Annotated in this window: 53 protein-coding genes, 1 tRNA gene and 2 pseudogenes (2 of these 56 running past the window's edge); 22 read left to right on the top strand and 34 right to left on the bottom strand. The window is 71.6% G+C overall.

All coding sequences use genetic code 11. The features are described 5' to 3' along the window. From FDM97_RS04630 to FDM97_RS04610, 5 genes are all read right to left on the bottom strand, one after another. Nucleotides 1-820: the 5' portion of a hypothetical protein gene (locus FDM97_RS04630; RefSeq protein ID WP_254705502.1), read on the bottom strand. It extends 491 nt beyond the left edge of the window; 820 of the gene's 1,311 nt are visible here — the first part of the coding sequence; it begins with the start codon at nt 818-820; its stop codon lies off the left edge, out of view. Then, the gene (locus FDM97_RS04625) at nt 817-1,650 is read right to left on the bottom strand and encodes a COG1470 family protein (RefSeq protein WP_254705501.1); all 834 of its coding nucleotides are present in this window, start codon (nt 1,648-1,650) and stop codon (nt 817-819) included. Before FDM97_RS04625 ends, FDM97_RS04630 begins: the two co-directional genes overlap by 4 nt. Next, nucleotides 1,650-2,327, bottom strand: a complete 678-nt coding sequence (locus tag FDM97_RS04620) for a peptidase (protein WP_137988988.1) — start codon at nt 2,325-2,327, stop codon at nt 1,650-1,652. Before FDM97_RS04620 ends, FDM97_RS04625 begins: the two co-directional genes overlap by 1 nt. 119 nt (nt 2,328-2,446) lie before the next feature. Then, nucleotides 2,447-2,929: an ATP-binding protein gene (locus FDM97_RS04615; protein WP_254705500.1), complete on the bottom strand. Its 483-nt coding sequence runs from the start codon at nt 2,927-2,929 to the stop codon at nt 2,447-2,449. Nucleotides 2,930-3,039: 110 nt separating this feature from the next. Next, nucleotides 3,040-3,408, bottom strand: coding sequence for an STAS domain-containing protein (locus FDM97_RS04610; protein ID WP_137988987.1), 369 nt, complete (start codon nt 3,406-3,408; stop codon nt 3,040-3,042). 210 nt (nt 3,409-3,618) lie between these two features. Here FDM97_RS04610 and FDM97_RS04605 point away from each other — a divergent pair, with 210 nt between their 5' ends. The 3 genes from FDM97_RS04605 to FDM97_RS04595 all read left to right on the top strand — a co-directional run bounded on the left by FDM97_RS04605 (nt 3,619) and on the right by FDM97_RS04595 (nt 7,905). Beyond that, nucleotides 3,619-4,527 carry an RNA polymerase sigma factor SigF gene (locus FDM97_RS04605; RefSeq protein ID WP_137988986.1) on the top strand — a complete coding sequence of 303 codons (909 nt, stop codon included), beginning with the start codon at nt 3,619-3,621 and terminating at the stop codon, nt 4,525-4,527. 122 nt (nt 4,528-4,649) lie between these two features. Further along, complete coding sequence (locus FDM97_RS04600) at nt 4,650-5,882, top strand: DegT/DnrJ/EryC1/StrS family aminotransferase (protein WP_137988985.1); 1,233 nt, start codon at nt 4,650-4,652, stop codon at nt 5,880-5,882. Beyond that, entirely contained in the window at nt 5,875-7,905 is a 2,031-nt protein-coding gene (locus FDM97_RS04595; protein WP_137988984.1) for a lipopolysaccharide biosynthesis protein, read from the top strand. Before FDM97_RS04600 ends, FDM97_RS04595 begins: the two co-directional genes overlap by 8 nt. A gap of 78 nt (nt 7,906-7,983) precedes the next feature. On the opposite strand, the gene FDM97_RS04590 is transcribed toward FDM97_RS04595, so the two are convergent. From FDM97_RS04590 to FDM97_RS04545, 10 genes are all read right to left on the bottom strand, one after another. Continuing rightward, nucleotides 7,984-9,408: a WD40 repeat domain-containing protein gene (locus tag FDM97_RS04590; RefSeq protein WP_137988983.1), complete on the bottom strand. Its 1,425-nt coding sequence runs from the start codon at nt 9,406-9,408 to the stop codon at nt 7,984-7,986. A gap of 132 nt (nt 9,409-9,540) precedes the next feature. Further along, nucleotides 9,541-10,602 (bottom strand): glycoside hydrolase family 26 protein, encoded by a 1,062-nt coding sequence (locus FDM97_RS04585; protein ID WP_175439034.1) that lies wholly within the window; start codon nt 10,600-10,602, stop codon nt 9,541-9,543. After that, nucleotides 10,599-11,033 carry a hypothetical protein gene (locus FDM97_RS04580; RefSeq protein WP_137988982.1) on the bottom strand — a complete coding sequence of 145 codons (435 nt, stop codon included), beginning with the start codon at nt 11,031-11,033 and terminating at the stop codon, nt 10,599-10,601. Before FDM97_RS04580 ends, FDM97_RS04585 begins: the two co-directional genes overlap by 4 nt. 45 nt (nt 11,034-11,078) lie before the next feature. Then, nucleotides 11,079-12,956 carry a hypothetical protein gene (locus FDM97_RS04575; protein WP_254705499.1) on the bottom strand — a complete coding sequence of 626 codons (1,878 nt, stop codon included), beginning with the start codon at nt 12,954-12,956 and terminating at the stop codon, nt 11,079-11,081. Between the two features lie 79 nt (nt 12,957-13,035). Continuing rightward, complete coding sequence (locus FDM97_RS04570) at nt 13,036-13,842, bottom strand: polysaccharide deacetylase family protein (protein WP_137988981.1); 807 nt, start codon at nt 13,840-13,842, stop codon at nt 13,036-13,038. Beyond that, a complete protein-coding gene (locus tag FDM97_RS04565; RefSeq protein ID WP_137988980.1) occupies nt 13,839-15,131 on the bottom strand; it encodes a glycosyltransferase family 2 protein in 1,293 nt (430 codons plus the stop codon). The genes FDM97_RS04570 and FDM97_RS04565 overlap by 4 nt, the downstream gene beginning before the upstream one ends. A gap of 24 nt (nt 15,132-15,155) precedes the next feature. After that, entirely contained in the window at nt 15,156-16,268 is a 1,113-nt protein-coding gene (locus FDM97_RS04560; RefSeq protein ID WP_254705498.1) for a GNAT family N-acetyltransferase, read from the bottom strand. A gap of 148 nt (nt 16,269-16,416) precedes the next feature. Continuing rightward, complete coding sequence (locus FDM97_RS35685) at nt 16,417-16,710, bottom strand: aspartate/glutamate racemase family protein (protein WP_432816275.1); 294 nt, start codon at nt 16,708-16,710, stop codon at nt 16,417-16,419. 36 nt (nt 16,711-16,746) lie between these two features. Next, entirely contained in the window at nt 16,747-17,331 is a 585-nt protein-coding gene (locus FDM97_RS04550) for a DinB family protein (RefSeq protein ID WP_137988978.1), read from the bottom strand. 127 nt (nt 17,332-17,458) lie between these two features. Beyond that, complete coding sequence (locus tag FDM97_RS04545) at nt 17,459-18,784, bottom strand: MFS transporter (RefSeq protein WP_137994653.1); 1,326 nt, start codon at nt 18,782-18,784, stop codon at nt 17,459-17,461. Between the two features lie 89 nt (nt 18,785-18,873). On the opposite strand from FDM97_RS04545, the gene FDM97_RS04540 reads away from it, so the two are divergent. Next, nucleotides 18,874-19,851 (top strand): winged helix-turn-helix domain-containing protein, encoded by a 978-nt coding sequence (locus FDM97_RS04540; RefSeq protein WP_137988977.1) that lies wholly within the window; start codon nt 18,874-18,876, stop codon nt 19,849-19,851. Between the two features lie 9 nt (nt 19,852-19,860). Here the strand turns inward: FDM97_RS04540 and FDM97_RS04535 are convergent, their stop codons facing one another. Next, entirely contained in the window at nt 19,861-20,070 is a 210-nt protein-coding gene (locus FDM97_RS04535) for a hypothetical protein (RefSeq protein ID WP_137988976.1), read from the bottom strand. A 114-nt stretch (nt 20,071-20,184) separates the two neighbouring features. On the opposite strand from FDM97_RS04535, the gene FDM97_RS04530 reads away from it, so the two are divergent. After that, nucleotides 20,185-20,835 carry a phosphotransferase gene (locus tag FDM97_RS04530; RefSeq protein WP_137988975.1) on the top strand — a complete coding sequence of 217 codons (651 nt, stop codon included), beginning with the start codon at nt 20,185-20,187 and terminating at the stop codon, nt 20,833-20,835. Here FDM97_RS04530 and FDM97_RS04525 read toward each other — a convergent pair. The 5 genes and pseudogenes from FDM97_RS04525 to FDM97_RS36305 form a co-directional block, all read right to left on the bottom strand. Beyond that, nucleotides 20,816-22,337, bottom strand: a pseudogene (locus FDM97_RS04525) (hypothetical protein). The gene FDM97_RS04530 and the pseudogene FDM97_RS04525 overlap by 20 nt on opposite strands. Before the next feature lie 498 nt (nt 22,338-22,835). Next, entirely contained in the window at nt 22,836-23,267 is a 432-nt protein-coding gene (locus FDM97_RS04520) for a DUF5958 family protein (RefSeq protein WP_137988974.1), read from the bottom strand. A gap of 113 nt (nt 23,268-23,380) precedes the next feature. Then, entirely contained in the window at nt 23,381-24,256 is an 876-nt protein-coding gene (locus tag FDM97_RS04515; RefSeq protein ID WP_137988973.1) for a hypothetical protein, read from the bottom strand. A 380-nt stretch (nt 24,257-24,636) separates the two neighbouring features. Then, nucleotides 24,637-24,978, bottom strand: a complete 342-nt coding sequence (locus FDM97_RS36310; RefSeq protein WP_137988972.1) for a site-specific integrase — start codon at nt 24,976-24,978, stop codon at nt 24,637-24,639. A gap of 480 nt (nt 24,979-25,458) precedes the next feature. Beyond that, the gene (locus tag FDM97_RS36305) at nt 25,459-25,890 is read right to left on the bottom strand and encodes a site-specific integrase (protein ID WP_137988971.1); all 432 of its coding nucleotides are present in this window, start codon (nt 25,888-25,890) and stop codon (nt 25,459-25,461) included. Between the two features lie 338 nt (nt 25,891-26,228). Here FDM97_RS36305 and FDM97_RS04490 point away from each other — a divergent pair, with 338 nt between their 5' ends. The 5 genes and pseudogenes from FDM97_RS04490 (at nt 26,229) to FDM97_RS04470 (ending at nt 29,548) form a co-directional block, all read left to right on the top strand. After that, the gene (locus tag FDM97_RS04490; RefSeq protein WP_137988970.1) at nt 26,229-27,254 is read left to right on the top strand and encodes a helix-turn-helix domain-containing protein; all 1,026 of its coding nucleotides are present in this window, start codon (nt 26,229-26,231) and stop codon (nt 27,252-27,254) included. A gap of 13 nt (nt 27,255-27,267) precedes the next feature. Continuing rightward, nucleotides 27,268-27,840: pseudogene (locus FDM97_RS04485) on the top strand (HD domain-containing protein); the annotation flags it as partial. Between the two features lie 309 nt (nt 27,841-28,149). Beyond that, the gene (locus tag FDM97_RS04480; RefSeq protein ID WP_137988969.1) at nt 28,150-28,881 is read left to right on the top strand and encodes a helix-turn-helix domain-containing protein; all 732 of its coding nucleotides are present in this window, start codon (nt 28,150-28,152) and stop codon (nt 28,879-28,881) included. A gap of 29 nt (nt 28,882-28,910) precedes the next feature. After that, nucleotides 28,911-29,144 carry a type II toxin-antitoxin system VapB family antitoxin gene (locus tag FDM97_RS04475; protein ID WP_137988968.1) on the top strand — a complete coding sequence of 78 codons (234 nt, stop codon included), beginning with the start codon at nt 28,911-28,913 and terminating at the stop codon, nt 29,142-29,144. After that, the gene (locus FDM97_RS04470) at nt 29,141-29,548 is read left to right on the top strand and encodes a PIN domain-containing protein (protein WP_137988967.1); all 408 of its coding nucleotides are present in this window, start codon (nt 29,141-29,143) and stop codon (nt 29,546-29,548) included. The genes FDM97_RS04475 and FDM97_RS04470 overlap by 4 nt, the downstream gene beginning before the upstream one ends. A gap of 47 nt (nt 29,549-29,595) precedes the next feature. Here the strand turns inward: FDM97_RS04470 and hutI are convergent, their stop codons facing one another. Genes hutI through hutU form a run of 4 tightly spaced genes read right to left on the bottom strand, consistent with a single transcriptional unit; the run spans nt 29,596 to nt 35,058 of the window. Beyond that, nucleotides 29,596-30,843 carry an imidazolonepropionase gene (gene hutI, locus FDM97_RS04465; RefSeq protein WP_137988966.1) on the bottom strand — a complete coding sequence of 416 codons (1,248 nt, stop codon included), beginning with the start codon at nt 30,841-30,843 and terminating at the stop codon, nt 29,596-29,598. A 17-nt stretch (nt 30,844-30,860) separates the two neighbouring features. Further along, nucleotides 30,861-32,195, bottom strand: coding sequence for a formimidoylglutamate deiminase (locus tag FDM97_RS04460; protein ID WP_137988965.1), 1,335 nt, complete (start codon nt 32,193-32,195; stop codon nt 30,861-30,863). Then, nucleotides 32,186-33,376: an allantoate amidohydrolase gene (locus FDM97_RS04455; protein WP_137994650.1), complete on the bottom strand. Its 1,191-nt coding sequence runs from the start codon at nt 33,374-33,376 to the stop codon at nt 32,186-32,188. Before FDM97_RS04455 ends, FDM97_RS04460 begins: the two co-directional genes overlap by 10 nt. A 17-nt stretch (nt 33,377-33,393) precedes the next feature. Further along, nucleotides 33,394-35,058 carry a urocanate hydratase gene (gene hutU, locus FDM97_RS04450; RefSeq protein ID WP_137988964.1) on the bottom strand — a complete coding sequence of 555 codons (1,665 nt, stop codon included), beginning with the start codon at nt 35,056-35,058 and terminating at the stop codon, nt 33,394-33,396. 133 nt (nt 35,059-35,191) lie between these two features. On the opposite strand from hutU, the gene FDM97_RS04445 reads away from it, so the two are divergent. The 6 genes from FDM97_RS04445 to FDM97_RS04415 all read left to right on the top strand — a co-directional run bounded on the left by FDM97_RS04445 (nt 35,192) and on the right by FDM97_RS04415 (nt 39,300). Then, entirely contained in the window at nt 35,192-36,505 is a 1,314-nt protein-coding gene (locus FDM97_RS04445; RefSeq protein ID WP_137988963.1) for a type III PLP-dependent enzyme domain-containing protein, read from the top strand. 86 nt (nt 36,506-36,591) lie between these two features. Beyond that, on the top strand, nt 36,592-37,056 hold the full coding sequence (locus FDM97_RS04440) for an SRPBCC family protein (protein ID WP_137988962.1): 465 nt from the start codon (nt 36,592-36,594) through the stop codon (nt 37,054-37,056). A gap of 193 nt (nt 37,057-37,249) precedes the next feature. Then, nucleotides 37,250-37,654, top strand: a complete 405-nt coding sequence (locus FDM97_RS04430; protein ID WP_137988961.1) for a roadblock/LC7 domain-containing protein — start codon at nt 37,250-37,252, stop codon at nt 37,652-37,654. After that, a complete protein-coding gene (locus FDM97_RS04425) occupies nt 37,651-38,448 on the top strand; it encodes a transcriptional regulator (protein ID WP_137988960.1) in 798 nt (265 codons plus the stop codon). The genes FDM97_RS04430 and FDM97_RS04425 overlap by 4 nt, the downstream gene beginning before the upstream one ends. A gap of 41 nt (nt 38,449-38,489) precedes the next feature. Further along, the gene (locus FDM97_RS04420) at nt 38,490-38,876 is read left to right on the top strand and encodes a roadblock/LC7 domain-containing protein (RefSeq protein ID WP_137988959.1); all 387 of its coding nucleotides are present in this window, start codon (nt 38,490-38,492) and stop codon (nt 38,874-38,876) included. A gap of 52 nt (nt 38,877-38,928) precedes the next feature. Continuing rightward, a complete protein-coding gene (locus FDM97_RS04415; protein WP_137988958.1) occupies nt 38,929-39,300 on the top strand; it encodes a hypothetical protein in 372 nt (123 codons plus the stop codon). A 17-nt stretch (nt 39,301-39,317) separates the two neighbouring features. Here FDM97_RS04415 and FDM97_RS04410 read toward each other — a convergent pair whose 3' ends face one another. The 3 genes from FDM97_RS04410 to FDM97_RS04400 all read right to left on the bottom strand — a co-directional run bounded on the left by FDM97_RS04410 (nt 39,318) and on the right by FDM97_RS04400 (nt 42,279). After that, entirely contained in the window at nt 39,318-39,608 is a 291-nt protein-coding gene (locus FDM97_RS04410; RefSeq protein ID WP_137988957.1) for a hypothetical protein, read from the bottom strand. An 82-nt stretch (nt 39,609-39,690) separates the two neighbouring features. Next, on the bottom strand, nt 39,691-40,530 hold the full coding sequence (locus tag FDM97_RS04405; protein ID WP_137988956.1) for a MurR/RpiR family transcriptional regulator: 840 nt from the start codon (nt 40,528-40,530) through the stop codon (nt 39,691-39,693). A 351-nt stretch (nt 40,531-40,881) separates the two neighbouring features. Then, on the bottom strand, nt 40,882-42,279 hold the full coding sequence (locus tag FDM97_RS04400; RefSeq protein WP_137988955.1) for a cystathionine beta-synthase: 1,398 nt from the start codon (nt 42,277-42,279) through the stop codon (nt 40,882-40,884). Nucleotides 42,280-42,398: 119 nt separating this feature from the next. On the opposite strand from FDM97_RS04400, the gene FDM97_RS04395 reads away from it, so the two are divergent. The 3 genes from FDM97_RS04395 (at nt 42,399) to FDM97_RS04385 (ending at nt 46,183) form a co-directional block, all read left to right on the top strand. Further along, entirely contained in the window at nt 42,399-43,514 is a 1,116-nt protein-coding gene (locus FDM97_RS04395; protein WP_137994649.1) for an SGNH/GDSL hydrolase family protein, read from the top strand. Between the two features lie 221 nt (nt 43,515-43,735). Continuing rightward, nucleotides 43,736-44,956 (top strand): acetyl-CoA C-acetyltransferase, encoded by a 1,221-nt coding sequence (locus tag FDM97_RS04390; RefSeq protein WP_137988954.1) that lies wholly within the window; start codon nt 43,736-43,738, stop codon nt 44,954-44,956. Nucleotides 44,957-45,313: 357 nt separating this feature from the next. Then, on the top strand, nt 45,314-46,183 hold the full coding sequence (locus FDM97_RS04385; protein WP_137988953.1) for a hypothetical protein: 870 nt from the start codon (nt 45,314-45,316) through the stop codon (nt 46,181-46,183). 75 nt (nt 46,184-46,258) lie between these two features. On the opposite strand, the gene FDM97_RS04380 is transcribed toward FDM97_RS04385, so the two are convergent. Beyond that, nucleotides 46,259-46,597, bottom strand: coding sequence for a hypothetical protein (locus tag FDM97_RS04380; protein ID WP_137988952.1), 339 nt, complete (start codon nt 46,595-46,597; stop codon nt 46,259-46,261). 100 nt (nt 46,598-46,697) lie between these two features. On the opposite strand from FDM97_RS04380, the gene FDM97_RS04375 reads away from it, so the two are divergent. Further along, nucleotides 46,698-46,928: a DUF4287 domain-containing protein gene (locus tag FDM97_RS04375; protein WP_137988951.1), complete on the top strand. Its 231-nt coding sequence runs from the start codon at nt 46,698-46,700 to the stop codon at nt 46,926-46,928. A gap of 63 nt (nt 46,929-46,991) precedes the next feature. Here FDM97_RS04375 and FDM97_RS04370 read toward each other — a convergent pair whose 3' ends face one another. Both FDM97_RS04370 and FDM97_RS04365 read right to left on the bottom strand, forming a co-directional pair. Beyond that, nucleotides 46,992-47,879 carry a Bax inhibitor-1/YccA family protein gene (locus FDM97_RS04370; protein ID WP_137988950.1) on the bottom strand — a complete coding sequence of 296 codons (888 nt, stop codon included), beginning with the start codon at nt 47,877-47,879 and terminating at the stop codon, nt 46,992-46,994. Nucleotides 47,880-48,009: 130 nt separating this feature from the next. Continuing rightward, nucleotides 48,010-48,093: transfer RNA gene (locus FDM97_RS04365), tRNA-Leu, on the bottom strand. A gap of 400 nt (nt 48,094-48,493) precedes the next feature. On the opposite strand from FDM97_RS04365, the gene FDM97_RS04360 reads away from it, so the two are divergent. After that, nucleotides 48,494-49,264, top strand: a complete 771-nt coding sequence (locus tag FDM97_RS04360; protein WP_137988949.1) for an ABC transporter ATP-binding protein — start codon at nt 48,494-48,496, stop codon at nt 49,262-49,264. Nucleotides 49,265-49,484: 220 nt separating this feature from the next. Then, on the top strand, nt 49,485-52,016 hold the full coding sequence (locus FDM97_RS04355; RefSeq protein WP_137988948.1) for an ABC transporter permease: 2,532 nt from the start codon (nt 49,485-49,487) through the stop codon (nt 52,014-52,016). Nucleotides 52,017-52,085: 69 nt separating this feature from the next. Here the strand turns inward: FDM97_RS04355 and FDM97_RS04350 are convergent, their stop codons facing one another. From FDM97_RS04350 to FDM97_RS04340, 3 genes are all read right to left on the bottom strand, one after another. Further along, on the bottom strand, nt 52,086-53,309 hold the full coding sequence (locus FDM97_RS04350; RefSeq protein ID WP_254705496.1) for a phospholipase D-like domain-containing protein: 1,224 nt from the start codon (nt 53,307-53,309) through the stop codon (nt 52,086-52,088). A gap of 133 nt (nt 53,310-53,442) precedes the next feature. Continuing rightward, nucleotides 53,443-54,747 carry an SAM-dependent methyltransferase gene (locus tag FDM97_RS04345; protein ID WP_137988947.1) on the bottom strand — a complete coding sequence of 435 codons (1,305 nt, stop codon included), beginning with the start codon at nt 54,745-54,747 and terminating at the stop codon, nt 53,443-53,445. 181 nt (nt 54,748-54,928) lie between these two features. After that, nucleotides 54,929-55,539: the final stretch of an NAD(P)/FAD-dependent oxidoreductase gene (locus tag FDM97_RS04340; RefSeq protein ID WP_137988946.1), read on the bottom strand. It continues 769 nt past the right edge of the window; the window shows 611 of its 1,380 coding nt (coding positions 770-1,380); its start codon lies beyond the right edge, outside the window; it ends in the stop codon at nt 54,929-54,931.

The following is a 55,539-nucleotide window of genomic DNA, read 5'->3' as shown; positions in this document are numbered from 1 at the left end:
CCTTGACGGCGGCCTGGCCGAGGTTGCCGACGGTGAAGACGACCTCGCGCCGGGCCGGGGCGCCGAACCACACCAGGACGCCGCTGGAACCTTCGAGGCGTACGGAGGCGAGGACGGCGAGCCGGCCGTCGCCGGAGGCCTCGGGCAGCGGGGCGGTCGGATGGCCCGCGACCGTGAAGGCCACGTCCACGACGTCCTGCTGTCCGGTGACCCCGGCCACATGCACGACGCACGGGCAGGGCTTGGGCGGTTCGGCCACCGGCATCTTCTGGCTGAAGGCGCCCCGGGCGTCGACGGTGGCGGCCCGGCCGAGGGTGTTGGCGCAGGAGTTCGTGCCGCCGATGACGCCCTTGTCCGGCGCGGACTGCCCGCAGATGAGCAGCATGAGCAGGGCGCCCGGCTTCCAGCCGGTCCCGCTCACCGTGATCTCGCCGCCCTTGCCGCCCTCGGCCTGCGACAGGGCCACGGTGGGCCCGGGAGCGGGCGCGGCGGCCGCCTGGGCGGCGGGCGGCAGGACGGCGAGCACGAGCGCGGCAAGGAGGAGACCGAGAACGCCACCCGCCGCCCGCTGGCGACCCGCCGGGGTCGACGGCGCGTCCGTGGCCAGGAGGGCCCGTCCGCCGCGACGGAATCGCGCGCCCTGGGCGGCCGCGGCGCGGCGGCTTCGCGCCGTGAGGCGGCCCGCCAGGGCCGACGGTCCGCCGTCGGCACGGGGGGCCTCACCCAGCCGGCCGCGCGCCTGGGCGGCACGGGTTCCGTCCGCCTGGCCGAGGTCGTCCGGAGCGTGCCGGGTCGCCGGCTCCGTACCGCTCGTGCTCATCGGTCCGCTCCTGCCGTCACGTCCGCCGACTGGGGTTTCTCCACGGGGATTCCGGGCCCTCTCGCGGCCCGGTCCCGGCGTCTTCGGGCCTCGACGGCGCCCACGGACATCGCGAGGAGTGCGCCGGCCGCGGCGGCGATCGGGGGCCACGCGACGAACACCCGCTCGGACCGGGCCGTCGCCGCCGGGGTGCCCGGGGCCGTGGCCCGCAGGTGGACCGTGACCGAGTCGAGGGCGGGCGGGTCGGGCCAGGGTTCGGTGCGGGTGACCCGTTCGCCGGGGCGGAGGGTGAGCGGCAGCGCGCGGGACGGGCGGTCGAGCACGGTCCCGAAGGCGCCGTCGGCGCGGACTGACAGGCGCGGGGCCAGGACCGTGTTGCCCCGGTTGACCAGGGTGTAGTGCACGGTGCCCGAGCCGTCCAGCCGTACCTTCTCGACGGTGAGCGCCGCCAGGCTCGGCCCGCTCACCCGCAGGTGCACCGGAATCCGCACCTCGCGCCCGCCGGCCACGGCGCTCACCGTCCCGCGGTGCTCCCCCGGCGCGGTGTCCGCCGTGACGGTGACGGCGAACGGCACGTCCGCCCGGGTCCGCGCCGGCACCGTCACCGTCCGCGCGGCGAAGGCGAGCGGGGTGCCCTGCCCGCTCAGCCGTACGGTGAGCGGCTTCCCGCCCGGGTTGGTCACGGAGAGGGTGTCCTCCAGGACGCTGCCGGCCGCGCCTTCCAGATAGACGTACGGCCGTCCCTCGGCCGCCCCCGCCGTCCATCCCGGAGGGGGCGCCGGGGCGGCCGCCACCGCCCCCAGCGCGAGGGCCACGAACGCCCCGCGCATCAGCGTGCCGTGCGCCGGGTGAGCCAGAGCACTCCGGCCGCGCCGGTGAGCAGGACCGTGCCGCCGAGGGTGCCGAGCGCCGCCGCGGAGTCGAGCGGGCCGGTCTTCGGCAGTTCGCCGGCGCTCGTGGACGGAGTCCCGCCGGAGCCGCCCGCCGCCGTGACCTCCAGTTCGAGCGACGGCTTCGGGTTGTTCTTCGGGGTGCAGACGGCCGCGTCCATGCCGAGCGCGTGGACGGTGAGCACCCCGGCCGTGAAGGTGACCTTGCCGCTCTTCTTCGGTGTGTACGTGCCCGTCAACTGCCCGATCTTGATGGGGGTGTTGGGTGGGATGGCCGCCGTGTTCGGCGTCCCCTTCACCTTGATCGTCCCCTCGTCCGCACCGCCCAGCTTCAGCTCGGCGCGCGGGGTCATGACGCCCTTGGGCAGTTCGATGGGGCTGTCGGAGACGCCCTTCTCGAAGGACATGGTGATCGTGTAGGCGTTGCCGCTCTTGACGGCCTTGATGTCGACGGGCGAGACCGCGCTCTTGGGCCCGATCTTCGTCTCGCAGGCGTAGTCGACGTCGACGACGGCGGCGTGCGCGGCGGGGGCGGAGGCCAGCACCGCCGAGCCCGCCGCCGCTGCCACGGCCGCCGCCGCTGTCAGCGCGAAAGCTGTTCTCCTCCGGTCCGGCACCTCAAGCACCCCTCACCGCGAAGTTACTGACGGCTTATCAGATTGGGCGTCAAGGTACGCCTGGGGCGTTGTGGAGGGAAGACAAAGGAAGGCGCGAAGTGCGCGCCCGTACGCGGGTTCTAGGCGGGAGCGGCCAGTTCGGCCCACACCGTCTTGCCGGGGGCACCGGGCCTGCGCTCGATCCCCCAGTCCAGGCAGAGCCGCTGCACGATGAACATGCCGTGCCCGCCCGGCCGCCCCGCCCGGTGCGGGGTGCGCGGCGCGGGCTGTCCGGCGCCGCGGTCGGTGACCTCCAGGCGCAGCACCTTGGCCCGGCGCAGCACGCGCAGCACCTCGGGGCCCTCGGCGTGCAGGCAGGCGTTGGTGACCAGCTCGGAGACGACGAGCAGGACGTCCTCGGCGGCGGCCCTGGCCTCGGCGCCGGCGGCCGGCAGCCAGCCCCAGGCGTACAGCGCGGACCTCGTGAAGTCGCGGGCCAGCGGGACGGTGCCGCTGGTGGCGCCGAGCGCGAGCGTGCGTACATCGAGATCGGCGGCATCGGCGGCGCCCACGACAGGGCCCACCGACTCCTCGACCTCCCTGCCGCCGGCAGCAGTGTCCATCAGCGCTTCACCTCACCGATTCAACCGAGACAACCGATACAACCGATTCACCAGACAACGGACGAAACCGGGGCTCTCCTGCCCGGTCTTTTCCTGACAACACCCGTCACTCAGTCGGGCAGCGCCGCGGCGAGCGAGTCATGGACGGTGAAGACGACGTCCGCACCGGTGATCTCGAAGACCCGGGCCACCATCGGCCGCATCCCCGCCAGGTGGACTCCACCCCCTGCGGCCTCGGCTTTCAGCCTGGCCCCGAGGAGCACGTTGAGTCCGGTGGAGTCGCAGAAGTCGAGGCGTGAGCAGTCGACGACAAGCCGTGACCGGCCGGCGTCGAGCGCGCGATCGAGTGGCGTACGCAACACGTCCGCCGTGTGGTGATCGAGCTCACCCACCGGAGTGAGGACCTCGCTCGCCCCCACGGTCCGGACCTCGACCCGCAGCCGCCCAGGTTGCGCGCTGCCGATGTTCTGGCGGTCCATGCCCGTGCCTCTTCTCGCTCTCGCGGATGCCGGTTGACGTGCCCCGAACCTTACAAGTCAGCCGCCCTGCCGTGCACCCGAACTCCACCACACAACGCCGCAAATCGGACAATTGACACTTGCGACCTTCGGTGTCGAACAGGTAGGGCTAGTAAGGAACATTCGAAACGGCCGGCTTGGAGGCGCCGCAAACCGCAGCAGGAAGAAACGATGGAGGAGACCATGTCACCCCGGCTCGACGCACCGCGTACCCACGACGCGCCGTCGACAGCAACTCCGCCCCCCACCCATCCCCACGGCCTTCTCGAAGGCCTGCCCGACGAACTCCCCGAGATCGGGCCCTTCGACCAGGTCGACCCCCTCGACGCACGGGCGCTCTCGAAGACCCTGTTCGCCCGGCTCGACGCCCTCGAAGAGGGCACGCACGAGTACGCGTACGTGCGCAACACCCTGGTCGAACTCAACCTCGCCCTGGTCAAGTTCGCCGCCTCCCGGTTCCGCTCGCGCAGCGAGCCCATGGAGGACATCATCCAGGTGGGCACGATCGGCCTCATCAAGGCCATCGACCGCTTCGAGCTCTCCCGGGGCGTCGAGTTCCCCACCTTCGCGATGCCGACGATCGTCGGCGAGATCAAGCGCTTCTTCCGCGACACCTCGTGGTCCGTGCGCGTTCCGCGAAGGCTCCAGGAGCTCCGTCTCGACCTCGCCAAGGCCGGTGACGAACTGTCCCAGCGCTTCGACCGCGCGCCGACCGTCGGCGAACTCGCCGAGGAGCTCGACCTGAGCCGCGACGAGGTCGTCGAGGGCATGGCCGCCAGCAACGCGTACACCGCGAGCTCGCTGGACGCCCAGCCCGAGGAGGACGACGGCGAGGGCGCGCTCGCCGACCGGATCGGCTACGAGGACCACGGCATCGAGGGCATCGAGTACGTCGAGTCCCTCAAGCCGATGATCGCCTCGCTGCCGCCCCGCGAGCGGCGCATCCTGTCGCTCCGCTTCGTCGCGGGAATGACCCAGTCGGAGATCGGCGAGGAGTTGGGCATCTCCCAGATGCATGTCTCCCGGCTGCTCTCCCGCACGCTGGGCCGGCTGCGCAAGGGGCTGACCCTCGAGGAGTGACCGCCGGCACCCCCTCAAACGCCTTGTGGAAAGGGCCTGTTCTTCACCGGACGGGCCCTTCCGCGTTATTGACGGGCCGCCCGGAATGGGCCACATTGAGGCGGGGTTCAGGGGGGAATCGCATGGTTTCTGCGTACGCGGAACTGGAAGAGCGCATGCGCGGCCGGCTCGGGGGCAGGGACTGCCTCTACGTGCCGTCGTGCCGCTTCGGTCTCTATCTCGCGTTGCGTCACTGGTGCAGACCCGGCGGTCGGGTGCTGATGTCGCCGGTCAACGACGACGTCATCTTCTTCGTGGTGCTGGCCGCCGGACTGCGGCCCGTCCAGGCGCCGCTCGACCCGCGCGACGGATCGATCGACACCGCCGCCGTGCCCGAGTCCGTCTGGGGCGGGCTCTCCGCCGTCCTCACCACCAACCTGTACGGGAATCCCGACCCGGCGCCCGAACTGCGCGCCCGCTGCGATGAGTCGGGGATCCCTCTCCTGGAGGACGCCGCCCACGCCATCGGGTCCACGGCGGGCGGGCGTCCGGTCGGCACGTGGGGCGAGGCGTCCGTCTTCAGCCTCTCCAAGCACACGGGGGCCAAGACCGGCGGGTTCCTGACCTTCGCGGACCCGGCCCTGCGCGGCGAACTGGCCGCGGCACGCGACGAGTTGCTGCACCCGTCCCGTACGAGCGCCGAACTCGCCTACCTCGTACGGCCGTACGCCGAGGCCACCGTCCGCGGGCTGCGCCTGGTGAAGGCCGCGCACGCCACGCTGCGGCTGCTCGGGCAGCAGGAGCGCGAGGAGATCCGAATGCCGCTGCGGGCCGACGAGCTGAAACAGGCCCTCGCCGGCGCGCCGGGGCTCGCGCCCTTCCACTCCTGGGTCCGGGTCGACATGCACGACTACCGTCTCGGCCCGGGCGCCGCCCGGCTGCGCCGCACCGGACGCCTCCTGGCCCGCCTCGACGCGACCCTCGCCGCGCACCGGGCCGGTACGGAGCGGCTCCTCGCGAGCGAGTGGGGCGGGGGCACGGGCACGGGCACGGGCGGGGGCACGGGCCTGGCGGGGGACGCCCAGCCGCTGTTCCGGGTGCCGCTGCTCGTCGAGGACCGGGACGCGGCGATCGCCGCCCTCGCCCGCCGCCGGATCGTCACCGGCTACCTGTACGACCCGCCGCTCGACACCTACGCGGGCGAGCTCTTCACCGACCTCTCCCCGGCCCCGGAGCCGGCCGCCTGGTTCGCCCGCCACGCCCTGCCGGTGGACCCGCGACGGGCGCCGGAGGTGATCGAGACGCTGCGCGCGGCGGGAGCCGTACGCGCGGAGCCGCCTGCGGTCTTCGACGCCGGTCGCGGCGATCGTGGCTGAGGCCGTCCGGCTGCACGAGCCGGACGCGGAGGAGCGGGGGGCCGGGGCGCAGGCGCCCGCGCCCGAGAACGGATCCGGCGGGGACTCCATGTTCCGCAACGCGTACGCCCTCATGCTCTCCACCGGCGTCTCGGCCGCCCTCGGGCTCGGCTTCTGGCTGGTCGCCGCCCGCTACTACACCGAGGAGGCCGTCGGGCAGGGCTCCGCCGCCATCGCCGCCCAGCGGCTGCTCGCCTCGGTCACCGCGACCACGATGATCGGCGCCGTCGTCCGCTACGTGCCCCGGGCCGGCCGCGCCACCGGGCCGCTCGTCCGCCGGATCTATCTGGTCAGCTCGGTCGTCGTCGCCCTGGCCTGCGGGATCTTCCTGCTCACCCTGGACTGGTGGGGCCCCTCGTACGCACCGCTCGGCACGCTCTCCGCCGGGCTCTTCTTCACCGTCTCCTGCGTCGGCTGGGCGCTGCTCACCCTCCAGGACGGCGTCCTCACCGGGCTGCGCCGGGCCTTCTGGGTGCCCGTCGGCAACGCCGGCTTCTCCGTCGGCAAACTGCTGCTGCTCGTCGCCTTCGCCGCCACCATGCCGGTCCTCGGCGTCTTCGTCTCCTGGTCCATGGCGATCGCCCTGTCGGTCGTGCCGCTCGGCTGGCTCGTCTTCCGCCGGCTCATCCCCCGCCAGGCGCGCGCCGACCACGACCGCGAGCCGCCCAGCATGCGCGAGATCGGCCGCTTCATGGCCGGGGACTCGGTCGGCGCCCTGTTCAGCCTGGCGATGATCAACCTGCTGCCGGTGATGGTCGCCGTCCGCTTCGACGCCGCGCACAACGCGTTCTTCTACACCGCGTACACCGTCGGCGGCACGATGGAGTTCATGGCCATCAACATGGCCTCCTCGCTCACCGCGCACGCCTCGCACAGCCCCGAGTCCCTCGCCGAGGGCGTCCGCGGGGCGCTGCGGCGCATGGCGCTGCTCCTGGTGCCCGTCGTCCTCGTCCTGGTCGTCTTCGCGCCGCAGATCCTCGCCCCCTTCGGCCCGGAGTACGCCGAGCACGGCACGACGGTCCTGCGGCTGCTCGCCGCCGCCGCGCTCCCGCGCGTCGCCGTCGAGCTGTACATCGGCGTGCTGCGCGTCCAGGGGCGTACGGGCGCCCTGGCGGCCCTCCAGGGCGCGATGTGCGTCCTGGTCCTGGGCAGCGCCGCCGTGCTGCTCGGCGCCGCCGGGATCTCCGGCGCCGGGCTCGCGATGCTCGGCTCGATGACGCTGATGGCAGCGGTCTCGGCGCCGGGCCTGCGGGCCGCGCTGAAGCCGGGCCGCCAGGAGATCGAGTACGGCACGAGCTGGGCGCGGCGCGCCGCCGAGCAGGAGTGGACGCGGCAGAGCGCCTCCGCGGACACGGTGACGCCGGCCTTCGGTCTGCCGGTGTACGTGCCGCGGCCGCCCGAACGCATGGCACCGCCCCCGGCGACCCGGGACGACCGGCCCGCGACCTGGCTGTGGCTGCTCCTGGGGCTGTCCACCGGGCTCTTCTGGATCCCGCTGGCCCGCGCGGGCGGACTCGGCCTCGACCACCTGTCCGGTACGGAGCTGATCGCGGCGCTGCCCCCGATCACCCTCACGGCCGGGGTCCTGCTGATCGTGCTGCACGGCGCGGCGGTGTCGCTGCGCCGGGTCCCGCCGCTGCTCGCCGCCACGATCCTGCTCGCCACGTTCCTCGCGCTGCACACCGCGCCGCCCCTGCTCGGCATCCGCCCGGACGCGGTGACCGGCCCGGGTTCGACCCTCGCCCCCGCCGGCCTGCGGGAGGCCCTGCCGATCGTCCTCCAGGCCGTGTGTCTGGCACTCGCGGCCGTGCTGCTGCGAGCGCTCGGCGCGAGCGTCCGGGTCACGGCGTGCGCGGTGTGGGTCCTGGTGTGGGCGGGCTGGGCGGCCCAGCACGCCTTCGCGGCGGCCCCGCTGCCCGTCCTCCTGGGCGCGTGCGGGGCCACGATGACGGCGGTCGCGGCGCGCGGGCTCAGGCGCCGCTGACCCGGCGCCGCCGGGACATCGCGCGCGAGCGTCGAACCGCCCCGGAGCCGCCGAGGCCGGGCTCCGGGGCGGCCCGTGTCACTGGCTCGCCGAGGGGAACACGAAGAAGCCGTCGTCCGTGCTGAAGTAGCCGTAACCGGACGGCCGGGAGAACAGCGGGACGTTGTCCGAGGGCAGGTCCTTCGCGAGGACCTTCTTCGTGCGGGCGTCGACCGCGAGCACGGTCCCCTGGCTGTCCTCCGTCGTGCCGTACAGCACGCCGCTCGGGGAGAAGCGCAGCGGCGTCATCGCCTTCTCGTTTTCCTTCTGCGCCCAGACCTCCTTGCCGTCCGCGAGCTGCCACACGGTGCTGCCGCGCTCGGTGGCGGCCGCGGCAAGCTGGTGGTCGGGGGAGAAGACGGACGAACCCTCGGTGTTCACCGTGTCGCCGGGGAAGTCCGCGTAGGCGTACTTCGTGGAGCCGCCGATCTGCTTGCCGCTCGCCAGGTCGTACGTCGCCGTGACCCACGTGTCGGTCAGGAAGGCACCGGCACCCCACGCGGTGAGGATCCGGCCCTCGCGCACATCGAGTACGCGGATGCCGCCGCTGGTCCGCACGCCCTTGTCGTTCAGCTCCACGCCCTCGGGCGGGGTGACGTCCGCGGTGCTCCACACCTTCTCGCCGGTGGCGAGGTCGGACATGACGAGCTCCTCCGGCGCCGTCTCGTACGTGGATCCGTTCTCCACGTGGAAGGTGTACTTGCCCGTGATCAGCGGGGCGTGGCCCTGGCCACCGTCGATGTCCTTGTTGCGGGGGTCGAACGAGCAGCTCGCCTGGAGCCCACCGCAGGTGACCTTGCGGGGCTGCCCGCCGCCGATCGGGGTGAGCTGCAGGGTCGCCTCGTCCGCCTGCTCGATCAGGTGGCCCTCGTGGACGTGGAAGGGGGTGTCGCCCGTGTGCTCGGCCTTGCCCAGCTCGGCGCCGTCGCTTCCGTAGACGGTGACCGTGGCGGTGGTGCCTTCCGCGCTCAGCCCGTCGGACTCCGTCGTACTGCTGGTGCGGACTTCGAGCGCCGGCACGCCGTCGCGCCAGGTCGTGGCCGCGACGCGGTCGGCCGTCACGGTGAGGGTCTTCCGTACGGCGCCGGTCCTCACATCGCGGAACTCCAGGTTGACGGGCTCCGGTTGATCGGTGTCGTGGAGCGTGCCCGTCGTGCCGTCGATCGGCTCGTCCTTGAAGTTGCCGCCCACGGAGTACTCGCCCGCGGCGTTCTTGACGAAGAGGAGGGTGTCACCGAGGTCGATGGCCTCGGCACGCGGCAGGCTCCATGCCTGCTTGTCGGCCAGGCCGGGTATCGCGGGGCCCTTGTAGACCGGGCCTGCGGCCTTCGTGTCGCTCTGCGGTGCCCTCGAACTCGCCTTCTCCGAGGGCTTGTCTGCTTCCGGGCCGTCGGAGGAGCCGCAGCCCGCGACGAACCCGAGCGACAGGACGAGGCCTGCTGCCATCACTGTGTACTTGTTCATTTCCCCGTTGCTTTCCGCCTGTTACGCCTGACTGTGGGTGTTTGCGCAGGTCGAGCCGCGTGATCACCACGCAGCAGCATAGGCGCGGAGGCGATCCGCTCCCGGCCGCGTACGCATCGGCCGGCCGTCACCTCAGCCGCGCGGGACGCGCTGCTTGAAGTACGGGTGGGAGCCCGCCTCCTTGTAGCCCTCCAGGGCGGGGCCGGAGTTCACGGTCAGGTCGCAGTTCTCCCCGGGGACGGCCCGGTTCCAGTGGACGTAGGCCCGGGCCTCCGGCAGGTTCGGGGCCGCCTTGGGGATGCCGGCGTACCAGTCGCGCTGACGCGCAGGACGCCGCGGATCGGGGGCGGTGGAGAACTCGGACAGCATGACCGGCTTCGTCGCGGAGACGTTCGCGCGCAGCCACTCGTAGCTCGGCCGCTGACTGGCCTCGAAGTCGAGCCACGTGGGCGACTTGTGGCACAGGTAGTAGTTGTACTGGTCCATGCCGATCCAGTCGACGTACGCGTCTCCGGGGTAGAGCGCCTTCATCTGCGCGGCGTTGCCGAGATAGCCGGAGACGGTCCACACCCACACCACGTTCCGTACGCCCAGGCGCTCGAAGCGCTCCCGCAGATGGCGGTAGGCGGCGACGTACTCCTCCGGGGTCCCGGCCCCCTCCCGGATGCGAAAGTCGGTCTCCTGGTCGAAGGAGAAGAAGACCCGCTTGCCGTACGCCTTGATGCGCCGGGCCTGCGGATCGATGATCGACGCGTCGTACGTCCCGGAGGCGATGTTCTTCCAGCCGAGCTGTCGCTCGCCCCAGCCCGCGTGGTGCTTCTCGTTCCAGACGGTGGACTCCCAGGCCAGCATCAGCATCCGCTCACGGCCCAGCTCCACCTCGTCGGGGGTGAGGAGTTCGCCGTCGACCGGGTTCCCCGACATGTCGTGGTACGTGTAGACGAGGTCGAGCTTGCGCCCGATCTTCTTCTCGAAGGCGTGGACGGGCCTGGTGAGCGAGCTGTCGCCGTCGTACGGGACGTACGCGCCCCACCAGGCGCCGCAGCGGGGCGCGAGCCGGGCGTCGGGGGCGCAGCGGTCGGAGCCGTCGGCCTGGGTGGCCCAGACTCCTATGCCGGCGGCGAGCGCGGCGACGGCGGCCAGCGCGATCGCGGTGCGCGTCCACCGCCGCGGTACGGCATGGCGTGCCCTCATCGCCCGCCACCGGGCCTTCGTTTGGTCCGGGTCCGCGCGCTCTCGCGCTCGACGGCGCCCCGCGTGGCGGCGGGCAGCGGCACGCCCGGCAGGGCGGCGACGACGGTCACGAAGACGGCGAGAGCGACGAGGAACGTGGTCGTGGAGAACGCCTCCGCCAGGAACAGCGCGGTCGCGGCGAGCGCGGCGAGCGAGAGGCTGACGGGCGCGGCGAGCGCCAGCGCCTCCAGCCGGGCCCCGGGGCGCAGCCCGCTCGGCTGCGGGTGGAGCAGGGCGAGGCCCGGCGCGAGGGCCACGAAGGCGAGGACGGGGATCCAGCGCAGCGGGGAGCCGCTCGGCAGCGCGGTCGCGCCGAGCGCGAGCCAGCCGGAGGCCGCCAGGGCGGCTCTGAGCTGGAGGTGGGCGTGGGCCTGTGCCTGTGCCTGGGCCATGGCGTACTCCTGGTGCTCGGGTGCGGTCGGTCAGGAAGCGGTCGGTCAGGAAGCGGAAGCGGGAGCGGTGGACGGCGGCCGGTACTCCAGGACGAGCCCGTGCTCGCTCTCCTCCACCACGCGGAAGAGCGGCGAGCGCTTGAGGTCGGCGCGCAGGGTCTCGAAGCTGCCGGGCGGCAGATAGCCCTCGCCGATGACCGCCTTCTCCTGGGTCGGGGTGAGGACGACGAACGCCGGGCGGCCCTCCGGAATGCCCCGGGCGAGATAGCCCGCCGGATCCTTGAGCATCTTCAGGTTCTCCGGGACTTCCTGCTCGGTGAAGAACCAGCGTTCGTAGTGGTCGTAGCGGTAGTAGGCGCCGGGGAAGGAGCCGGTGGTGGCGAGGATCAGCGCACCGTCCGGCGCCCGGTCGTAGGCGCGCCGGGTCAGGGCGAGCTCGGCCGGCGGGGCGTAGTGCATGCCCTCCTTGCCGTAGTACGAGGGCAGGAAGCCGGCCAGCAGGGCGGCCAGGGTGAGCGGCAGCGCGACGGCGGCGGTTCGGCGGGCGAGCACGGCTCCCCTGCCGACCGCGCCCGCGGCGGGCACCAGGGCGGCGGCGGCGAAGAACGCGGTGCCGGGCAGCCCGAAGAGATAGACGCGGAAGAGCATCTCGCCGCCGTAGTCGTTGACGGCGAACATCGGCACGGGCGCGGCGGCGGCGAGCAGCAGCGGCAGCGCGCTGCGGACGAGTCTGCGCCGCAGCAGGACGGCCGTGCCGGCGAGCGCGGCGAGCGCGAGGACCATGAGGATGTTGGCGGTGCCGACCAGTTCGGGGCCGGGCCCGGTGGGCTCGCCCGCGTATCCGGCCCGGGAGTTGGAGAGCAGGTCGCCGGCCGATTCCTTGAGGGTGCTCATCGTCTCCAGGAAGAGCACCCGGCCCATGGTGAGGTCCCAGGCCAGCATGATCAGCCCGCTGACGACGAGCAGCCCGATGTTGCGGTAGCGGCGGGTGAGGCAGAGGGCGAACAGGGTCGCGCACAGCATCACCGGGGTGAGCTGGTGTGAGGCGTTGATGGTGGCGATGAGCGGGGCGATGATCAGGACGCAGACCGCGCGCTGTCGGAGGGTCGTGGGCGGCGGCACGGCGGCCGCGGCCGGATCGAGCACCGTGCGGTCCCGCAGCCGTCCGGCCGACCCCGGCCGGACGAAGTGGCGGACGACGACGGCGAAGACGGTCAGGTAGAGCAGATACGAGAAGCCCTGTGGGGAGAGGTAGTCCTGGCCGACCCAGTTGGCCAGCTGGAAGATCCACACCCCGGTCCACACCAGGCGCCAGTCGTCGGTGAAGGTCCGGTAGATCAGCACCAGGACGGGCAGGGTGAGGACGCCGAGGGCGACCGGCGCCCAGTTGATGAACGAGGCCGCGGACTCCACGCCGAAGGCGCGTACGAGCGCGGCGTCGAGCGAGAAGAACCCGGGCCACTGGTCGTACGCGGACATGCCGCCGGACAGCTCGCGCCGCGGGTGGACCGTGCCCTCGGCCAGGAGCCGGCTGATCACGGCGTCGTGCTTGGACGCCCAGGCGTAGCGCACGGAGTCGTACAGGATCGCCGGGGGCGCCTTGAGCGCCACGAGCATCGCGACGCTGTAGGCCGCCGGCCACCGGGGCGCGGTACCGGCCCGTCGCAGGGTGACCAGGAAGCCGCAGGTCAGGACGGCGAGGGAGGCGTAGAACGCGAGCGGGAAACGGTCGAGGAGGCCGTACTCGGCGATGTCACGGAAGCCGATGCGGGGCAGCGCGTACACCCAGAGGGCGGCGGCCGCGAGCAGCGGCAGCGCGCTGAAGACGCTCTGCGGGCCGGGGAGGGACCGCGAGCGGCGGGCCGGCTCCGCCAGCGGCGGCACGCCGCTCTCCGCGACCGGCGCGGGCACACTCTGCTGCACGATGGCACTCCCCCCACGAAGTCTCGCCTCTACGCCCTGCTTCAACCCCCTTGCCTTGGAAGGAGGTTGTTGACTCATGTCAGCCCGCGAACGCCGGCCCCGCGACCAGCGCGCGGGCCCTGCGGTACATCCGCCAGCCCATCGTCGGCAGCGAGTCCGGGTACGGCGCGGCCTTGGCGCCCCGGCCCTCCATCCAGTGCTCGACGTCGGCGACGGTGTGGCCGCGGCGCAGGATCAGCCGGGCGATCCGGTACCGCTCGTCGGTCTCGGAGCTGAGGGCGTGCCGGACGGCGACGGCCGACGCGTACCCCGCGGCGGCTGCGGCGCGGCGCACGGCCGGGCTGTTGTAGCCGTGCGGGTAGGCCAGGTGCCGGACCTCGTGCCCGAGCACGTCCTCCAGGACGGCCTTCGCCTCGCGCAGCTCGCGCCGCAGGACCTTCGCCGGCAGCGTGTCGAGCTGCGGATGCGTGACGGTGTGGGCGCCGACCTCCATCCCGTACTGCTCCAGGAGCGGCGCCTGCCCCAGCGACATCATCGGCGCGGGCGGCAGCAGACAGGCCCGACCCGGGGTGATCGCCCCGGTGGTCAGATACGCCGTGGCGGGCAGCTCGCGCGAGGCGAGCGCCTCGGCGGTCGGCCCCGGCAGATCGGCGAAGCCGTCGTCGAAGGTGAGGACGACGGGCCGGGGCGGCAGCGGGGCGCGCCGGACGAAGTGGTCGGCGAGGACGCCGATGGTGACCGGGGTCCGTCCGCTGTCCACGATCGCGTCGAGCTGGGCCTCGAACTGCTTGGGCGCGACGGTGAATTCGGCGATCCAGGCGGGTGGGTCCTCCATCACCGCGTGGTAGAGGAGTACGGGGATCCGGGTGTGGGCGGGCGCGCTCATCTGCCGCCCCTCGTCCGGAGGCGGGCTTTCGCGTATCCGATCGGTCCGTAGAGCATGCCGCGTCGCTCCAGTCGGGAGAGGCTGCGAGGCCAGGGGTGGGTGTGGGCACCGTGCTCACCGGGCACGCCCGGGTGGGTCGGCTCCCGGTGGGCGGTCATGTTCCGTGCGTGGGCGAGCCCGCGGGGCAGCCGGGCCAGGAGCGCGGGAAGCAGCGCGGGGCGGCGGACGAGGGTGGCGGTGAGGTACGCGGTGAGGCCGGCGCCGTACCCGTACGCCTGGTTCCTCAGGTCCTGCCAGCTCTCGCGGTGGTGGTGCCAGACAAGGGCGTCGGCGGTGTACCGGAGCCGGAACCCGGCGGAGAGGACGGCGACGAAGGCGTACAGGTCGTCACCGCCCCGGGCGGCCGTGCCGGTGCCGGTGGCCGGGTCGAAGCCGCCGGCGGACGTCAGCGCGCGCGTGCGGAAGGCCATGTTGGCGCCGGAGCCGAAGCTGCCCGCGGTGAACGGGAAGAGCGGTTCGTCGGCGGGCGGGCGCAGCGGGTCGTACAGGCGGGGCGCGAAGCCCTTGGCGAAGCCGCCGTGGGATTCGAGGAGGATCTGGGCCGGGGTGCGCAGCCGGGCGGGCAGGATGAGGCCGGTCACGCAGCCGAGCCGCGGGTCGGCGGCGAACGGCGTGGTGAGGGCGGTCAGCCAGTGCGGGTCGGCGACGACGTCGTCGTCCGTGAAGGCGACGATCGCCGAACGGGCCTGGGAGACACCGGTGTTGTGGGCGCCGGCGAGCCCGGGGGTGTCCTCGCGTACGTACGTGACGCGGCCGGCGTACTTGTTCGCGACGAGCTCTTCCGTGGCACTGCTCCGGGGCGCGTTGTCGACGACGAGGATCTCGTAGTCGGGATGGTCCTGGTCGAGGAGGGAGTCGAGGGCGCGGGCGAGCTGATCGGCGCGGTCGCGGGTGGCGACGACGACGCTGGTGCGGGGCGGGACGGCTTCGGGCTCGATGGGCTGGTTGTGCTCGTCGGACTCGATGGGCTCGTTGTGCTCGTCGGACTCGATGGGCTCGTTGCCGGCGAGGTGGGGCCTGGCGAGCGCGGCCAGCACCTCGGCCGGGTCTTCGCCTTCGGGGACGTGCCCGAGCACGGTGGCCGCGGGCCGGCCCCGGAGCCGTACGAGCGCGTAGACGTCACCGGGCCCCGGGGGCGGACCGCCGGGCGCGGGACGGAGGGAGAGGACGGGTCCGTCGGGCGAGGCCAGGTCGAGGTCGGCGACGGAAAGGGCGTGTGGCAGTCGCATACTGCTTCCCCCGCTTCGGTGGAGCTATCGGCCGGCGGCGCGCAGACGGGCGAGCCGGTTGAGGGTGCGGCGGCCCCGCGCGGCGAGCGCCGGCCGGTTCCGTACGAAACTGTGGGCGCGGCGGGAGGGCTCGCGGGAGAGCCAGTAGAGCCCGGCCCGTACCCCGGGGCGGGTCACCGAGCCTTCGTACACGGTCAGTTCGCCGGTCTTCAGCGCGTCCTTGTACTCGGCGGCGCCCCGGCCGAGGTCGAGCATCCCGATCCCGGCCGCCGCGGCGGCCTCGGCCATCCGCAGATGGAGGACGAGACCGGGCGAGAACTTCGCGAACTCGGGGTCGTACGCCGGGAACCAGCAGGACAGGACGGTCGGCGAGCGGAGCCCGAAGTGGGCGGCGACGGGCCGCTCACCTGCGTACAGCACGGACAGGACGCCGGAGCAGCCGGGCGCGCGCAGTTCGTGCAGGCGCCGGACGAGCGTGCTGATCCACTCCTTGGCGAAGCGGTCGCGGCGGCCGGTCCTGCGGTACTGGGCGGACTTCCACTCCATGAGCGTGCGCAGGGCCGCCGGATCGCGCTCGTCGAAGACGAACCGGACCTCCCCCACCTGCCGACCGAGCCGCCGCTCCTTGGCGAGCGTGGTCTTGAGGAACTTGGGCGACTGGGTGCGGAGCAGGGCTTCGTACGCCGCGTACCCCTCGCCGATGTCGATGACGGGCGAGCCGAACGACTCGGCGGCCGCGCCCTGGAACACGTCCTGCCCGGCCTCCAGGTTGTCGAACTCCCAGGCGGAGAGCCCACAGACCCGCAGCAGCGCCCTGGGATCCGGCCGGAGGCCGGGCCGGAGTACGGCGCCCTGGCAGTCGGAGACCCCGAGCCCGATGGCCCGGCCGTGCCCGAACGGCCCTTTCTCGTACGGGAAGAACCCGACGGGCTCCCCGCGCTCCCACCAGACGGCCACCCGGGCGCGGGGCCGGACGGCGGCGACGGCGCGGGCGAACTCGGGCCCCATGAAGGGGTTGTCGTGCGCCCCGGACTGCGCACCGGACTGGGCCGCGGATTGCGCCCCGGACTTGGCGCGCAGCTCGCGCCAGGCCTCGGTCTCGCGTGCCCCCAGCTCCCCCGGTTTCACGATCTGCACATGTGTGCCCTGCGTACGGACAGCGCTCAACTCTCCGACCCCCCGGTCATCCCCCTGAGTCCTGCCGGTACAGGACGGTACCGGTCGAAAACCCTCCGGGACAGGGCTACTCGGGAATTCATGATGATCAAGAGATGAATGGGACAGGTCAGTCGAGGGCGTCATCGACCGCCGCCTCGGCGTGGATACGGGTGGTGGGGAAGACGGGCACGGGGCTGTCCTGGGGGCGTACGAGCAGCTCGATCTCGGTGCAGCCGAGGATCACGCCCTGCGCGCCTGACGCCACGAGCTCGGCGATGACCTGCTGGTACGTGACGCGGGAGTCCTCGCGGAGTTTGACGGGTCGGCGCCGCCGTGGTCCCCGGCAGGACCGGACGGCGGGTATGCCGCGCGTGAGCGGCTTGAGGGCGAGGCTGTCGTGTACAGCACCCACGACCGGCATCATGCCGCACGGACATCACGTCACGTGAGACGACCTTCAAGCCTTGATCGGTGCGGCCGACCTGGCGGCCTGCTCGATCTTCGCGCGGTAGGCCGCACGGGCTTCCTCGTCGATCTGCTTCTCGTGTTCGGCGCGCAGCCCGGTCCGGCCGTCGAGGCCCTCGCGCAGGATATCGGCGTGCCCGGCATGCCGGATGGACTCGCCGAGGACGTGGACCATGACGGCGAACAGGTTCGTGTTGGTATAGGGCTCCGGCCACCACGGCACGTGGCCGGGGGCGTCGAGGGCAAGCTCGTTGATCGTCGCGTCCGAGTGTTCCCACGTGCGCCGGTAGAAGCCGATGATCTGATCGCGGGTCTCGTCCTCGGTCGCCCACTGATCGCTCCCGTCGGAGTCCTGCCACCGGGACAGCGGCTCCGGGGAAGGGCGGTCGAAGACCTCGCCGAAGTACCTGGCCTCGACGGTGGCCACGTGTTTGACCAGGCCGAGGAGGTTGGTCCCGGTCGCCGTCAAAGGTCTGCGGGCGTCGTATTCGGACAAGCCGTCGAGTTTCCAGAGCAGCGCCTCGCGGTCCCGCCGCAGTCTCCCGTGCAGGTTGTCCTTCGCGAATTCATCGATCATGCGGCATGAACCTTCCATGGGATGTTCGTGACAGTCGGCAGAGCCGAGGCTGAGGACTCCATACACAATGAGCTACCACGTGGGGGTGGGGTGCGTGACGGCTCGTGGCCGACCCGACCTGCGACGGTTACTGTGCAGGAGAAGTACACGCATGCTGTTCGGTGCAGTTCTCTGATCCCGTTGAGTAGTTCGGGACGGGGGCCGGGGGTGTGGGCTGGTGCCAGGTGAGAATCCAGCCGGCGGTAAGCGCCGCCCCGCCGCCTGCCAGGGCGATTGCGCCGCCTGTTCCGATGCCTGCGGCCACCGAGCCGAAGCAGGCCGGCCCGACGCCCTGAAGCGTCATGCTGCCGGAGCCGAGCAGGCCGAAGGCCTGGCCCTGGCCTTTCTGTGGCAGGGCGTCCAGGAACGGCCGTTGCAGGCCGAGACCGTAGGCGAATCCGAAGCCGCAGAGCAGCAGCAGACAGGACGAGACGCCCACTCCGGGCTCGGCGGCGAAGCCGACCAGCGGCAGTCCCATCAGCGCGATCAACGGGACTACCAGTCGCTCCCGGGTGGGTGGCCGCAGGAGTCGACCCACCAGCAGGTCACCGACAAGCATGCCGACCGGCAGACAGCCCATCAGCACCGCGTACCAGCCGGGCGCGAAGTGGCGTCCTCCCGCGTAGGCGACGATCAGGCCTTCCGCGCCCGCTACGAACGCGGGCGGTAGCCACTGGGCCAGCATCAGTCGTCTCACCGTGTGTCCGCGCAGCAGCAGGCCGGCACCGTGCAGGCTTGCCCGGACGGCCCCGCCATCGCCCCGAGCGCCGGCGGGTGTGCCGCCGGACTCTCCCGGCTGCAGCCGGGGTAGCCGGGGTAGCCGGATGCGGATGGCGAGCGCGCAGCCAAGGTAGAGGGCAGCGCTTACCGCGAGCGCCCGGTGCGGGCCGAGTACCGCGACGACCGCACCTCCCAGCGCCAGACCGAACAATTGCGCGCCGGAGGCAGCGATGTTGTTCAGTGAACGGCCCAGTACATAGGCGTCGCCCTCCAGCCACTGCGCGACCAGGCGACTCGACGCGCCGCTGAACACCGGAGTGGCGAGGGCGACCAGCGCCACGACACCGAGGCTTGCCGCGATCGGCATCCGCACCAGGGCGAGCAGCAGGGCGGCGGCGCACTCCAAGGCGTAGCCGCCGGCGATGAGCGCGCGGGGCGGCAGTTGGTCCGCCAGTGAGCCCAGCAGCAGCGAGCCGAACAACTGCGGGAGAAAGCCGATACCGAAGGCCAGTGCGCTCAACAGCGCGGAGCCGGTGGCCGCGAAGACCAGCACCGAGAACGTGGTGATCCGCAGCGAGCCCGCAGTGATCGCGACGGTGCGGGTCGAGAAGAGCAGCCGGAATCGCGGCTCGGCCAGCACCTCCCGGTAGGTGGCACGGTGGTTGCCCTGCGCGGGTTCGGCGGTTGGGGTCATGGCGCCCAGGCTCGCCGTGCGCCCGCGCCACTCACCAATGATTCGTCGCTGGACGAATCGGAACATGCGTCCCGCCGTAGCATGGCCGGGTGCTGCGCTTCGAAGTCTCCGTCGAGGACCTGCTGCGCAGTCGCTTCGCACTGTCGCCCGCGCTGGACCTCTGCTTGCTGCTGCGTTCGCTCGCCGGCCAAGGCCCTCCGCTGCCGCGAGACTGGGCCACCCGGCTCCTGCCGGTCTTTGAACGGCTTCGCCGCGAGACCGAACTGGACGCCGCCCTCGCTCTGCAGACCCCGCAAGGCGGACCGAACTTCGTCGCCCCGCCTCCGCGCGGCCTCAACCAGACCTGGGCAGACGACCTGGCCATGATCCGGGCCACACCGCTGGAAGCGGCCCGCCGCGAATTCGCCGACACCACGACCGGTGTGTCCGCCCGTGATCCCCGCGTACGCGCAGTGCTGGACTCGACGGACGCCGTCTCCAGGATCGCCGAGGCGATGGACCAGGCGTGGCACGAGCTGCTCGCCGCAGACTGGCCGCAACTGCGCGCGATCTGTGAGCGCGATGTCGTGCACCGGGTGGGAGTGATCGGCGAGCACGGATGGGCCGCGACCATCGAGAGCCTGCACCCCGGCATCGCCTGGCGCGCCGGCGGTATCGAGATCGGCTTCTTCCGAGGCGGAACAGTCCGCCTCGCCGGCGACGGGCTCCTGCTGATCCCTTCGGTCTTCGTCGGGCATATCGCCGCCCACCTGGAAGACCCCTGGCCCAGGACCTTGGTCTATCCTGCCCGCGGCACCGCCGCCCTGTGGGGCGAACAGGAGACCGTCCCCCAACCGGACGCGCTGACCGCTCTGGTCGGCCGGGCCCGAGCCCGGCTGCTGTTGGCGCTGGACGCCCCGGCCAGTACCAGCCACCTCGCCCGAAGCCTCGCCATGGCACCCGGCGCGGTCGGAGACCACCTCGCCATCCTGCGAGGCGCGGGGCTGCTCGTCCGCGCCCGGTCCGGACGGTCGGTGCTCTACCGGCGCACCCCGCTCGGCGAGGCACTGGTCGCCGGTTCGGGCTGAGGGCTCAGATCAGCACTGCTTTCTGAGGCGCCGCCAGCAGATAATCGCGCAGCCGAGGGTGAGGAAGGCCTGGTGGGTGTCGGCGCGGATTTCCCGGCGGATACGCAGTCGGCAGAACCAGCGCAGAAGTGCGAAGGCCGCTTCGACGACCCAGCGGTTCTTGCCCGGGCCGCTTCCGTGCCCGGTGCCGAGCCGGGCGATGAGCGGGCGGATGCCCATCTCACGGACCTGGCGGCGGTAGACGTTGTGGTCGTCACCGCGGTCGGCGTACCAGCGGGACCTCGGTACACAGTCACCGACATCCCTTGGGATCGATCATCTAGGCTGCGCGCCATGGATACGGGGGTACTCATCGGCACGGGCCGGACGGCGGACGTGTTCGCGCTGGACGACGAGTGGGTGCTGCGCCGCTACCGGGACGGCGGGGACGTGGCGCGCGAGGCGGCGACGATGACGCACCTGGCGTCCCACGGCTACCCGGTCCCCCGGGTCCGCTCGGCATCGGGCCCGGACCTGGTGATGCGGCGCCTGGCCGGCCCTTCCCTCCTCGACGCCCTGCTCGCCGGAACGGTCACCCCGGAGACGGCGGCCGCCCTCCTCGCCGACCTCCTCCACCGCCTCCACACCCTCCCGCCCGCGCCCCCACTCCTCCACCTCGACCTCCACCCGGGCAACGTGATGCTGACCCCGGAGGGCCCCGTCGTGATCGACTGGCGCACCTCGGAGCGCGGCGACCCGGCCCTGGACTGGGCGATGTCGTCCCTGATCCTGGCGGAGGTCGCGGTCTCCCCGGCCCCGTACGCGGAGGGCGCCCGCGCGGGCCTCACAGCGCTGCTCTCCCACGCGTCCCCCGGCCCGCTCCCTCTGCCGGAGGCCCACCGCCGCCGGTCGGCGGACCCGCACCTGGACGCGACGGAACTGGCCCGCCTGGACGCGGCGGTGGCGTTGGTGGCGGGCGCCCGGATCAGTCCAGCGTCTGGGTGAGTTCGTCCATCACGGCGAGCGGCAGCGACGGATTGGCCGCCGCCGCTTCCACCACCTGCCAGTCGGGGTCGGTGAGCAGCTCTGCGATGACCGGCGGCGAGAGGGCCGGATGGCCGGCGGCTATGGGCCGCGCCTGTTCCTCCGCCAAGCAGGCGAGCAGCGCCGGGGCTGTCGCGTTGCGGTGCCGGGCGATCTCGCGGAACGCCTTCTTCACCGGGGGTTCGTGCCGGGCCAGGTCTTCCAGCAGCGGCGGAGTCGCGTCCGGGTTGACCGCCACCTTGGCGATGACCCGGGCTCCGTGCCGGTCCACCATGGCGCGCAACTGCGCTTCGGAGAGGCCCGGGTGCGGGGCGATGGACTTGACCACTTTCGCATCGGGGTCGGTGGCCAGGGCGTCGCGGATCTCGGCCGGCAGATCGCGTCGTTGGGCCAGGAGCATGCGCACGGCCGGGATCGGCGACCGGGCCAGCTCCTCGACCTCGGCGGGAGAGGCGGTGGCGATGCGCGGCAGCAGGGTGGCGCCGATCTTGGTGGTGCCGGCCAGTTGGATGAGCACGTCGAGTGGCACGTTCGGGTTGTGCGCGAGCCCGCGCCGCACATCGTCGCCACGGTCGCCGGCCAGCGCGCGGATCAGGGCGTCGTCGATCGCGGGATTCTCGGCGAGGTCGGCTCGGACACCGGGATTGGAATCCAGGGCGAGCCGTCCGCTCACTTCCAAGGGCAGGTCGGGGCGTGCGGCGACTGCCCAGCGCAGCAGCGTGGAAGGGTGGTCGGCGAAACCGACGACGGCTTCGGTCGGTGTGGCGGGGTTCCGCAGTGCCGCCTGCTGCAGGTCGAGCACGGTGGACCCGTGGGAGCCGTCGCAGAAGGCACCCGGCAGCAGATCGCAGTCGAGCCTCTGGCAGTGAGGGTCGTGCGCGAACGGCGTCTTCTCTCGGTCGCAGACCAGGCACCGCTGGGCGGGAGGCAGCCCCTCGCCGGTGATCAGCGCCGCCAGTACGGCCGGGGGCGTCGCCTCGTTGGCCGCCACCGCACGGCGGACCTCGGCGTGCGGATGCCCCGCAAGCCGGGCGGCGACGTCCGGCGTGGTCCACAACGCGAGCTCCGCGACGACGCGTACGTCCGAGTCCGCGGCGAGCCGTCTCCACCACATCGGCCGGGAGACCGGAGCAGGCGGCCAGCTTCTCCCGGTGCTCAAGGACCGGATCCACCGCGAACAGCCGCGCCCACTCCGGTCTGCCGGAGCGCTCGTCGAGCAGGGCGAGGGCGGCGTCCGGGTGTGCCGCCGGATCAACATCGGCGGCGGTCAGCCGGCCCTCGTACACAAGCTGTACAGCGCTCTCCTCGACGCGCGAGACCAACGCGACCGCCTGCGCACGGCTGAGGTCCGCGCGGCCGGCGAGGCTTGCGGCGATGTCGGCATCCGCGACCGCGATCAGCCGGTCGACCAGCTCGGACGGCAGAGCGGCATTGGCAGCGAGGCCGCACAGGACATGGTTCACGGAGGGCATCCTGCCTGGGCCGTGACCGAAACGGCTCGTGGATTTCACAGCCGACGAGTCACCGGCGGTGCCCGGGAACGTGAAGCGCTCAGTCAGCGGACCTGGGGCCATCCCCGGCGCACGAGCCCTCGTGGGCGTACGAACTCAGCTGTGCGCCTGGCGGTCACGTTCACGGGCCTCACGGGACTCCTGAAGCCATAGCAGGTTGTCCAGGGCTTCGGAGGGAGTGTCGGCCCTGGCAGCCGGCCGTGCGAGGCCGTCCGCGCGGTCGCTGTCACCGGACGTCGTCGCGCAGTACCCACCTTCTCCGAACTACCAGGGGCGTTCCGTACTTGGACGACAGGGAGATGATGAGGCCCGTTGAATTCCCCACCCGATACTCAGAGGTTTCCCAGGCCTGCTCACACTTCTCCCCACCCGCAACGCTGACCTGCGAACGGATGTCACTCAGGAGGGACCGCTCGATAACCAGCCCAGCCCGAGCTGGAACGGCCGATGCTACGGCCGCTCGGTCGCCGCCGGCAGGTTGTGCCATGCATGTCCGCAGGCGCATTTGCAGTACCTCTCGCGGCGGCGAGTGTCCGCAACGGCGAACACGGAAACGAGGACGCGGAACGCCTTGACGTGTTCGGCGGAGGGCAGGCCCGCGAACCCGTAGCGGGGCGGGTCCATGCAGATCATGACCGAGGGGTTAGCCGTGGGCTTCACACCAGACCGCGCCACCCCCGCACGGCCGTCCGCAGCTGTAGTGTGCGCCTGCATCGCATAGCCAGCGACTTCCTGTAGAACCATCTGCTGGCGTGTCGGGGCGAGGTCGGAGAACCACCTCACACCAGCGTCCAACGTGCGGAGCCCCTGGGCGATCTCGTTGACGACCCGCTCGGTCTCGCGCCGGAAGGTCCGGCCGTCGTCGCTGCTCGGTTCAGTCATCGCTGGATGATTTCACGACGCTGATTCCGGGCGAGGGCCGGCTGTCGGCGTATACCTGAACGTGGCCAGTGAGGTACAGCGACACGTCCCCACAGCCAGGGTCGCCCGACTTCTCAGGCCCGCGGGGGTCCCAACCACCGTTCGGCGCGGACCTGTTTGTCGGAGTCTCCACAGCGGCGGGCGTGCGCCAGCAGACGGACGCGGAGCGGTTCGGGTAGGCGGGCGACGTCCCGCTTCTGGCGTGGGCGGGTCTTCCAGCCCACCAGATGGCGCACGGCCCCGGCGTCGTGCCGCTCCTCGGCCCGCGGGTCGGCCAGGGCGGCGAGCAGGTCGGCGATCGGCATCCTGCCGAGCAGCTCGCCGGGCACGCCCTCGTGGACTGGGTATCCGGAGCAGCGGCCGCCACCGGATCCGCACCAGTTGAGCAGGGCCAGCACCCGCTCCACCGGGTCGGGGAACATCAGGTGCAGTTGGTCTGTGAGTTCCGCGAGCAATGCGGGGGAGGGACTGCCGCCGGTGCGGGAGAGGCCGAGGATCCGGTCGGCGAGCCCTTCCAGCCCGGCGGGCATCGCAGCCAGCCAGTTGCGCTCCTCTTCGGTCCCTTTCTGTGCCCGTAGCCGGGCGGCCTCGAACTGCTGCATGGGGCCAGGCATGCCGTGCCCGTCCAGCCAGGCCAGGAGCAGGCGGCCGTCAGCGAGGACGACGTCGCTCTCCCACGCCTCCCACCTCAGTGTCGCCCCGTGGTGCAGGACGACGGCTGCAAGCCGCTCACCGGGCGGGTCGAACACCTCGAAGCGGACGTCCCCGAGGCACATGCAGTGGAACCCGGGCAGCGACTCCACGGCCATGGCCGTCCTGAGCTGGGCCGACTCCGCCGGATCGGAGAGATCCACCCGGATTTCCCCGCCGGCCCCGACCCCGTTCACCGAGCTGACCTGAACCACATGTGCCTGTTGCAGCACGTTGTCCAGCGCTGTCGTCTCGTCCATGAACCGATCCCTCCCTGCCCGGGCGGCAGATGCACAGGCGGCCCGATTCGACCGCAGCTTTCGACCGTCTCGCAACCCGGTTCCTTCGCGCCCGCAGTTCAGCGTGTACGCCAACAACCGGACGTCGCTGCACGACGGGGCTACGCCCCACCCTTGTCCAACCGCCCTGTCCTGAGGCTGGCTGGCTATCCGGCTGGCCCCGGCCATGCGGCAGCCAGGCAGCCGAGGACGTTCGCTCGTATCGGGCTGAGGAGATAAGCCCGTACGCCGACACCGGCACCAGCACCCGACACAGCACGGGCGACCCCGGCCACCGTTGCCTCCGGCAATCAAGCAGGGAGCGAAGAGCGGCACTGGCCGATGTCACAGATCCTCATCAGTCACGCAGGCTCCGGCGGGGTGGCCGCCGCAGTGGTGCGAGCAACGATCTCCCGGAAGGTAGGAATGCCTAGGTCGACAGACTCCTGCTTGCGGGAGATCTGGGCGTCGAGTTGGGCTGGCTTCTCCTGACGGGCGTGGTGGGCGAGGCCGGCTCTGATGACGTCGCCCCTGTTCGGACGCTTGTAAATGTCCAGGGTCGACAGGTACTTGCGGCCGAGGATCTTTTGCACGTAGACCGGCGGCATGTTCGGGTCATCGAGCATGAGGAACGTCGCCGTGTGCCGCAGATCGTGAAGGGTCCAGTTGGCGCCCAGGAGATCGTTGGCGCGGTTGAACATCATGCGCGCCGCGTCGTATTCCAGCGGCCGCCATGGGCGCCGCAGCGTCCACCACAGCGGATGGTGACGGCCCCGGGGGACGCCCTTCTTCCAGGCGGACTCTTGGTAGAGCCGCAGCCAGACGAACGCGTCCAGGTTGCGGCCGGGTCCTGGTAGTCGCGGGTGCCCTTGCGGATCACACTGACGGTCTGCTCGCCGACAACCGCTCCGCCCTGCTTGACCGTGAGCAGTTCCTCGGCGCGGGCGCCAGTGGCGACCCAGAAGGCCGGCAAGGCGCGGTCACGATGAGAACGGAGCCCGGCGAAGACCTTGGTGTACATCTCGTCGGGAATCCGCCGCGGGACCCGCTGCGGAACGGTGGGCCGGTAGAGGCCCGTGCGTCGGTTGCGGTGCTTCTTCTCACCATCACGCTGTGTCCGGAGCTGGGGCAAGCGGCGCCCACGGACCAACGGGAAGGGATTCACCAGCAACGAACCGGTGTTTTCATTCCAGATGGAAGTTGTAGAACTCCCGAAGCACCGTCTCGCAATGAGCCCGGGTTGCCGGCGAGTACTTGGTCCCGACCGTGTGCTTTCCAGTCACCGGATTCGGCGTACCTGGTGCCGGCCTGTCACTGCGAGGCGACGGGACCTCGGAGAGAGCCTTGCCGCGATGGCGCCAATGGATGCGCTTCGGCTTGTCCGCCACCTTCATCCACAACATGAAGTCCCGGGCGTCTTCCCGGGTCGCACGGTCCCACTCGATCCCGAGCGCCCATAAGAACCGGAACCAGCGCAGCAGATCCATGCCGTACGAACGTGGCGTCAACGGCGAGCTGTCCCTCGCCATCAGCTCCTTGAGGTAGAGCAGTAGCTGGCCTAACTCGGGCAGGACGAAGTTCCTCAGGTCCCTTCCGGACCGCTGCTCATCAAGCACATCGGGAAGCTAGCAGATACCCGTCCTGACCTGCGAAGACAGCCGAGTTGGTTCGGTTAACAGGCCGGCCGCGGCAACGCGGCGTCGCATGACCGCTCTGTGGCCCGCCGCGCGGTTGAGACGGTCCAGATCGTCGACAAGGCAGACGACTGGCCCCGGAGTCGCCGCCATGGCGCGGCACAAGGCGTCGGACTCGGGACGGGTGTCCGCAAGCGCGTGATCGCCCAGGTCGATCCAGATACCGGCGATCTCCCAGCCTCGTTGCTCCGCGTACGCTCGGCAGGGAACGCCACGGCGCGCCCCCTGGATGCACCGTCGCCGGCTCTGTCTTCCGGGTCGTGCGTGAGCAGCTCGGGCACACCCAGGACACCCTCGCGGAGTTGTTGCAGGTCGCGGTCGACACCGTCGCCGGCTGGGAGTCGGGCCGCCGCCCGCTGACCGCCGTACCGGTCGGCCAGATGCTGACCCACCAGGGACTGCTCATGAGGGAGGGCGCTCCACCCTCCCTCATGTCCACCGTCCAGAGGGCATTGGAAGCAGACGTGCTGCTGACCGACCTGCTGGGCCGGAAGGTGGCCCACAGTGACAATCCGCTCGGAGCATGGGTACTGCGGCGCGAGCCCGTAGAGCTGCTGTCCTGGCCGCTCAGTGGCGTACCTCCGACTCCGCTGCGGTCTCTGCCACCCCCTCCCCGACCACGTCGTGGTCCGGTGCCGACCGGGCCGGCTCTGGGCGCGACGGAGCGCGGTCGATTCTTCGCCCTGATGCGGGAAACCGCCGAACAGGCCCGCAGACCTGAACAGTTCCTGCTGCGGCGTCAGGCCCTCTACCTCGCGGGGTACGACCTTGCCTCCGACACCTCCGCCTGGCTCGCCCACCAGCAACGGACGGAACGGCCGAGTGACTGGCTTTCCCGGTGGCTCAATGACCGATCCGTCGCAACGGTGGCCGCCCGGCACGGCGATCAGGAACGCATGGACTACTTCATCGCCACCACGCTCACCGCGAGCGAAGCGGGCGAGAGGGCCAATCTGAATTACTGGGCCTACTGGATCGGGGAGTCGGCCCACGTCGAGCTCTCGGACGATTTCATCGCCCGGCCCGACTGGGGACCCTGGCGCGGCGACAGGCTGATGGACCACCTCGTGCGCGGCCTGACGCCGAGCCACGGATTCTTCGACCTCAACGTACACACGCTGTGGGCCTTGATCGCCTCCAGGCCGGACCTGCTGACGCACCGTTCCGCTGCGGCTCGGTCCCTGCGTGACCGGCTCCCGATGATGTTGGATGGCACCGGGCCGTCGACGCGGGCGCGTCGGGAGCTCGAAGGCATCCGGTACGCGATCCGCCTCGCGGAGGCGTGAGAGGAGACGGACGGTGGCTGACGACGAACTGTCCGCTGTGGCGCACTTCCTGTACGAGGCGGGAACGCTCAAGCACGCGCGGCGCACCGGTTGGTGGATGGCCGGGGTTCGTGACCCGGAGAGTGTGGCGGAGCACTCCTGGCGTACGGCGCTGATCGCCTCGGTCATCGCAAAGCTCGAAGGGGCCGATCCGGCCCGCGCCGCGTTCTTGGCCGTGTGGCACGACACCCAGGAGGCGCGGACCGGGGATGTGAACTACCTGGGGAAGAAGTACGCGGCAGGTGCCGACCCCCGCGAGGTCACCGCCGATCAGACGGCCGGCATGCCCGAGGTTCTCGCCTCCGCCATCCGGGATCTGGTCGGGGAGTACGAGGCGAAGGAGTCGCCCGAGGCGGTCTGCGCCCGCGACGCCGACAAGCTCGAGTGCCTGCTGCAGGGCATCGAGTACAAGACGCAGGGTTACGAGAACGCCCAGCGCTGGATCGACAACAGCCGGCGACGGATCACCACGGAGACGGCGAACCGCCTGGCCGACGAGCTCTTGGCGCAGGACAGTCTGGAATGGCTGCGTGTGGCGCTCGGGGAGTCGGGGCGTTGGCGGCCGGGTTCGGGTTTCCGCGATGCGGGGCGGGGGCGATCGGCTGTCCACGACATCCCGTTGAAAGGACTGGAGGAAGAACCACTTCCGTCCAAACCCGACAGCTCACACCTTCGGGTGACTATGTGGCAGAACGGCCGGTCGGCGCGGTACGGTCGCGCCAACTTGCATATGCCGTAAAAGATTTCGGCCCCCGGCGGGACTGGCATCCCGGTCGAGGGCCTGATCACTCAGGAAGAAGAGACCTTCCCTATGACTGCGACGCAGTTTAGTACGCGTACGACCTCTCGCGCTGGTGTGACGCACGTACGTCACCGTCACGACGAGAAGTTCACCGTCGTGGGCAACCATCTCGCCCAGCACAAAGACCTGTCCGCCTGCGCGATCGGCATCGGCGTCTACATCCAGTCGCTGCCCGACGGCGCCCTCGTCGGCATCACCGTCCTCGCCGCCCGCTTCCGGGAGGGCGCGGCCCGGATCGCCAGGGCGCTGCGGGAGTTGGAGGCCGCCGGGTATCTGAAGCGGCAGGTGGTACGGGGTGAGGGGGCCAAGCTCGCCACCGTCACGACCTGGTACGAGAACCCGCACCCGGTCGACCTGGTGAAGCGCGCCCGGCCCCCGCGGCGGGAGTCGCGGCCGGTGCCTGCTGAGCCCGAAGTGCCCGAGCTCACCGAGGAGTTACGGCCCGCCGCAGCTCTGCTCGCGGGTCTTCGGCAGCGCGAGCCACGGCTGCTGCTCTCGGAGAACGACGTACGGCGGCTGGCGGCCGGTACCCATGCGTGGCTGGCGCGCGGGCTCACCCCCGAAGCCGTGGCCCGGACCCTGTGCGCGGGGCTTCCCGCCGGGACCATTCGCTGGCCCGCCAGACTCCTCGCGTATCGGCTGCGGGAGTGGCTGCCACCCGAGCTGCCGCCCGCGCGGGAGGCCCCCAAGCTCCTGCCGCTGCAGAACTGCGACCGCTGCGACCGGGCCTTCCGTGGCGCTGACCAGGGACTCTGCCGGGGTTGCCAGGACGATGTACATCGATGAGATACATCATCCACATCGCTGGAGGAGCCATGGCCGTCACCCAGATCGACCTTGACGAGACGCTCCTGGAAGCCGCGATGAAGCTGATGGGGACGCGCACGAAGAAGGAGACCGTGAATACGGCACTCCGCGAGTACGTGCAGCGCATCGAGCGTCTTCAGGCAGCGGAGAGACTCGCCGAACGCGGGGCTCGCGGGGAGTTCGATCAAGCCGCAGCCGCGCATGAGGCCGCCAAGCGGGCGCGCAAGGCCGCGTTCGAATGAACTCCTACCTGCTGGACACCTCCGCGCTCTGGCATCTCTTCCGCACTCCTGGCGCCCTCGCGGCCTGGGAGGGCCATATCGGCGCGGGAGCCTTCCGACTCTGCGAACCGACGAGAACGGAGTTCCTCTACTCGGCCACCGGGCCGGCTCATCGCGACGAGCTGGCCGACGAGCTGGACGCCTTGTGCCTCCCCGCCGCCGTGCCCAAGCACGGCTGGCGCTGGGTCGACACCGCCCAGTACAAGCTGACCCAGCACGGCCAGCACAGGTCGGCCGGAGCGATCGCCCTGCTGGTCTGCGCCACGGCCGTCCACCACGACCTGACCGTCCTTCATGTCGACGACGACTTCGCCACCGTCGGTCGCGTGGTCAAGGAGCTGAGGGAGCGCGATCTCAGGGCCTGACCTCGCCACGTCGTCATGGCGGCGATCAGGTCACGGACGGACCACGGTCAGACCACGCGGGCTCCCCGGCGCCACACCTCGGTCACCAGCGGGACCCCCGGGCGGTACGCGAGGTGCACGTGGGACGGCGCGTCCAGGAAGGTCAGGTCCGCGGTGGCGCCCGGGGAGAGGCGGCCGATGTCCGTGCGGCGCAGGGCCGCCGCGCCGCCGGCGGTGGCGGACCAGACGGCCTCGTCGGGGGTCATGCCCATGTCCCGTACCGCGAGCGCGATGCAGAACGGCACCGAGGAGGTGAAGGACGAGCCCGGGTTGCAGTCCGTCGACAGCGCCACCGTCGCGCCCGCGTCCAGGAGGCGGCGGGCGTTCGGCCACTGGGCGCGGGTGGAGAACTCCGCGCCCGGGAGGAGCGTCGCGACCGTGTTCCCCGACGCCAGGGCGTCGACGTCGGCGTCCGTCAGGTGCGTGCAGTGGTCGGCGCTGGCCGCGTCCAGCTCCACGGCCAGCTGGACACCGGGGCCGTACGAGAGCTGGTTCGCGTGGACGCGCGGGTGCAGGCCCTTGGCCTTGCCGGCGGTGAGGATCGCCCGCGCCTGGTCCCCGTCGAAGGCGCCCTTCTCGCAGAAGACGTCGACCCAACGGGCGTACGGCGCACAGGCGTCGAGCATCTCCCCGGTGACGAGGTCGACGTACGCGGCCGGGTCGTCGGCGTAGTCGGGCGAGACGATGTGGGCGCCGAGGTAGGTGACCTCGTCGGTGTGGGCGGCGGCGATGCGCAGGGCGCGCGCCTCGTCCTCGACCGTGAGGCCGTAGCCGGACTTCGTCTCGAAGGTGGTCGTGCCCTGGCGCAGGGCCTCCGCCATGAAACGGGCCACGTTCGCCGACAGCGCCTCGTCGCTCGCCGCCCTCGTCGCCGCCACCGTCGTGCGGATGCCGCCCGCCGCGTACGCCTGGCCGGACATGCGCGCGTTGAACTCGGCCGTCCGGTCGCCGGCGAAGACCAGGTGCGAGTGGGAGTCCACGAACCCCGGGATCACCGCCCGGCCGCCCGCGTCGACCCGGTTGTCAGTGGCGGGTGCTTTGCTGGATTCACCGACCCAGACGACACGGTCGCCGTCGATGACGACGGCCGCGTCCTGGATCAGGCCCAGCGGGCTTCCATCACCGAGGGAGGGATCATTCGTGACCAGACTGGCGATGTTGACGATGGCGGTGGCGGCCGTCGCCACGGCGCTGTTCACGCTCGTGGGGGCGGAGATCGCCGCCGGGTTGTTCGTCGCCGCGGGGCCCGTGTTCATGATGAGAAGTGTCTCCTTCAGCCGCGCAGGGCGGCGATCGAGTCCGCGAGGGCGCCGGCCACGTCCGGTACGGACTGGTGGACCCCGTCCCGTACGACATGACGTCCGCCCACGACCGTGTGCCGCACGTCCGAGGCCGACGCTGCGAATACCGCCGTCTCGGCTGCCAGACGCGGTGCCGGCCCCGCTGTCCTGACCGAGTCCAGGGCGATCGTCGTGAAGTCGGCGAGCGCGCCCGGCTCCAGAGCGCCCGCCTCACCCCAGCCGAGGGCCGCGTGGCCGTCGGCGGTGGCGGCCCTCAGCAGCGCGGCCGCCGTCCAGTGGCCGCGGGTGCGGGAGCGCAGGCGCTCGTTGAGCTCCATGGCCCGCGCCTCCTCCAGGAGGTCGATGACCGCGTGGCTGTCGCTGCCGAGCGACAGCGGGGAGCCGGCGCGCTGGAGGGCGACCGCCGGGCCGATGCCGTCCGCGAGATCGCGTTCGGTCGTCGGGCACATGCAGGTGCCTGTCGTCGAGGAGCCGAGGAGCGCGATGTCCGTGTCCGTGAGGTGCGTGTTGTGGACGCCCGTCGTCAGAGGGCCGAGCACCCCGTGGTCCGCGAGGAGTTGGGTGGGGGTACGGCCGTGGGCCGCGAGGCAGGCGTCGTTCTCGGCGGTCTGCTCCGAGAGGTGGACGTGGAGCGGGGCGCTGCGCTCGCGCGCCCAGCTCGCCACGGTCGCCAGCTGGTCCGCCGGGACCGCCCGCACCGAGTGGATGGCCGCCCCGATCCGTACGCCCTCGCTCTCCTTCAGCCGCGAGACGCGCTCCGCCCACGCGTCCGCCGTGCCGTCGGAGAAGCGGAGCTGGTGGGTGTCGGGGGCCGCGCCGAAGCCCGAGGAGAGGTACGCCGTGTCGAGGAGGGTGATCCGGATGCCCGCGTCGGCCGCCGCCGCGATGAGCGCTTCGCCCATCGCGTTGGGGTCGGCGTAGGGGGTGCCGCCGGGCGCGTGGTGGAGGTAGTGGAACTCGCCGACGGCCGTGATGCCGGCCAGCGCCATCTCGGCGTACACCGCCCGTGCGAGGGCGTGGTACGTCTCCGGGGTCAGCCGGGACGCGACCTGGTACATCACCTCGCGCCAGGTCCAGAACGTGCCGGAGCCGACCTGGACTGTGCCGCGCAGGGCCCGGTGGAAGGCGTGCGAGTGGGCGTTGGCGAGGCCGGGGATCGTCAGGCCGCGCAGGACGACGGCGCCCGGGGGCGGAACCTCCAGCCTCGTGCGTACCGCCGTGATCCGACCGTCGGCGACCTCGAGCGCCACGCCCGGCTCGACGTTCGTGTCGAGCCAGGCGTGCTCCAGCCAGTACGTCACGCGCACGCGAGACCCTCCAGTACGTCGGCGAGTGCGAGGACACCGGCCACGCAGTCGTCCTCGGCCGCGAACTCGGCCGGGGAGTGCGAGACACCGGTGGGGTTCCGTACGAACAGCATGGCGGTCGGGACCGAGCCGGAGAGGATTCCGGCGTCGTGTCCCGCGCCCGTCCCGAGAACGGGGGTCTTCTCGCCGAGGATCCCGGCGAGCTCGTCCCGCAGGGCGTGCTCGAACTCGACGACCGGCGTGAACGACTCCTGGACGACGGCGAGGTCGATGCCGTGGCGTTCCGCGTACGAACGTGCCGCGGCCTCGACGCCGGCGATCACCGCGTCCAGGGACTCCTGGTCGGCGGCGCGGGCGTCGAGCCAGCCGCGGACGAGGGACGGGATGGCGTTGACGCCGTTCGGCTCGACCGCGATCTTGCCGAAGGTGGCGACGGCGCCCGCGAGTTCGGCCTCGCGGCGGGCGGCGAGGACGGTCTCGGCGTACGTGAGCATCGGGTCGCGGCGGTCGACGAGGCGGGTGGTGCCGGCGTGGTTGGCCTCGCCTGCGAAGTCGTACCGCCAGCGGCCGTGCGGCCAGATCGCGGAGGCGATGCCGACGGAGTCCCCGGACAGGTCCAGGGCGCGGCCCTGCTCGACGTGGAGTTCGACGAAGGCGCCGATCCGGGCGAGGCGCTCGGGGTCGGGGCCGATGGCCTCGGGGTCGTAGCCGGCGGCCTCCATCGCCTGCGGGAGGCTGATGCCGTCGGCGTCGCGCAGCTCGTACGCCTTCTCCTTCGTCAGCCGGCCCGCGGTGAGGCGGGAGCCGACGCAGGCGAGGCCGAACCGGGCGCCCTCCTCGTCGCCGAAGTTGACGATGGCGAGGGGGCGCTTGAACCGGACCCCGCGGGAGCGGAGTTCGTCGAGGGCGGCGAAGGCGGACACGACGCCGAGGGGGCCGTCGAAGGCGCCGCCGTCGGGGACGGAGTCCAGGTGCGAGCCGGTGACGACGGCGTCACCGGCGGTCGGGTCGCCGAGCCAGGCCCACTGGTTGCCGTTGCGGTCGGTCTCGACGTCGAGGCGGCGGGCCTCGGCCTGCATCCGGAACCAGAGCCGGCAGTCGGCGTCGGCGCCGGTCCAGGCGTAGCGGCGGTAGCCGCCCGAGGCGTCGCTGCGGCCGATGGGCCGCAGCGACGTCCACATGGCGTGGAAGCTGGCACTCACGCGTCGTCGCCCTCGCGCATCGGGACGCGGACGCCCTTCTCGTCGGCGACCCGCTCCGCGATCTCGTAGCCCGCGTCGACGTGGCGGATGACGCCCATGCCCGGGTCGTTGGTGAGCACGCGGCGGATCTTCTCGCCGGCCAGCTTCGTGCCGTCGGCGACCGAGACCTGGCCCGCGTGGATGGAACGGCCCATGCCGACGCCGCCTCCGTGGTGGATGGAGACCCAGGACGCGCCGGAGGCGACGTTCACCATGGCGTTCAGGAGGGGCCAGTCGGCGATCGCGTCGGAGCCGTCGAGCATGGCCTCGGTCTCGCGGTACGGGGAGGCGACCGAGCCGCAGTCCAGGTGGTCGCGGCCGATGGCGAGGGGCGCGGCGAGGGTGCCGTTGCCGACCATGTCGTTGAACATGTCGCCGGCCTTGTCGCGCTCGCCCTGGCCGAGCCAGCAGATGCGGGCGGGCAGGCCCTGGAAGTGGACGCGCTCGCCGGCCATCTTGATCCAGCGGTGGAGGGACTCGTTCTCCGGGAACAGGTCGAGGATGGCGCGGTCCGTCTTGTGGATGTCGGAGGCCTCACCCGACAGGGCGGCCCAGCGGAACGGGCCCTTGCCCTCGCAGAACAGCGGGCGGATGTAGGCCGGCACGAAGCCGGGGAAGGCGAACGCGCGGTCGTAGCCCGCCAGTTGCGCCTCGCCGCGGATCGAGTTGCCGTAGTCGAAGACCTCGGCGCCGGCGTCCATGAAGCCGACCATGGCCTCGACGTGCTTGGCCATCGACTCACGCGCGCGGGTGGTGAAGCCCGCCGGGTCCTTGGCCGCGGCCGACGCCATGTCGTCGAAGTCGATGCCGATCGGGAGGTACGACAGCGGGTCGTGGGCCGAGGTCTGGTCGGTCACGATGTCGATCGGGGCGCCCTCGGCGAGCATCTGCGGCAGCAGCTCCGCGGCGTTGCCGAGGAGGCCGATGGAGAGCGGACGGCGGGCGTCGCGCGCCTCGACGGCCAGGGCGAGGGCGTGGGCGAGGCTGTCGGCCTTCACGTCGAGGTAGCGGTGCTCGATGCGGCGCTCGATGGCGCGCGGGTCGACGTCGATGCAGATCGCGACGCCGTCGTTCATCGTCACGGCGAGCGGCTGGGCGCCGCCCATGCCGCCGAGACCCGCGGTCAGGGTGATCGTCCCCGCCAGCGTCCCGTTGAACTTCTTCGCGGCGACGGCGGCGAAGGTCTCGTACGTGCCCTGCAGGATGCCCTGCGTGCCGATGTAGATCCACGAGCCGGCCGTCATCTGGCCGTACATGGTCAGACCGAGCTGCTCCAGGCGCCGGAACTCCTCCCAGTTCGCCCAGTCGCCGACCAGGTTGGAGTTGGCGATGAGGACGCGCGGGGCCCACTCGTGCGTCTGCATGACGCCGACCGGGCGGCCGGACTGGACCAGCATGGTCTCGTCCTGCTTGAGGGTCCTCAGGGTGCGGACCATGGCGTCGAAGGAGCGCCAGTCGCGGGCGGCCTTGCCGGTGCCGCCGTAGACGACGAGCTTGTCGGGGTGCTCGGCGACCTCGGGGTCGAGGTTGTTCTGCAGCATCCGGAGGGCGGCCTCCTGCTGCCATCCCAGGGCGCTCAGTTCCGTACCGCGCGGGGCCCGTACGGGGCGGGGTCCTGACATGGGGTTGCCTCCTCCGGCGACGCCTACAGCAGAGATGTGATGCAGGATGTGATGCGGATATTCACATCCTGACCTCCTGAATACTTGTAGTCAACAGCTGCGGCCTCACCCGACCCGGTGGTGGGATGGAGACATGGCTTCCTACCGTCGCGATCAGGCCGTCCGGGCCGCCGTCGAACAAGGCCTCCTCTCCCCCTCCGAACCCGTCGTCGCCCTCCTCGACACCGCCGGCATCCGCGCCTCGGCCGCCGCCCTCGTCTCCGCGTTCGCCGCCGTCACCGACGCCCCGGTCCTGCACGCCTTCGCCGTGAAGGCGTGCCCCCTCGTGCCCGTCCTGCGCCTGCTGTACGACTGCGGGCTCGGCGTCGAGGTCGCGAGCCCCGGCGAGATGGCCCTCGCCCACGCGGCCGGCGTGCCCCCGTCCCGTACGGTGCTCGACTCGCCCGCCAAGACAGCCGCGGAGCTGCGCCAGGCCCTGGCCCTCGGGATCGCCGTCAACGCCGACAACCTCCAGGAAGTGGCCAGGCTCGACGCGCTCGTCGCCTCGGCGCCGACCGCCAGCCCGCTCGGCCTGCGGGTGAATCCGCAGGTGGGGGCGGGTACGATCGAGGCGCTGTCGACCGCGACCGCCACCTCGAAGTTCGGCGTCGCGCTGCGCGACGAAGGCGCGCGCGAGGCGGTCGTCCAGGCCTTCCTCGACCGGCCCTGGCTGCGCCGGCTGCACACCCACACCGGCTCCCAGGGCATCCCGCTCGCCCTGATGGCCGAGGGGGTCGCGGCGGCCTACGCCCTGGCGGAGGAGATCAACACCAAGGCCGGGCGGCAGCAGATCGACACCATCGACATCGGTGGCGGACTGCCGGTGAACTTCGTCTCCGACGAGGAGACGCCGACCTACGCGGAGTACGCCGAGCTGCTCGCCACGACCGCCCCGGGGCTCCTCGACGGGCGGTACGGCCTGGTCACCGAGTTCGGCCGCTCGCTGCTCGCCAAGCACGGCACGATCCTGGCGCGCGTCGAGTACACCAAGACCTCGGGCGCCCGCCCCATCGCGGTCACCCACGCGGGCGTGCAGGTCGCCACCCGTACCGTCTACGACCCGCCGTCCTGGCCGCTGCGCGTCCTCGCGTACGACTCCGAGGGCCGGCCCCGCACCGGGGAGGAGACCGTCCAGGACGTGGCCGGACCCGCCTGCTTCGCGGGAGACCTGCTGGCCACCGCGCTGGAGCTGCCGCTGCTGCGGCCGGACGACATCGTCGTCGTACCGGACACCGGCGCCTACTACTTCGCCCACCACTACGCGTACAACAGCCTGGTCCGGCCCGCCGTCCACGGCTTCACGGCCGAGGAGGACAGGGTGGTGTTCGCGACCGTCCGGCGGGCCCAGACGCTCGACGAGATCGTCGCCGAGGCGGGCGGGGACCGGGTGGACGCCCTTCTGCCGTAGGCCGAACCTGCCGTAGGCCGAACCTGCCGTAGGCCGAACGCCGGACATCGGGAGCGGCTGTCGGACCCCGGTGCTTCCATGGAGCCATGGCTACCAAGAGCGTCGTCGTCGAACGCCGGATCGAGGCGTCTCCCGGGCCCGTCTGGGAGGCGCTGACGGACCTGAAGGACATGGAGCGGGTCCTCAGCGGTGTGGAACGGGTCGAGGTGCTGACCGAGGGCGGCTTCGGGGTGGGCACGCGCTGGCGCGAGACCCGGCGGATGATGGGCAAGGCGGCCACGGAGGAGATGACCGTGACCGAGGCCGAGCCGCCGGACCGCTATGTGACGGTGGCCGATTCGCACGGCATGCACTACGTCTCGGAGATCGCGCTGCGCCCGGACGGGACCGGGGCGACGACCGTACGGCTGACGTTCTCGGCGACCCCGGCCGAGGGGAGCCGCATGGGGCTGCTCGCCACGCTGCTGAGCGGGCTGGGCGCGAAGGCGGTGAGCCGGGCGCTCGCGAAGGACCTGGACGACATCGCGGCCTCGGTGGAGCGCCGCCACTGACCCCGCCACCGACCCCGCCACCGACCCCGCCACCGACCCCGCACCTGACGCCGCGCCGAGCTATCGACGCATTCAAGCAACCCATCGGCATGTTCCGGCGGAAAATGCCAGAACTCCTCCCCACGGCCGGAACGTTGAGTAACGTCTCCGTCACTGCCGTACGCCCGCACGCCGCATCGGGAGGGGAATCCGCGTGCCCGGAATCGACGAGTGCCTGCTGGAGGCCATGGGCCTGCCGGGCGCACGCGGGGCCTGGCTGGTCGACTGGACCAGCGGGCTCGCCCTCGGCACGGCGGGCGACTCGCCGGTCGGCGACCATGAGACGACGGCCGCCGAGTCGGCCGAACTGGCCCGCGCGGCAGCGGAGTACGACTCGTTCGCGGGCGCCGCACCCCAGGACGGCGAGGAGTTATCGAAGGGCCCGCCCGTCGAGGACCTGATCGTCACCACCCGCGGCGGGTACCACGTCCTGCGCTTCGTCGAGACGGCCTTCGACAGCAGCGTGTTCCTGCACCTCTGGCTGGACCGCGACACCGGCAACCTCGCGCTCGCCCGGATCCGGCTGCGCGACCTCGCCGAGAGGCTGGTCCTCGGATGAGCCCCGTCACGACCCCCGTCACGACCCCCGTCACGACCCCGGTCTCCCCCATGCTCGTCCGCCTCGCCGCCGAGCGCGCGACCGGCGCGCTGTTACGCGACCACGGCACGCTCTACCTCGTCGACGGCCGTGTCGTGCACGCCGAGAGCCCCGCCGCCCCCGGCCTCGACGTCCTGCTGACCGCCGGCGGCCGGCTGCCCCGCGAGCGCTGGGACGAGGCCGTCGACCGGGCCGGGGCGCGCCGCGAGGTCGGCCGGTTCCTGGTGGACAGCGGCCGGCTGCGCGACGGCGAGCTGGAGATCTGCCACCTCGGCGCCGTCTTCGACGCGGCGTTCTTCGCCCTCGCCCCGGCCGGCGGTCCGACCCGCTTCCGCTACGGAGTGGCCCACTGGTTCGGCTCGGTGCGGCCGGTCTCCACCGAGGCCGTCGAGCGCGAGACCGTACGCCGCCGTGAACTGCTCGACGCCGTCTGGCCGTACGGGGCCGTGGACACCGCCCCGGTCGTGCCCCGCGCGGCCGCTCCCGGGCAGACGGTGAGCCTGCGCCAGCGGGCGGTGCTGGCCGCGGCGGACGAGGTCCGCACCCCGGCGGACATCGCGCGACTGCTCGGCCGCCCGGCCTTCCACACGCTGCTCGACGTCCGCCGCCTCGCGGCCGCCGGCCTCGTCGAGACCCCGCCCGACCCCGTACCGGCCGCCCAGCACGCCGTCCCGGCCTGGGTCGCCGAGGTCGGGGCCGATCCGGACATCGCCCTGCTGCGCCGGCTCCGTGACGCCCTGGAGGCAAGTCTGTGATGAGGCGTGCCCTGCGCCTGCGCGCCGAGAGGAGACAACTGATGTCGGCAGAAGCCGAGGTGCTCGGCGAGCTGAGACGGCTGCGGGCCCGACTGCCCCAGCTCACCGGGGCGCTCGCGGCGAGCGCCGACGGCCTGGTCCTGGCCCAGGAGACGGTCGACACCGAGGCGGAGGGGGTGGCCGCGCTGACCGCGGCGGCCCTCGGCGTCGCGCAGCGGCTGACCGAGTCCACCGGACAGGGCGGCTTCCGCGAGCTGCTCGTGCGCGGCGAGCGCGGCTATGTCGCCACGTACGCGGCCGGCGGCTCGGCCGTCCTCACCCTGCTCGCCGAGCCCCGGATCAATGTGGGGCGGCTTCATCTGGAGGCCCGGCGGTCCAGCGCCCGGATAGGGGAGCTGGTCGACGGGGCGCTGGAACGCAAGGACTGAACCGACACCCCTGACACGCTCCACCCGAACACGAAAAGGAAGTGCGACACCCATGGCGAACACCGAGACCTCCCTCAAGGAAGCCGCCGCCATCGACGGCGCGATCGGCGCCGCGCTGGTCGACTACACGAGCGGCATGGCGCTCGGCGCCATCGGCGGCGGCAAGGAGCTCGACCTCGATGTCGCGGCCGCGGGCAACACGGACGTGGTCCGCGCCAAGGTCAGGGCGATGGAGATGCTGGGCCTCCAGGACGAGATCGAGGACATCCTGATCACGCTCGGCGGCCAGTACCACCTGATCCGTCTGCTCAAGGGGCGGGGCGTCAACGGCCTGTTCCTGTATCTGGCGCTGAACAAGGACCGCGCGAACCTGGCGATGGCCCGCCACCAGCTGAAGAAGATCGAGTCCGAGCTGGAGATCTGAGCCGCCGGGCCCGCGGCCTATCTCACCAGGGTTTCGAAGCCTGAACTGCCGCAGTAGGCCACCGCCCGCCCCTCGGCCTCCCCGTCGCCGGCGGTGACCGCGCGCGCGGTGTCGTCGAGAACGTGGCTGCCGTCGTGGTCGAGGTGTTCCCGATCGAGCACCTTGGCGACGGCGATGGCCGCGTACCCCGCGGCCTCGACGCTGGGATCCGTGGCGTTTCTCGCCTTCTGCCAGGATCCCAGCTTGGTGCAGTAGTCCCGCTGCCACGCCTTGGCCTGTTCGGGGTCGTACGACGAGCAGCCGCTCATCAGGGCTACGGCACACACAACGCCCGCCGCTCGCACGGCCCTTCGCCTGTTCAGCACGCATCCCCCTCGTCGATCGGCCTGCCTAGTCCACGAAGAGCCCCCGCGCCGCCGCCTTCGTGTCGAACTCCTCGAGGCGCGCCTGGGCGTCGGGCAGTTCGTCCGCCATCGCCTCCAGGAGCACCCGGCCGAGCAGCATGGGAGCGCAGGCCGTGTCGAAGGCGAGGCCGGTGCCGACGGCGGCCGGGATCAGCAGGTCGCTGTGGGCGGCGACGGGCGCGAACGCCGACTCGGCGACCGTCACCACGGTCAGCCCGGCCGCCCGGGCGTACTCCAGCGCCTCCACGACCTCCCGGGGGTGGCGGGGCAGCGCGAAGCAGAGGAGCGCGGTGGCCCCGGCCCGTACGACGGCGTCGATACGGTCGGTGAGCATCGAGCCGCCCTCGTCGAGGAGGCGGACGTCGGGGTGGACCTTGGCGGCGAAGTACGCGAAGCCGCGCGCCTGCGAGGAGGCGGCGCGCAGTCCGAGGACGGGCAGCGGCCGGGAGGCGGCGAGCAGCCGTCCGGCCTGCTCGACGGGGGCGGGGTCGGCGAGCAGCGCGGCGAGATGGCGCAGGTTCTCGATCTCGGCGAGGACGGCCTGCTGGTACTCGTTGTGCTCGCCGCCGTCCGCCGCGGTCTTCTCGGCGGGGGCGACCTCGCGCAGATGGCGACGCAAGGCGGGGTAGCCGTCGAAGCCGAGGGCGACGGCGAAGCGGGTGACGGAGGGCTGGCTGACGCCGGCGAGCTCGGCCAGCTCCACGCTCGACAGGAACGGCACATCGCCGGCCCGGCGCACCATGCAGTGCGCGATCCGCCGCTGTGTCGGTGTCAGCCGGTGCCCTTCGAAGAGCGCCTGCAGCCGTCCGGCCGGGCTGTCACTCACGCCGTCCCCCTTCCGCCCTATTCATCCACCTCGAACTCTGCATGAAGATATGCAGCAGGGCAAGAAAAACGCCCTCCGGGGGCGGGGGGGGACGCCAGGAGGGCAGGAAATAGCGCGGGGACCGCCGCACCCCCGTGAACGGGGGGCGGGACGACGGCGGTCCCCGCGAGGGACACGGGCCCGGGTCAGGGCCGGTCTCCGCGTCCGCGGCGTCTGCAGGAGGTCCGGGAGCCGCTCCGTAGTCCTTGACGCCGACAACGACCAATGTGCCGGACGCGTGTTAAGCGGGTGCTGCGGGTACGTGTCGCGCTCGTACCGATTTCGCGAACGTCCGAACCACCCGCTCACGCACTACTTCGCGGCGCCCTTGCTTCCGCCGTTCGCCAGGAAGGCCAGCAGGTCCTGACGGCTCACCACACCGGTCGGCTTGCCCTCGACCAGCACGATCGCGGCGTCGGCCGCGCCGAGGACGGACATCAGGTCGGCGACGGGCTCGCCGGAGCCGACCTGCGGCAGCGGCGCGCTCATGTGACGCTCCAACGGGTCCTCCAGGGAGGCCCGCTTGGTGAACAGGGCGTCGAGCAGCTCGCGTTCGACGACCGAGCCGACGACCTCCGCGGCCATGACGTCGGGGTGGCCGGCGCCCGGCTTGACGATCGGCATCTGGGAGACGCCGTACTCCCGCAGCACCTCGATGGCCTGACCGACCGTCTCCTCCGGGTGCATGTGGACGAGGGACGGCATGCCGCCCTCCTTGTGCCGCAGCACGTCGGCGACGGTGGCGGACTCGGTGTCCTCCAGGAAGCCGTAGTCGGCCATCCACTCGTCGTTGAAGATCTTGGAGAGGTAGCCGCGGCCCGAGTCGGGCAGCAGGACGACCACGATGTCGTCGGGGCCGAGCTCCTTGGCGACCTCCAGCGCGGCGACGACCGCCATGCCGCAGGAGCCGCCCACCAGGAGGCCCTCCTCCTTGGCGAGGCGGCGGGTCATCTGGAAGGAGTCCTTGTCGGACACGGCGACGATACGGTCGGTGACCGAGGCGTCGTAGGCCGTGGGCCAGAAGTCCTCGCCGACGCCCTCGACCAGGTACGGCCGGCCGGAGCCGCCGGAGTAGACCGAGCCCTCCGGGTCGGCGCCGATGATCTCGACCTTGCCGCCGCTGGCCTCCTTCAGGTACTTGCCGGTGCCCGAGATCGTGCCGCCCGTGCCGACGCCGGCGACGAAGTGGGTGATCTTCCCGTCCGTCTGCTCCCACAGCTCGGGACCGGTGGTCTCGTAGTGCGAGCGCGGATTGTTGGGGTTGGAGTACTGGTCGGGCTTCCAGGCACCCGGCGTCTCACGGACGAGCCGGTCCGAGACGTTGTAGTACGAGTCGGGGTGCTCGGGGTCGACGGCGGTCGGGCAGACGACGACCTCGGCGCCGTACGCCCGCAGCACGTTGATCTTGTCCGTGGACACCTTGTCCGGGCAGACGAAGATGCACTTGTAGCCCTTCTGCTGGGCCACGATGGCGAGGCCGACACCCGTGTTGCCGGACGTGGGCTCCACGATCGTGCCGCCGGGCTTGAGAGCACCGCTCTCCTCAGCCGCCTCGATCATGCGGACGGCGATCCGGTCCTTGACCGAGCCGCCCGGGTTGAAGTACTCGACCTTGGCCAGGACGGTCGCCTGAATACCCGCCGTGACGTTGTTGAGCCGCACCAGCGGGGTGTTGCCGACGAGGCTGATCATCGAGTCGTGGATTTGCACCGTAATCTCCGGGGTCTCCGTAATGGTGCGTCCAGCGTATGCGTAGTCGGAGCGGGTTACGGGGCAGTTAGACCCTGAACGGCTTGAAGGAGGTGACTGCCCCTATGTCGAGGGCGAGGGTGGCACGGCGGATCGCGGCGGGCGCGGCGTACGGCGGCGGGAGCATCGGGCTGCTCGGGGTGGCGGCGGTGGGTGTGCTCCTGGCCGAGGTGCAGCTGGCGAAGAGGACGGTCGGGGGCGGGGTGGCGCCGCTGCCGCCGGGGGCGGAGGGGCTGTACGGGCGCTCGTTCGGGGCGCCGGATCCCGCGTCGAAGCCGGGGGCCGACCCGGGCTCGCACCCGGGCCCGAACCCCGGCGGGAACCCGGGGGCCAACCCCGGCCCGAACCCCGGCCCGGATCCCGCCCCGACCCCCCTGAGGCTGGCCCTTCTGGGTGATTCGACGGCCGCGGGTCAGGGGGTGCGCCGGTCGGGCCAGACGCCGGGGGCGCTGCTGGCCTCGGGCCTCGCCGCGGTGGCGGAGCGCCCGGTGGTCCTGCGGAACGTGGCGCTGCCAGGGGCCCGCTCGGACGACCTGGAGCGTCAGGTGTCGCTGCTCCTGTCGGCCCCGGCGGGCCCGCCGGACGTGTGCGTGATCATGATCGGCGCGAACGACGTGACCCACCGGATGCCGCCCACGGAGTCGGTGCGGCACCTGGCGGCGGCGGTGCGGCGGCTGCGGACGGCGGGGGCGGAGGTGGTCGTGGGGACCTGTCCTGACCTGGGGACGATCGAGCCGGTGTACCAGCCCTTGCGGTGGCTGGCGCGGCGGGTGTCGCGGCAGCTGGCGGCGGCGCAGACGATCGTGGTCGTCGAGCAGGGCGGACGGACGGTGTCGCTGGGGGATCTGCTGGGCCCTGAGTTCGCGGCGAATCCGCGGGAGATGTTCGGGGCGGACAACTACCACCCGTCGGCGGAGGGCTACGCGACGGCCGCGATGGCGGTGCTGCCGACGGTGTGCGCGGCGCTCGGCGTATGGCCGGAAACGGACCGGCTGGAGCCGGAGCGCCGCGAGGACATGCTGCCGGTGGCGAAGGCGGCGGCGGAGGCGGCGAAGGAGGCCGGTACGGAGGTCACGGGCGTACGGGCTCCGTGGGCGCTCCTGAAGCACCGGCGCCGGCGGCGGCTCCCGGAGACCGCGGCCCCGGAGCCGACCCCGGCCTCGGCCTCGGCCTCGGAGGAGGCACACCGCCCGTGACGGGCCCGTGGACGGACACGCCCGCCAGGGCGCCGTCCCGTGCGCCCACCCGTTCCTCCCCCGGCGGGACAATTGCCACACGGGGTCGTGGTCGACGTCGCAGTCGACTGAGCGCTCGCTTAGAAAAGAGGCCCGCGTCACACCGTCAGCACGGTGACCCGTGCCGTACGTGCAGGTAACTTCCCTTTCAGTCCGTCCACCCGCATCCTCCTGGAGCCGTGATGCCCGAAGCCGTCATCGTCTCGACCGCCCGCTCCCCCATCGGCCGGGCCTTCAAGGGCTCCCTGAAGGACCTGCGGCCCGACGACCTCACCGCCACGATCATCCAGGCCGCCCTCGCCAAGGTCCCCGAGCTGGACCCGCGCGACATCGACGACCTGATGCTCGGCTGCGGCCTCCCGGGCGGCGAGCAGGGCAACAACCTGGGCCGGATCGTCGCCGTCCAGATGGGGATGGACCACCTCCCCGGCTGCACGATCACCCGCTACTGCTCGTCCTCCCTGCAGACCTCCCGTATGGCGCTGCACGCCATCAAGGCCGGCGAGGGCGACGTCTTCATCTCGGCCGGTGTCGAGATGGTCTCCCGCTTCGTGAAGGGCAACTCCGACTCCCTGCCCGACACGCACAACCCCCTCTTCGCCGACGCCGAGGCCCGCACCGCCGCCGTCGCCGCGTCCGAGGGCTCCACCTGGCACGACCCGCGCGAGGACGGCCTCGTCCCCGACGCGTACATCGCCATGGGCCAGACCGCCGAGAACCTGGCCCGGTGGAAGGGCATCAGCCGCCAGGAGATGGACGAGTTCGGCGTACGGTCCCAGAACCTCGCCGAGCAGGCCATCAAGAACGGCTTCTGGGAGCGCGAGATCACCCCGGTGACGACCCCGGACGGCACGGTCGTCAGCACGGACGACGGCCCGCGCGCCGGCGTCACCCTGGAGGGCGTGCAGGGCCTCAAGCCCGTCTTCCGCCCCGACGGCCTGGTCACCGCCGCCAACTGCTGCCCGCTCAACGACGGCGCCGCGGCCCTCGTGATCATGTCGGACACCAAGGCCCGCGAGCTCGGCCTGACCCCGCTCGCCCGCATCGTCTCCACCGGCGTCTCCGGTCTCTCCCCCGAGATCATGGGCCTCGGCCCGGTCGAGGCCTCGAAGCAGGCCCTCAAGCGCGCCGGTCTGACGATCGGCGACATCGACCTGGCCGAGATCAACGAGGCCTTCGCGGCCCAGGTCATCCCGTCCTACCAGGACCTGGGTCTGGATCTGGACAAGGTGAACGTCAACGGTGGCGCCATCGCCGTCGGCCACCCCTTCGGCATGACCGGCGCCCGGATCACCGGCACGCTGATCAACAGCCTGCAGTTCCACGACAAGCAGTTCGGCCTGGAGACGATGTGCGTCGGCGGCGGCCAGGGCATGGCCATGGTCATCGAGCGGCTGAGCTGAGCCGTAGCGGAGGGTAGGGGTCGCCTGAGGAACGAAGGCGGCCACTGCCCGCAGCGGTGGCGAAGGGAAGCGCGAGCAAGGAAGCGAGCGACTGTCGTAGTCAGGGAGCGGCAGCGCTCCCATGGCCTTCTGACGCGGATTCCAACCGTCCCGCGTCCCAGCCGTGACCGAATCTCCCCCAGGATGTGACCTACGTCCCGGGGGAGAGTCGTTCCCGCAGGTCACAGTGGTTTCGGGACTAAACGCCTGGCACAAATACCTGTCCATTTCGTGACGTAATGCACTGACAGGAGGCGCACTCCCACGACAAGCTGATGTAGGAAGTCGGGGGATCGACTCGGAATCGGGAGTACGTCAGTGAGCGCCATGTCTCTTGCCCTGCTGGTGACCACGGCCGCCGCCACGGCCGTGGGCGCCGCTGCCCTGCACGCTGCCCACGGTCTCCGTAAGCAGGTCGCCGCTCTGCGTAGCGAACTCGCCACCGCCAACGGCGTGTCCGTCCCGCACGCCCGCCAGTCGCCCGCCGCCGAGATACGGGCCGCGGTCGCCGAGGCGCTGGCCGAGGAGCGCGAGCGCGAGCTCGCCGAGGCGCGTGCCTTCTGGGCGGCGCAGGAGGCCCGTGACGCGGCCGACGCCCCCTCTCTGCTCGGCGGCCTCGCCGGCCCCACCGAGGAGGGTCCCTTCTACGTCCCGCGCCAGGCGGACTTCGCCGGCCTGGAGGCCATGGCCCTTGAGGCGATGGAGGCCGAGGCCGCCGCGCTGGACGGGCCGGCCGTGGACAGCGTCCTGGAGGAGTTCCCCGAGCTCACCGAGGTCACGGAGTACACCGAGTACGCCGAGGACTCCCCCGAGCTCGCCGCGGCCCGCCGCCGCCACCCCTCGCACCCCGACTTCGTCCCGGTGCAGACGCCCGTCGTCACCGACCACGAGCGCACGGTGGCGCGCCTGGAGGAGCTCGCGGACACGCGTACGGCGCTGACCGACGTGCGTCCCGGCCCGCTCGGCACGCTGGACGTGTACGTCTTCGCCGACGGCACCACGCTCTGCATGACCCCCGGCCACCGGGAGACCGCGGAGCGCCTCGCGGCGGCCCTGCGCGCGGGCCACACGCCCGTCCTGCTCGGCGGCTCGGGTGTCTCGGGCGCGTACGCCCTGACGTTCTCCTGCGGGAACGCGGAGGACGAGAACGTCTACATCCTCGCCGACCGCGTCATCGCCTCTCTGTAGGCCCGCCAGGGGCCCTGGAGGGGCCCGGGCCCCTGCCCCCGGGCGCCACCGGCCCCCGGCTACAAGCCCCGGGGGCTACAGCCCCGACCGCTCCGCGGCCTCCCGTACCAGCCTCACGGCCTCGCCCAGTTCCCGTTCCCGGGAGCCGGCCGGGGCCGTTCGCAGGATCTCGGCCAGATCGTTCCCCGCGACCACGAGTTGGTCGGCGACCGCGAACACCCCGGCGTCGGGCATGATCCGCCCGCCTTCCGCGCCTCCCCCGGGCTCCTCGATCCGCTGCGCCCGCAGCGCCAACTCCCTGGCCAGCGCGAGCCCTTCGGCGGCGGCGCCACGCTGGAGGCGGCTCTGCGGGGCGGCCCGCAACCGGTCGGCGAACCGCTCGACGGCGGTGGTCAGTTCAGTCGTATCAAGCACGCCGCGACCCTATGCGCCCTCCGGGGACTGTTGCCAACGGCGCGAGGCTCAGGCACGGTGACGGGAAGGAGCACACGGCAACACGCGTCCGGAGGCGCCGATGTCCCACGCATTCTCCGAAGAGACCCATCGCAACCTGCTCGCCCGCATTCCCCATTGCACCGGTCGTGAAGTCTCCGACTGGCTCCGCACCGTCGAGGAAGGCCCCTCCCTCGTCCGCTTCGAGGAGAAGGTCAACTGGCTCCGGGGCGCGCACGACCTCGCGTACGGCCACGCGAAGGCGATCATCCACGAGTACGACCTCCGGCGGGCGGCCCGCCGGCTGCTCTGAGACGACGGAAGGGCCCGTCCGGCACGAAGCCGGGCGGGCCCTTCGTCACACGCGTGCGATGCGTCAGTCGTTGCCCTGCAGGATCGACAGCACGCGCAGCATCTCCAGGTAGATCCACACCAGGGTCATGGTGAGGCCGAAGGCCGCCAGCCAGGACTCCTCGCGCGGGGCGCCGTACGTCACGCCGTCCTCGACCTGCTTGAAGTCCAGGGCGAGGAAGCAGGCACCGAGGATGATGCCGATGACACCGAAGAGGATGCCGAGGCCGCCGCTGCGGAAGCCCAGGCCGTCACCGGCGCCGTCGAAGAGCGAGAAGAGCGCGTTCACGGCCATCAGCAGGATGAAGCCGATCGCCGCCGCCATCACGAAGCCGTAGAAACGGCGGGTGACGCGGATCCAGCGCATCTTGTACGCGATCAGCACGCCGGCGAAGACCGCCATCGTGCCGAGTACCGCCTGGGCGACCACACCGGGCGAGATGTAGGTCGAGACCGCGGCCGAGATCACACCGAGGAAGAAGCCCTCGAACGCCGCGTACGCCAGGATCAGAGCCGGCGAGGGCTTGCGCTTGAAGGACTGCACCATCGCCAGGACGAACGCCACCAGAGCGGCGCCGATGGCGACGGCGTACGACTTTCCGAGGTTCGCCGGGTCGACCGGCATCACGATCCACGACAGGGCGGCGGTGAGCACGACCGTGCCGAGCGTCATGGCCGTACGGCTCACGACGTCGTCGATCGTCATCACATTGCCGCGCACCTGCTGCGGGGCGCCGAGCTGGGTGTCCTGTGCGTACGGGTTGGTCGCGTACGGGTTCGCCGCGCCCTCGGCATACGGGTTGGTTCCAACGGCGGGGCCCCCGGCCTGCGGCTGCTGCGCGTTGAAGCCCGCGTAGCCGCCGTTGTCGCGGCTGAACCCCCGTCGCGAGAAGACCGGGTTGCTGCTCCTCATCTCACTCCTCCATGGCCGCACTGCGCGGCCTTGCGTCAAGAGTAATAGGGAAGCAAAAGAAACTCCCTAGTGCTCGGGGAGGATCTTTCCGAGATCGTTAGGGAGACCCGGCGATCGACGGGGTGAGCTGTGCCCGGAACCGGACTCGAACCGGTACGGCCTTCGAAGGCCAGCGAGGTTTAAGCTCGCCGTGTCTGCATTCCACCACCCGGGCATGGCGCGCGGCTCCGCGTTGGCACATGAGCCTATCGGGAGGCTTAGCCCGTTCAGCCGAACGCCGGCCCGATGTTGTCTTATTTTATTGACGCCTGAGGGTGCGTCAGTGCAGGTCGGGCCCGTTCTGGCGAACTGTGACGGGGCTCGCACCCGCAAAGGTGCGCACACGGGAATGACGGAAACTCGCCGCCTCGGACGGGCCTGGGACCCATCGCCGAGGGCATCCTCCCGCGGGGTACCGCGTCTCAGGGATCCCGTCATACCTCAGGAGGAGAGCCGGCTCCCCCGGTCCGACTCGAGGCTGCCCCGGGAACGGGCATGTGGACGGACGACCCGGCCCGTAACGCTCGACACGATGGAGTGGTTCCCGAAATCCCGCAGTGACAGGAGTCGCCCTCGTGACCACCACCCCCACCGTGCCCCGCTCCACCGCGGTGGCCGCCCGCGCCACGGATCTCTCGAAGGTCTACGGACAGGGCGAGACCCAGGTGGTCGCCCTGGACCGGGTCACCGTGGACTTCCGGCAGGGCGAGTTCACCGCGATCATGGGCCCGTCCGGCTCCGGCAAGTCGACCCTGATGCACTGTGTCGCCGGCCTGGACTCCTTCAGCTCCGGTTCGGTCCGGCTGGGCGAGACCGAGCTGGGCACCCTGAAGGACAAGCAGCTCACGCAGCTGCGCCGGGACAAGATCGGCTTCATCTTCCAGGCGTTCAACCTGCTGCCGACGCTGACGGCGATGGAGAACATCACGCTGCCGATGGACATCGCGGGCCGTAGGCCCGACAAGCAGTGGGTGGAGAAGGTCATCGACATGATCGGCCTGTCCGGCCGGCTGGGCCACCGCCCCTCGCAGCTCTCCGGCGGCCAGCAGCAGCGCGTCGCCGTGGCCCGCGCGCTGGCCTCCCGCCCCGAGATCATCTTCGGCGACGAGCCGACCGGAAACCTGGACTCGCGCTCGGGCGCGGAGGTGCTGGGGTTCCTGCGCAATTCGGTACGTGAGCTGGGGCAGACGGTCGTCATGGTCACGCACGACCCGGTCGCCGCGTCCTACGCCGACCGGGTGATCTTCCTCGCGGACGGCCGGATCGTCGACGAGATGCTCAGCCCGACGGCGGACGGCGTGCTCGACCGCATGAAGGCCTTCGACGCCAAGGGCCGCACGAGCTGAGACGTCTGCGCCGCCTCGCTCCCCACCCGGGCTCGCGGACCGCAGACGCGGTCGGGCCGGCACCGGGATCGGATGGCGGCGCCACGCCCCGTGCTCGGGCTCGGCCCGAGTCGGACCGCGAGGCCGTCGGCGCCGGGCATCGCACCTCGACCTTCTTCCCCTCCCCCCGTCACCGGCGCGCCGCAGGCGTCGGGGCGGGGCACACTCCAGGACTCACACCATGTTCCGTACCGCCTTGCGCAATGTGTTCGCGCACAAGGCCAGGCTGCTGATGACCGTGCTCGCCGTCATGCTCGGCGTGGCCTTCGTCTCCGGCACCCTCGTCTTCACCGACACCCTCTCCCAGGCCTTCCGCAGCCAGTCGGCCAAGAGCTACGACGACGTGGCCGTCGCCGTCAGCCTGCACCCTGACCCGGAGACCGCCCGCACGACGCCCGGCCTCTCCCAGGAGGTCCTCGACAGGATCGGGAAGGTCGACGGGGTCGCCGCCGCGTCCGGTCGGGTCGACGGCTTCGCCGGCGTGCCCGACAAGGACGGCAAGCTGATCGGCGTCGGCTGGTCCAACAAGGGCACCAACTTCGCGCCCGGCAAGGACGGCAAGGACCGCGCCTACGACTTCACCTCCGGCACCGGCCCGGTGAAGGACAGCCAGATCGCGCTCGACAAGGAGACCGCCGCCAAGGGCGGCTACAAGGTCGGTGACACGGTCCGGGTCGCCACCAACGGCCCGGTGAAGGAGTACACCCTCTCCGGTGTCTTCACCACCGAGGACGGCGCCGTCAGCGCCGGCGGCAGCCTGGTCCTGTTCGACACCGCCGTGGCGCAGCAGCAGTATCTGAAGCCCGGTTTCTACCAGGACATCACCGTCACCGCCGTGTCCGGCGCGAGCGCGGACAAGCTCCTCGACGAGGTCCTGAAGGTCGTCCCGAAGGCCGCCACGGCCCAGACCGGCCAGGCGCTCGCCGACCAGCAGGCCGAGGAGATCGAGTCCGGTCTCTCCGCGGTCAACCAGGTGCTGCTCGGCTTCGCCGGCATCGCGCTCTTCGTCGGTGTCTTCCTGATCTCCAACACCTTCACCATGCTGGTCGCGCAGCGCACCAAGGAGCTCGCGCTGATGCGGGCCGTCGGCGCCTCGCGCAAGCAGATCACCCGCTCCGTCCTCGCCGAGGCCGGTGTGGTCGGCCTGGTCGCCTCTGTCGTCGGCTACGGCCTGGGTGTGGCGATGGCCCTCGGGCTGCGCAAGGGCATGAGCGCGTTCGAGCTGAAGGTGCCGGACGGCCCGCTGGTCCTCGGCACCACCCCGATCGTCTCGGCCCTCGCCGTGGGCATCCTGATCACCATGCTCGCCGCCTGGCTGCCCGGTCGCCGCGCCGCGAAGATCCCGCCGGTCGCCGCGATGAGCAGCGTCCACGCGGCCGCGACGACCAAGTCCCTCGTCGTCCGCAACTCCATCGGCGCCGCGTTCACCGCGCTCGGTGCGGTCCTGATCGTGCTCGGCGCGGGCGAGGGCGGCGAGACCGGCCGGCTGTTCATCGCGGGCGGTGCCTTCGTCACCCTCATCGGTGTGATCGTGCTGATCCCGCTCCTCTCCCGCCCGGTGATCGCCGTGATCCGTCCGCTGTTCGTCGGCGTCTTCGGGGTCTCCGGCAAGCTCGCCGGCCTGAACGCGGTCCGCAACCCGCGCCGTACCGGCGCCACCGCCTCCGCGCTCGCCATCGGTCTGACCCTGGTCACCGGCCTCTCGGTGCTCGGGACGACGGTCGGCGCGGCCCTGGACAAGATGACGACGGACAACATCAAAGCCGACTACATGGTCCAGATGGCCTCCGGCGACAGTCTGAACCCCTCCGCGCTCGCCGCGATCGAGAAGGCCCCCGGTGTCATCGCCGCCTCCCCGCAGCAGGCCGGCTGGCTCGAACTGAAGGGCCAGATCGCCTCGGCGTCCGGTGTCACCCCCGTCGACATCGAGCAGCTCTTCCATCTCTCCGTCGTGAGCGGCTCGCTCGATTCCCTCGCAACCGGCCGGATCGCGGTCGCCGAGACGACCGCGACCAAGCAGGGCTGGAAGGTCGGCGACACGCTGCCGGCCGAGTTCGGCGACAAGCAGAAGAGCTCGCTGACGGTCGGCGCGGTCTTCAAGGACAGCGAGTTCGTCTCGCCGGTCATGGTGGACGCGAAGATCCTCTCCGCGCACGACCCGCAGCCCTACATCAGGGAGATCTACGTCGCGATGGACGGCGGCGCCTCCGCGCAGGGCGAGAAGACGCTCGCGCGGGCGATGGGGGACAACCCGGCCATCGTCGTCATGGACCAGAAGGACATCCGTGACACCTTCGGCGGCGCGATCAACATGATGCTGAACATCATGTACGGCCTGCTGGCGATGGCCCTGGTCATCGCGGTCCTCGGCGTCGTCAACACGCTCGCCATGTCCGTCTTCGAACGGCAGCAGGAGATCGGCATGCTGCGGGCGATCGGTCTCGACCGGCGCCGGGTCAAGCGGATGGTCCGTCTGGAGGCCGTGGTCATCTCGCTGTTCGGCGCGGTGGTCGGCATCGGTCTCGGCTCGTTCCTCGGCTGGGCGCTCGGCGAGACGCTCAAGGCCAACCTGCCGGGCTACGCGCTCGTCCTGCCCTGGGACCGGATCGGGATCTTCCTGGTCCTGGCCGGACTGGTCGGCGTTCTGGCGGCGATGTGGCCGGCCCGCAGCGCGGCGAAGCTGAACGTGCTGGCCGCGATCAAGGCCGAGTAGGCGCGCGGGGCGCAGCACAAGGGCCGGACTCCTCCTGGGAGTCCGGCCCTTCGTGTACGTCCTGTGGGGTCAGCTGCCCGCGCAGTACGACATCAGGTGCGCGTGGTTCGCCTTGTACTGGTCGTAGAGCGCCGCGTTGTCGATCTTGAGCAGCGTCTCGTCGTTGGCCCGCAGGGCCGGGTAGGTGTAGTTGTGGCTGCCGGTGAAGACCAGCTTCCGCCCGCTCGCCCCGTTGTACGTGCCCTCGATGAGCAGGTACTTGGAGTGCAGTCCGGCCTTGGCGACGCCGGTGCCGCGGTCCTCGTAGCACTGGACGCGCTGGGTGAGCTTGCCGGAGATGATCGACTCGACGGTCGCGCCCAGCGAGCCGGGGTAGCCGTCGTGGGCGAGGATCACGGAGCAGCCCGCGTTCTTCAGGGCGACGAGCTTGGTGGCGACCTCGTCACGGGTGAAGAGGTTGGCCGCCATGCGGATCTGGGTGCCGCCGGAGCAGCTGACGTTGTCGAGGATCAGCTTGATGGTGTCGGTGGAGGCGTCGTTGTTGTACTCGGTGCCCGCGGCCTCCTTGCGCGGGAAGAAGTACGTCTTGTACGCGCCGCTGCTCGGGGTCTTGTAGTAGTGGCTCAGGCCGGTCGACGAGGTGCCGTAGGAGAGCAGGTCGGCGAAGTAGGCCTGGTAGATGCCGTAGAGGCCGGCGTCGACGATGGTGACGGCGTTGTTGAAGAGGTCGGTGCGCTGGACGCCGGTCAGGTTGGCCGAGGTCTGCACGACGACGTTGTCCGCTCCTCCGGTGGAGGAGAACAGGTAGAACTTGTTGTGGTTGATGGCGCCGTCGCTGTCGCTGGGCAGCTGGCGGGTGCCGACGCAGCCGCGGCCCGCGGGGCAGGCGTAGACCCAGGAGCCCTGGGTGCGGTCGGTGCCGAGGCGGGTGGCCAGGCGGTCGTACTCGCCGCCGGTCATCGTCACGGAGGTGTGGTCGACGATGATCTTGACGTTCACGCCGCGGTTCTTGGCGGCGTAGAGGGCGTCGGTGACGCTGTCGTCGGTGAAGGTGTAGAGCCCGGCGGTGATGGAGGAGCCCGCGGGAGCCTGGTCGATCAGGTCGCGGATGTGGTCGCGGACGCGGTTCTGGGCGGTGGCGTCGCCGCCGGGGTCGTTGAAGGTGGCGGTGGTGGAGACCGCGGCCACCTCGGCCGCCTCGGTGGCGGGGGCGGCGCTGCCCGGGACGGCGGCGAGGGTGAGCAGACCGGTGGCGGCGGCGAGGGCCAGCAGCAGTCGGGTGGGACGGTTCACGAATTCCCCGTTCAGGATGGACCGGAACACGCCCTATGGCGCATTCATGACAATCCGGACCGCAAAAGGAAAGGGGCGGAGCGCCGGTCGACACCGGCGCCCCGCCCCCCACGAGCCCGAAGGTCCGAACGTATCAACGCCCTTGGGACTCGCTCCACACCCGGGGCCGCAACGCGAGGCCCGACGCCCCCGACTCCGGCGTCCGCACCGCGAGGAACTGGTTCACCCCGATCCGGTTGCGCTCGAAGGAGACCGCGGAGGCGGCCATGTAGAGCCGCCAGATCCTCGCCCGCCCCGGCGAGGTGTTCCGTACGGCCCGGCTCCAGTCGCCCTCCAGATTGGCCACCCAGCGGCGCAGCGTCAGCGCGTAGTGCTCGCGCAGCGCCTCCACGTCGCGGACCTCGAAGCCGGCGTCCTCAAGCGTCGTCAGCGTGCGGCCCATCGGGGCCAGTTCGCCGTCCGGGAAGACGTACGCGTCGATGAACGTATCGACCTCGTAGGCCTCCTCGTCGGGCGTGGGGCGCCGGGAGATCTGGTGGTTGAGCAGCCGGCCGCCCGGCTTCAGGAGGGCGTACAGCGTGTCGGCGTACTCGCGGTAGCGGACCGCGCCGACGTGCTCGGCCATGCCGATGGACGAAATCGCGTCGTACGGGCCGTCCTTGACGTCCCGGTAGTCCTGGACGCGGATCTCGATCCGGTCGGTCAGACCCTCCTCGGCGATCCGCTTGCGGGCGAAGGCGGCCTGTTCGCGGGAGAGGGTGATGCCGACGACCTGGGCGCCGTACGCGCGGGCGGCGTGGATGGCCATGGAGCCCCAGCCGCAGCCGACGTCGAGAAGCCGGTCGCCCTTCTTCAGGTTCAGCTTGCGGGCGACGAGGTCCAGCTTGTCGCGCTGGGCGTCCTCGAGCGTGCCGCCCTCGGTCCAGTACGCGCACGAGTAGACCATCGAGGGCCCGAGGACCAGCTCGTAGAAGTCGTTGCCCACGTCGTAGTGGTGACTGATCGCCTGCTTGTCGCGGCGTTTGCTGTGGCGGGAGCCGGAGCGGCGGCGCACCTCCTCGGCGGGCGGCGCCGGCGGCGGGAAGGGCCCGGCCAGCTTGAGCAGGGCGCGGGCGGCGGCCCGCAGCTTCGGGTCGCGTACGGACTCCAGGGCGCCCCTGGTCTCCTCTCCGCGCTCCCAGATCAGCCCCGCGAGCCGGTCCAGGACCTCGTACAGATCCCCCTCGACGTCGATCTCACCGGCCACCCAGGCCCGCGCGAGGCCCAGTTCGCCCGGCTTCCACAGCAGCCGGCGCAGGGCGCGGCGCTCCCGGACGATGAGGACGGGGCCGCCGGCGGGCCCGGACTCGCTGCCGTCCCAGGCCCGCAGACGGACCGGGAGCGGCACTCCCAGCAGTTCCTCGGCGAGAGTGGTCAGCCGCGACGCGGCGTCGGCCATGGTGCACACCTCCGTGATGTCGTGCCCCAGAAATGCTCGTCACCACGTAAACACCCTCCGTAGGCGAAAACAGTCCCATCGGCGCGCAACGACTCGGCAAAACACCCGGGCGGACATGCCGAAGGGCCGTCCGCACCACGGATGGCGGACGGCCCTTGCGGGGAGGTACTGCGTCAGCGCGTCAGGAGGCCTTGGCCTTCTCCTGCGCCGGAGCGGCGGGAGCCGGGGCGGGCTTGGCCGCCTCGTAGAACTCCTCACGCGGCGACTCGATGGCGCCCAGGGAGACGACCTCGCGCTTGAGGAACATCGCCAGGGTCCAGTCGGCGAAGACGCGGATCTTGCGGTTCCAGGTCGGCACGGCCATGCCGTGGTAGCTGCGGTGCATGTACCAGGCGAGCCGGCCCTTGAGCTTGATCTTCATCTTGCCCATGACGATCATCGCGACGCCCTTGTGGAGGCCGAGACCCGCCACCGCACCCTTGTTGGAGTGCTCGTACGTCTTCTGCGGGAAGCCCCGCATGCCGGAGACCACGTTGTCGCCGAGGACCTTGGCCTGGCGCAGCGCGTGCTGGGCGTTCGGCGGGCACCAGGCGTTCTCGACACCGGCCTTGCGGGAGGCCACGTCCGGGACCTGGGCGTTGTCGCCCGCGGCCCAGATGTAGTCGGTGCCGGTGACCTGGAGGGTCGGCTGGGCGTCCACGTGGCCGCGCGGGCCGAGCGGGAGGCCGAAGCGGGCCAGCGCCGGGTTGGGCTTCACGCCGGCGGTCCACACGATCGTGTTGGAGTCGACCT

This window comes from Streptomyces vilmorinianum (assembly GCF_005517195.1).
Classification (GTDB): domain Bacteria; phylum Actinomycetota; class Actinomycetes; order Streptomycetales; family Streptomycetaceae; genus Streptomyces; species Streptomyces vilmorinianum.
The sequence above is the reverse complement of the archived record's forward strand: the minus strand, read 5'-3'. Positions and strand labels throughout refer to the sequence as shown.

Bases quoted from the DNA above. Each gene is read 5' to 3' on its own strand.
- FDM97_RS04625 (WP_254705501.1), bottom strand. From the start codon at position 1,650: ATGCGCGGGGCGTTCGTGGCCCTCGCGCTGGGGGCGGTGGCGGCCGCC.
- FDM97_RS04615 (WP_254705500.1), bottom strand. From the start codon at position 2,929: ATGGACACTGCTGCCGGCGGCAGGGAGGTCGAGGAGTCGGTGGGCCCT.
- FDM97_RS04610 (WP_137988987.1), bottom strand. From the start codon at position 3,408: ATGGACCGCCAGAACATCGGCAGCGCGCAACCTGGGCGGCTGCGGGTC.
- FDM97_RS04605 (WP_137988986.1), top strand. From the start codon at position 3,619: ATGGAGGAGACCATGTCACCCCGGCTCGACGCACCGCGTACCCACGAC.
- FDM97_RS04600 (WP_137988985.1), top strand. From the start codon at position 4,650: ATGGTTTCTGCGTACGCGGAACTGGAAGAGCGCATGCGCGGCCGGCTC.
- FDM97_RS04590 (WP_137988983.1), bottom strand. From the start codon at position 9,408: ATGAACAAGTACACAGTGATGGCAGCAGGCCTCGTCCTGTCGCTCGGG.
- FDM97_RS04585 (WP_175439034.1), bottom strand. From the start codon at position 10,602: ATGAGGGCACGCCATGCCGTACCGCGGCGGTGGACGCGCACCGCGATC.
- FDM97_RS04580 (WP_137988982.1), bottom strand. From the start codon at position 11,033: ATGGCCCAGGCACAGGCACAGGCCCACGCCCACCTCCAGCTCAGAGCC.
- FDM97_RS04570 (WP_137988981.1), bottom strand. From the start codon at position 13,842: ATGAGCGCGCCCGCCCACACCCGGATCCCCGTACTCCTCTACCACGCG.
- FDM97_RS04565 (WP_137988980.1), bottom strand. From the start codon at position 15,131: ATGCGACTGCCACACGCCCTTTCCGTCGCCGACCTCGACCTGGCCTCG.
- FDM97_RS35685 (WP_432816275.1), bottom strand. From the start codon at position 16,710: ATGCCGGTCGTGGGTGCTGTACACGACAGCCTCGCCCTCAAGCCGCTC.
- FDM97_RS04550 (WP_137988978.1), bottom strand. From the start codon at position 17,331: ATGATCGATGAATTCGCGAAGGACAACCTGCACGGGAGACTGCGGCGG.
- FDM97_RS04545 (WP_137994653.1), bottom strand. From the start codon at position 18,784: ATGACCCCAACCGCCGAACCCGCGCAGGGCAACCACCGTGCCACCTAC.
- FDM97_RS04535 (WP_137988976.1), bottom strand. From the start codon at position 20,070: ATGGGCATCCGCCCGCTCATCGCCCGGCTCGGCACCGGGCACGGAAGC.
- FDM97_RS04530 (WP_137988975.1), top strand. From the start codon at position 20,185: ATGGATACGGGGGTACTCATCGGCACGGGCCGGACGGCGGACGTGTTC.
- FDM97_RS04520 (WP_137988974.1), bottom strand. From the start codon at position 23,267: ATGACTGAACCGAGCAGCGACGACGGCCGGACCTTCCGGCGCGAGACC.
- FDM97_RS04515 (WP_137988973.1), bottom strand. From the start codon at position 24,256: ATGGACGAGACGACAGCGCTGGACAACGTGCTGCAACAGGCACATGTG.
- FDM97_RS36310 (WP_137988972.1), bottom strand. From the start codon at position 24,978: ATGATGTTCAACCGCGCCAACGATCTCCTGGGCGCCAACTGGACCCTT.
- FDM97_RS04475 (WP_137988968.1), top strand. From the start codon at position 28,911: ATGGCCGTCACCCAGATCGACCTTGACGAGACGCTCCTGGAAGCCGCG.
- FDM97_RS04470 (WP_137988967.1), top strand. From the start codon at position 29,141: ATGAACTCCTACCTGCTGGACACCTCCGCGCTCTGGCATCTCTTCCGC.
- hutI (WP_137988966.1), bottom strand. From the start codon at position 30,843: ATGAACACGGGCCCCGCGGCGACGAACAACCCGGCGGCGATCTCCGCC.
- FDM97_RS04455 (WP_137994650.1), bottom strand. From the start codon at position 33,376: ATGTGGACGTCGCTGCGGCCCATCGGCCGCAGCGACGCCTCGGGCGGC.
- hutU (WP_137988964.1), bottom strand. From the start codon at position 35,058: ATGTCAGGACCCCGCCCCGTACGGGCCCCGCGCGGTACGGAACTGAGC.
- FDM97_RS04445 (WP_137988963.1), top strand. From the start codon at position 35,192: ATGGCTTCCTACCGTCGCGATCAGGCCGTCCGGGCCGCCGTCGAACAA.
- FDM97_RS04440 (WP_137988962.1), top strand. From the start codon at position 36,592: ATGGCTACCAAGAGCGTCGTCGTCGAACGCCGGATCGAGGCGTCTCCC.
- FDM97_RS04425 (WP_137988960.1), top strand. From the start codon at position 37,651: ATGAGCCCCGTCACGACCCCCGTCACGACCCCCGTCACGACCCCGGTC.
- FDM97_RS04420 (WP_137988959.1), top strand. From the start codon at position 38,490: ATGTCGGCAGAAGCCGAGGTGCTCGGCGAGCTGAGACGGCTGCGGGCC.
- FDM97_RS04415 (WP_137988958.1), top strand. From the start codon at position 38,929: ATGGCGAACACCGAGACCTCCCTCAAGGAAGCCGCCGCCATCGACGGC.
- FDM97_RS04410 (WP_137988957.1), bottom strand. From the start codon at position 39,608: ATGAGCGGCTGCTCGTCGTACGACCCCGAACAGGCCAAGGCGTGGCAG.
- FDM97_RS04390 (WP_137988954.1), top strand. From the start codon at position 43,736: ATGCCCGAAGCCGTCATCGTCTCGACCGCCCGCTCCCCCATCGGCCGG.
- FDM97_RS04375 (WP_137988951.1), top strand. From the start codon at position 46,698: ATGTCCCACGCATTCTCCGAAGAGACCCATCGCAACCTGCTCGCCCGC.
- FDM97_RS04370 (WP_137988950.1), bottom strand. From the start codon at position 47,879: ATGAGGAGCAGCAACCCGGTCTTCTCGCGACGGGGGTTCAGCCGCGAC.
- FDM97_RS04355 (WP_137988948.1), top strand. From the start codon at position 49,485: ATGTTCCGTACCGCCTTGCGCAATGTGTTCGCGCACAAGGCCAGGCTG.
- FDM97_RS04345 (WP_137988947.1), bottom strand. From the start codon at position 54,747: ATGGCCGACGCCGCGTCGCGGCTGACCACTCTCGCCGAGGAACTGCTG.